A 48,075-nucleotide genomic window follows, 5' to 3' on the forward strand; every position below is an offset into this window, starting at 1 on the left:
GGGTCCGAGTGTCCCCTAGCGCTTGGCGATGATGTACACCGCATGCACGATCCCGGGGATATAGCCCAGCAGGGTCAGCAGGATGTTCAGCCAGAATGCGCCACCGAAGCCGACCTGAAGAAATACGCCCAGCGGCGGCAGGATGATGGCGATGATGATGCGGATGAAGTCCATGCGATGCGCTCCTTGAGGGTGTATCAACACAGACTAGCCATGCCTGGCAGAGGTTCCACCGGGCAAAAAAACGCCCCGGGCCATGCATTTCAGGCCAGGGGCGATGCGCAGGAACGCGAGACGGTTCGTTGAAATTCTGTAGGCCGGCGCAACCGGTCAGGCCGGTACTTCGCGGCGGTTGTGCTGCTGGGCATGCAGGCGGGCGAACGCCCGGGCCAGGCGCAGCAACATCTCGTCGATGTTGCCCTTGCTCACCGTCAGCGCTGGCGAGAAGCGCACCACATCGGGCTGCGCGGCATTGAGCAGCAAGCCCTCGCGCAGCGCCGCCTCCACCAATGCCCGAGCACTGTCCTCACGCAATTGCAAGGCCCACAACAGGCCCTGGCCACGCACCTCGCCCTGGCCGTAGCGGCCGGCCAGGCGGCTAAGGCCATCGCGCAGGTGGCGACCGCTGTCCCGGACCTGCTCGAAGAAACCCGGCTCCAGCACGGTGCGCAGCACCGCGAGGCCAACGGCGCTCATCAGCGCGTTGCCATGGTGGCTGCCTTCCAGCTCGCCCGGCTCGGCGCAGCAGGCCGTGCCACGGGCCAGCAGCGCCGCCAGCGGCACGCCACCGCCCAGCCCCTTGCCCAGCGTGACGATATCGGCACGCACGTCGTAGGTTTCTTCCGCCAATAGCGCACCGCAACGCCCTACACCGGTCTGCACCTCGTCGAGGATCAGCAGGATGCCCAGTTCGCGGCACAGCTGCTCGACGCCCTTGAGGTATTCGCCAGTGGCCGGAATCACCCCGGCCTCGCCCTGGATCGGTTCGAGCATGATCGCGACAGTCCGCGAATCCACGGCGGCATGCAGCGCCGCCAGGTCGTTGAACGGCACCTTGCTGAAACCAGGCAGGCCCGGCTCGCAGCGATTGCACGGCAGCGGGTCGGACGCCGACAACGCCCCCAGGCTGCGCCCATGACAGCCCTGGCTGGCGGTGATGATGTGATAGGCGCCGCCACGGTGCAGTTGGCCCCACTTGCGCGCCAGCTTGATCGCCCCTTCACAGGCTTCGGCACCACTGTTGAGCAGGTAGGCCTGGTCGCTGCCGGTGCTCCGGCACAGCAGTTCGGCCAGGCTCAGCAGGCCACGGCTATGGTAGCCCGCGCCCGGATTGATCAAGGCTTGGGCCTGGCTGCCCAGCGCCTTGACCAGCACGCTGGGGCTGTGGCCCAGACTGTTCACCGCGCAGCCCTGGGTGAAGTCCAGGTAGGCATGCCCTTCGCTGTCCCACAACCAAGAGCCCTGACCGCGCACGAACACCTGCGACGCACGTTCGACGCCAGGCATCAGCCGCTCACGGGAAGGCTGCGCGTTGGCCGGCTCGATCACCGGAGCTCGCTTGGGCTCGGCGACGACGGGTGCCGAACGGCGCAGGTTGAACAGGTTCATCGGGGCTCCGACCAATCACGGTGGTGGCGGTCAAGGCTGCGGTCGTATGCCGCTCATGAATATTTTGCCTTGCCTATCAAAAGTGTTTTTCATCCTGGGCAACAATCGCTCGATCAAGCGCTGTAACCCTTTGGAATACGGCGATAGACTAGGCCTCCAGCCGGTTCGCGGCCATTTCGTTTTTTCAGCTTTTTCGATAATCAAATCTTATGGATTTTCGCCAACTGCGTTACTTCGTCGCGGTCTACGAAGAAGGCCACGTCGGCCGCGCCGCCGAACGCCTGTCGCTGTCGCAACCAGCGCTGTCCCAGCAGATTCGCCAGCTGGAGCACGGCCTCGACCTGAACCTGTTCGAGCGTAGCAACAAGCGCCTGCTGCCGACGCTCGCGGCCCACACCCTGTACAACCACGCCGTGCCCTTGCTCGACGGCCTGCAACGCGCCCACGAGGCCATGGACAACTTCAAGGGGCAGTCGCTGCGCACACTGGCCATCGGCGTGCTGCAGACCGTACGGCCAAGCCTGGTGCCACGACTGCTGGAACGGGTGCGCAAGGCGCAGCCGCACCTGGTGGTACAGATCTACGAACTGTCGGGCTCGGAGATCGAGCGGCGCCTGCTCAATGGCAGCCTGGACATCGGCATCAGCTACCTGCCACCGCGTCAGCCGGGGTTGCATGGTTTGCTGCTGTACGAGGACGAACTGCAGCTGGTCATCCCCAATACCCACCCGCTGAAGGACTTCAAGAAGGTCTCGATCCGCCAGGCGGCGGAGCTGCCGATGCTGATGCTCGGCGAGGAATTCCAGATCCGCCAGATCTGGAAGGCGCAACTGGCCAGCCAGGGGCGCAGGCCGCAGGTGCAGGCGGAGATGAACAACATGGCGGGGATTCTCGACAGCCTGGCGCACACCGCCCTGGCTACCATCCTGCCAGGCCGGGCCAAGGATGCCGCGCAAGACGACCAGCAACTGCTGTGGAAGCCGTTGAGCGAGCCTCGGGTGCCGCTGAGGATCGGTCTAGTGTTCCGCGATGCCCAGCGCCAGCAGGCCTCGGTAGAGCTGCTGCGGGCCTTGCTCGAGGAAGAAGCCGACGCCCGCCAGCTGGGCGTCTCGCCACTGGACGTGCTGGGCTGAAACACGCGCACAAAGAAAACCCCGCCTAAGCGGGGTTCTCCAGACTGTTTCCCTTTCGATATCCCTATCGCCCCGCCTTCCTGGCAGGAAATCCTTCGTGTCCCTGTTCTATCTGTCTGCGCTTCCTGCGCTACTTCCGTGTAAGGCGTCCTGCTCTGTCCATTGCGCGTCCTGCGCTGCGTCCATGAAACAAAGAGTAACCGTGGATCCAATCTTAGGAAAGAGGCGAAAAGTCACCACGCCATGTAAGCCAAAGCTTACAAAAAAGGTTCATTCGCAAACATGCCGCTCTACCAAAGCAAAAGGCCGCTCCTGCGGGCGGATGACATCCCCCAGGAGCGGCCTTGTGATGCGACGGGCTGCGTAGCAGCCCGTGAATGGTCAGAACTGCGCGGCGTCCAGCAGGTAGAGCGACTCGCTCCCCGCCTTCACCGATGCCACCAGGGAGTGGACCCGTGGCAGCAGGCGGGAGAAGTAGAACCGCGCCGTCCCCAGCTTGGCACCATAGAAGTCCGCATCCCCTTCAGCGGCCTTGGCGGTGCGCGCCATCAGCGCCCACATGTAGCCATAGGCGACATAGCCGAATGCCTGCAGGTACTCGACCGAGGCCGCGCCGATCTCGTTGGGGTTGCCCTTGGCCTGGTCCAGCACCCAGGCCGTCAGTTCGTCGAGCTGGTCAAGGGACGCCGCCAGAGGCTTGGTGAACTCACCCAGGTCGCCGCCGGCAGTGGCGATGAACTGGCGGATCTCATCGGCGAACAGCTTGTAGTAGGCGCCACCGCTGGCCACCACCTTGCGGCCCATCAGGTCCAGGGCCTGAATACCGTTGGTGCCTTCGTAGATCTGGGTGATGCGCACATCGCGCACCAGCTGCTCCTGGCCCCACTCGCGAATGTAACCATGGCCGCCGAACACCTGCTGGCCATGCACGGTGCACTCCAGGCCCAAATCGGTGAGGAAAGCCTTGGCCACGGGGGTCAGCAGTGCCACCAGTTCCTCGCTGCGCTTGCGGGTCGCGGCGTCTTCGCTGTACTTGGCGGTGTCGAGTTGCATCGCCACGTAGGTGGAGAACGCGCGACCGCCCTCGATCAGCGCCTTCATGGTCAGCAGCATGCGACGCACGTCGGGATGGACGATGATCGGGTCTGCCACCTTGTCCTTGGCCTGCGGGCCAGTCGGGGCACGGCTCTGCAGGCGGTCGCGGGCGTACTCCACGGCATTCTGGTAGGAGCGCTCGGCCGAGGCCAGGCCCTGGATACCGACGCCCAGGCGCTCATAGTTCATCATGGTGAACATCGCCGCCAGGCCTTTGTTCGGCTCGCCGACGATATAGCCGACCGCTTCGTCGAAGTTCATCACACAGGTGGCGGATCCCTGGATGCCCATCTTGTGCTCGATCGAGCCGCAGTTGGCCGGGTTGCGCGCGCCGAGGCTGCCGTCTTCGTTGACCAGGAACTTGGGCACCAGGAACAACGAGATGCCTTTCGGACCCGCCGGGGCGTCCGGAAGCTTGGCCAGGACCAGGTGGATGATGTTCTCGGTGAGGTCGTGCTCGCCACCGGTGATGAAGATCTTGGTGCCGCTGACCTTGTAGCTGCCGTCGGCCTGGGGCTCGGCCTTGGTGCGGATGATCCCCAGGTCGGTGCCGGCGTGGGGCTCGGTGAGGCACATGGAGCCGGCCCAGACGCCGGCATACATGTTCGGCAGGTATTTCTCCTTCAACGCTTCGCTGGCGTGGGCGTTGATCGACAGGCAGGCGCCCGCGGTCAGCATCGGGTACAGGCCGAAGGCCAGGCTCGAGGCGTTGACCATCTCTTCGACTTGCGCCGAGATGGCCTTGGGCATGCCCATGCCGCCGAACGCCGGATCACCGCCAACGCCGACCCAGCCACCTTCGGCGAAGGTCTGGTAGGCCTCGATGAAACCGGCCGGGGTGCGCACCGCGCCGTTGTCCCAGTGACAGCCCTCTTCGTCGGCGGCGCGGCTCAGCGGGGCGATGGACTTACCGGTGACCTTGCCGGCCTCTTCCAGCACGGCCATGGCGGTATCCGCATCGACCACCTCGGCCAGGCCGGGCAGCTGCGACCACAGGGTGGCCACGTCGAAGACTTCATTGAGAACGAAGCGCATGTCGCGCAGGGGCGCTTTATATTCAGCCATGACAACCTCTCGCTATCGGGGTCGGGGCGGCCCGTCGGAGCCGCGGCACTGGGATGAACGCAGTGTAACCGAACAACTTTTACGAGACATAGGGTCATCATGCGACTGAATGGTCAGCCATGGTCACGCCATGCGAACCGCCCCACGCTGCGACTGCTGACCGAATGTCATCACGCAGTTGCGCCCCGCGCCCTTGGCGCCATACAGGGCCTGGTCGGCCGATTTGAGCACTTCGTCGGGGTTGCGATGCTCGGCCTGGCGTTCGGCCACACCGATGCTGATGGTCACCGAGACGGTGCTGCTTGCGCTGCCACCACGGCGCTGCCGTCCGGCTGAGTCGTCCTGCGGACGGTTGCTCTGGTCGCGCAACTGAATCGCATAGTTGGCGATCATCTCGCGCACCGCTTCCAGGTGCGGCAGGCATTCTTCGGCCGTCTTGCCCGCGAACACCAGCGCGAACTCCTCACCACCGTAACGATAGGCACGTCCGCCGCCCGTGACCTTGGACAGGCGGCTGGCGACCAGGCGCAGCACCTGGTCGCCAACGTCGTGACCGTGGGTGTCGTTGAATTTCTTGAAGTGGTCGACGTCGGTCATGGCGATCACGTAATTGCGCCCCAGCCGCTGCATGCGCTCGTTCAGGGCACGGCGGCCGGGCAGGCCGGTCAGCTCGTCGCGGAAGGCCATCTGGTAAGCCTCGTGGGACACTGCGGCGGCAATCATCAGCATCACCTGGCTGCACATGATGTTGAGGGTGAACGGCAGGATGAAGGTCTTGGGCAACATCCAGAAGATGCCGATCAAGCCGATGATCTGCGCGGCATGCAAGGGCCTTGGCTGGCGCAGGTACTGCACCACCAGCAGGATGAACACAGCGAGGAACAACGGGTAGGCGAGCTGGATCAGGCTCATCCACTGGCCATGCAGCGCAGGCCAGCGGATTTCCGCCAGCCAGCCCAGCAGCGCCTCGGGAAAGCTCTGCTCCAGCGCCACCGCGACGCTGCCCACGGCGAACAGCACGGCGAAGCGGGCAAGCATGTCCTGGGCCAGGTGCGTACGCTCCTGCCAGGCCGCATACAGACCGAACAGCGCCGGCAGCAACAGACAGACCAGGTGGAAGATCACCGCCGCGTCTTCGCGGACCCGGCCATTGTCGCGGTAGAAGTCGGTCTGGGTGTCGAGCAGGAAATAGGCGATGTACACCGTGACCATCAGGAACAGCTCGCGCTGGCGGCGATACACCGCGCAATAGGCGCCGCCCAGCAACAGGACCAAGGTGGGCAATACATTGAACAGCGATGTGAAGAAGACGCTGAGGTCCCTCACATAGGCTGCGGCGAGCCCCGCCAGCAGCAGAATCAGCGAAGGCAGGAAATGGCTCGCGCGTACAGCGGATAGACGAAACAAGGGTAATCTCCGACCCGGCAGATCAATAATGGCATTGTGCCCTTACTTCATCGGCAACGCACATGAATAGATGAGTACAGGTGCCCGCTTTAACGGCAGATCAGAAGCGAAGCTTGAGACTTTCTCGTTACTGGATGCGACATTCCTGATGTTGCGCGATCCCTGTAGGAGCGGCCTTGCGTCGCGAAAGGGCTGCGCAGCGGCCCCAGGATTTCAGCATTGATGCAAAGATCGCCGGGACTGCTTTGCAGCCCTTTCGCGGCACAAGGCCGCTCCTACAGGGGGCAGGCGTGGAAGCCCAGGCGAAAAAAAACCGCCTGCCGGTGAGGGCAGGCGGTTTTCATGCAAGCAACCGGCTTAGATGGACAGACCGAAGTCTTCTTCCTTCATCGCCATCAGGTTGTTGGCGCCGGACAGGATCGCCGCCACGTGCGAACGGGTACGCGGCAGGATGCGCTGGAAGTAGAAACGCGCGGTCTGCAGCTTGGCGGTGTAGAACGCCTCTTCGCTGGTGCCGGCCGCCAGTTTCTCGGCCGCCAGGCGAGCGATGTCGGCCCAGAAGTAGGCCAGGCAGGCATAGCCGGAGTACATCAGGTAGTCCACCGAAGCAGCACCGACTTCCTCGCGGTCCTTCATCGCAGCCATGCCGATCTTCATGGTCAGCTCGCCCCACTCCTTGTTGATCGCGGCCAGTGGCTCGACGAACTCCTTGGTAGCCTCGTTGCCTTCCTGGGACTGGCAGAACTTGTGGACGATCTTGGTGAAGCCCTTGAGTGCCTCGCCCTGGGTCATCAGAACCTTGCGACCGAGCAGATCGAGCGCCTGAATGCCGGTGGTGCCTTCGTACAGCATGGAGATACGGCTGTCGCGCACGTTCTGCTCCATGCCCCACTCGGCGATGAAGCCATGGCCGCCGTAGATCTGCACGCCGTGGTTGGCGGCCTCGAAGCCGACTTCGGTCATGAACGCCTTGGCGATCGGGGTCAGGAAGGCCAGCAGGGCGTCGGCCTTCTTGCGCTCCTCTTCGTCCTGGCTGTACTTGACGATGTCCACCTGCTTGGCGGTGAAGTACACCATCGCACGGTTGCCTTCGGCGAAGGCCTTCATGGTCAGCAGCATGCGGCGCACGTCCGGGTGGACGATGATCGGGTCGGCGGCCTTGTCCGGTGCTTTCGGGCCGGTCAGCGAGCGCATCTGCAGGCGGTCACGGGCGTACTTCAGGCCGCCCTGGAACGCCACCTCGGCGTGGGCCAGGCCTTGCAGCGCGGTACCCAGGCGAGCGGTGTTCATGAAGGTGAACATGCAGTTCAGGCCCTTGTTGGCCGGGCCGATCAGGTAGCCGGTGGCGCCGTCGAAGTTCATCACGCAGGTGGCGTTGCCGTGAATGCCCATCTTGTGCTCGAGGGAACCGCAGCTCACGCCGTTGCGCTCGCCCGCGCCGCCTTCGGCGTTGGGCAGGAACTTCGGCACGATGAACAGCGAGATGCCTTTGGTGCCGGCCGGTGCGTCGGGCAGGCGGGCCAGGACGATATGAACGATGTTGTCGGCCATGTCGTGCTCACCGGCCGAGATGAAGATCTTGGTGCCGGAAACCTTGTAGCTGCCGTCGGCCTGAGGCTCGGCCTTGGTACGCAGCATGCCCAGGTCGGTGCCGCAGTGCGGCTCGGTCAGGCACATGGTGCCGGTCCACTCGCCGGACACCAGCTTGGTCAGGTAGGTGTGCTGCTGCTCGGGGGTGCCATGGGCGGAGATGGTGTTCATCGCGCCGTGGGACAGGCCCGGGTACATGCCCCACGACCAGTTGGACTCACCCACCATCTCGCTCAGCGCCAGGCCCAGCGACTCCGGCAGGCCTTGGCCGCCATGGTCGACATCGTGCGCCAGGCTAGGCCAGCCGCCTTCGACGAATTGCTTGTAGGCTTCCTTGAAGCCAGTCGGGGTCTTAACGCCCGATTCGCTCCAGGTGCAGCCTTCCAGGTCGCCGACGCGGTTCAGCGGGGCCAGGACCTCTTCACAGAATTTCGCGCCTTCTTCCAGGATCGCGTCGACCATGTCGGGGGTGGCGTCCTGGCAGCCCGGCAGGCTCTGATAGTGCGCCTCATAGCCGAGCAGCTCGTCGCGAACGAAGCGGATATCACGCAAGGGGGCTTTGTAATCAGGCATTGCGATGAACCTCTGTGATGAGTTCGGTAGGGAGACCGCTGATACCGACCAGCTCTTGGCGGCTTTCGGTCAAACAGTTGTTTGAAACTTACGTTTAGGTGATCTCATTGTCAAGGTGGGTCAGTAGTGTCATTTAAGCCGCCGAACACGACATTTATGCCAAGCCTCTTCAAACGCATCGCGGGGCAAGCCCGCTCCCACGCAATGTCATTAGACGGGGCGTGGGAGCGGGCTTGCCCCGCGATGCGTTGCCGGACGAGCCGGCAGGTCAGACGTAGGTGTCGATGAAGCGACCGAGCATTTCGTCCGAAGCCTTGGCGACCTTGGCGCCCAGTTCGACCTCATGCTTGCCCAGGGCCAACTGGACGGTGCTGGTGGCCAGGTCCAGTTGCTGGCTGCGGTCGACACCACGCAGGCGTTCGGCCTGGTACTCGGTGGACTGGCCACCGGCCCCGCGCTCGACCGCACCGCTGGCGATCTGCTGGGCGGCCTGGTCGACACGGTTCTGGCCGTTCTGGATGGCGCCAAGGCCCGCGTAGAAAGCGGAGCTCGCATTGATTTCCATGTCAGGACTCCGTGACGCTGAAGGGGAAACAGAGCTTATTAAAGCAGCACATCAGGCAAAAGGCCCGTTTAAATCGCTAATGGCCTAGTGCCATTTAATAGATTGGGCGATGGAACGGTGCCTTTCATTGGCAGCGCCTGGCCATCAGCAATTCATGGGAGCGCCAGATCGAGCAGAGGCTAATCCAGCAGATCCAGCTGCAAGTGCTCGGCCACCGCGTCCGGCCCCGCCTGCTTGAGCCAGGGTACACGTCCGAGGCACGGTGCCGGCAAGCGCTCGGCCAGGCTGGAGAGGTTCTCTTCCAGGCGCGATGTCCGCGGATCGACGATATTCGCCACCCAGCCGGCCAGTTGCAGCCCGTCCCGAGCGATGGCCTCGGCGCTGAGCAGTGCGTGGTTGATACACCCCAGGCGCACGCCGACCACCAGGATCACCGGCAGTTTCAGGGCGATGGCAAGGTCCGAGAGGTTGGCATGATCGGACAGCGGCACACGCCAGCCACCGGCGCCCTCGATCAAGGTGAAGTCGGCACGCTGCTCCAGCACCTGCTGCATGGCATCGCGCAGCGTCGGTACGCTCAGCGCCACGCCGGCCTCGCGCGCCGCCACGTGCGGGGCGATGGCCGGCTCGAAGGCGAACGGGTTGATGGCCTCGTAAGGCAGCTTGATCGAGCTTTCATCGATCAGCGCCAGGGCATCGCTGTTGCGCAGCCCTTTTGGCGTGACCGAGCACCCGGACGCCACTGGCTTGGCCGCCAGCGTGCTGAGGCCGAGCTGACGCGCCGCATGCAGCAGCCCTGCGGCGATGGTGGTCTTGCCGACATCGGTGTCGGTACCTGCGATGAAGTAGGCCTGGCTCATCTCACGACTCCTGCGCCAACGGTTTACGCAACACACCGTAGACCACCTGATAGGTGGCGGGCAGGCCCTGCGGCTGGCGGAACTGCTCGTAGGCCTGCAACAGGCCTTGCATTCGCGCGCGCCCGGTAAGCCCCGATGGACGCCCCGGGTTGAGGTTGTGCGCGCCCAGTGCCTTGAGTTCATGGGTCAGGCTGCGCACATCGGGGTAATGCAACACGTGAGGACGGCGATCCAGTTCGAGCAGATCCAAGCCGCTTTCGGCGCACAGGCGCTGGTAGTCCTCGAAACGCCGGAAACGATTGACGTGCACCATGCCGTCCACCGCCTGCCAGCTGGCGCGCAGCTCGTCGAGGGTGCCCACGCACAGGCTGCTGAACGCCAGCACACCACCAGGGCGCAGGGCCCGCCGAGCTTCGCCCAGCACACTGGCGAACTGTCCGCACCACTGCACCGCCAGGCTGCTGAACAGCAGGTCGACGCAACCGTCACGCAAGGGTAGGCGCTCGGCGTCGCCCGCCACATGATGCCGGGCACCGCCCTGCCCGCGGGCATGGCGCAACATGCCCTCGGCGATGTCCACCGCCACGCCGTCGGCGGCGGCGAAACGCTCGCCCAACATCCGACTGAAATGCCCAGTGCCGCTGCCCAGGTCGAGCCAGCGCGCAGGCGTGAACCCGGCGGGCAGCCGCGCCAGCAGCGCCATGCCCACGGCGCGCTGCAGGGCCGCGACACTGTCGTAGCTGGCCGCCGCGCGGGAGAACGAAGCCGCCACCTGGCGCTTGTCCGGCAAGGTGCCGGGCAGGGTTGGGCGGGAAAGATCAGTCATCACCACTCTCATGCAGGAAACTCTTGATGCCCGCTGCCAACTCCTGGGGATACTCCAGCAGGAAGGCATGGGAACTGTCTTCGACCAGGCCGACTTCCACGTCCGGCAGCAGGTCGCTCAGGGCCTTGGCCGCTTCCACCGGTACCAGCGCGTCACTGCCGGCGAACAGATGTAGCTGCGGGCCTCCGTATTGCTCCAGGGCGCTGCGCGTATCGAGGCTGGCCAGCACTTCGAGGCCTCTGGCCAGGTACAGCGGATCGGTGTCGGGCACGCCTACCCCCAGTTGACGCAGCAGGGTGCGCGGTTGCTGCGCGCCCTCGCTGCACAAGGTGCGAAAGCGCTTGAGGGTGACGTGCGTGTGGCTGCGGCAACCATCCAGGAAAGTGCCGAAGGTATCTGCAGCCATGCCGTGCGGCCAGTCCGCCCGGGCCACGAAGCTGGGGTTGCTGGCCAGGGTGAGCAGGCCACAGCAGTGGTCGCCGCGCTTGTGCGCCAAGGCGCTGGCGAGCATGCCGCCCAGCGACCAGCCACCCAGCCACACATCGGTCGGCAACGTGCGGTCCAGGTGTTCGATCCAGGCTTGGGGATCACTGTCGGCCAGTTCCGGCAGGGGCATCAACTCGACTTGCAGGCGTGAATCCTGGGCGCGCAGGCTGGCGGCCAGCGGTTCCAGTGAGGCGGTGCCCAGGCCCCAGCCGGGCAGTAGGATCAGGCGGTTACGCATCGGCGGACTCCAGCTGTGGATGACACTCGGCCAATGCATTCAACAATAGCTGGACCTGCGCCTCGCTGTGGGCGGCGCTCAAGGTCACGCGCAAGCGCGCGCCGCCAGCGGGCACGGTGGGTGGTCGAATCGCCGTGACCAGCAGCCCGCGTTCGCGCAACAGCCGGGACAATGTCAGCGCCCGCCCCGCATCGCCGATCAGGATCGGCTGGATCGCGGTGTGGCTTTCCATCAGCGTCAGCCCGATTTGCTCGGCGCCCGTGCGGAATTGCCGGATCAACGCGGCCAGGTGCTCGCGACGCCAACGCTCGCTGCGCAGCAACTCCAGGGCCTTGAGGGTGGCGCAGGCCAGCGCCGGTGGCTGGCTGGTGGTGTAGATATAGGGCCGGGCAAACTGTACCAGCGCCTCGATCAGTTCCTCGCTGCCGGCGACGAAGGCACCGGAAGTGCCACAAGCCTTGCCCAGCGTGCCGATCAACACCGGCACGTCGTCGACAGCGAGGCCGAAGTGCTCGACCAGCCCGCCGCCGTTGTCGCCGAGCGTGCCGAAACCATGGGCGTCGTCGACCATCAGCCAGGCATCACGGGCGCGGGCCTCCTTGGCCAGGGCCGGCAGGTCGGCGCAGTCACCGTCCATGCTGAACACGCCGTCGGTGACCACCAGGGTATTGCCGCTGGCCTTGTCCAGGCGGCTGGCCAGGCTGGCCGGATCATTGTGCAGGTAGCGGCTGAAGCGCGCGCCGCTGAGCAGCCCGCCATCCAGCAGGGAAGCATGGTTGAGGCGATCCTGCAGCACCGTGTCGCCCTGCCCCACCAGCGCGGTGATCGCGCCGAGGTTGGCCATGTAGCCGGTGGAGAACAACAGCGCGCGCGGGCGCCCGGTCAGGTCGGCCAGGGCCTCTTCCACCTGATGGTGCGGTGTGCTGTGGCCGATCACCAGGTGCGAGGCACCGCCGCCGACACCCCAGCGCTCGGCGCCCTCGCGCCAGGCCTTGATCACTTCAGGGTGGTTGGCCAGGCCCAGGTAATCGTTGCTGCAGAACGCCAGCAATGGCTGGCCGTCGACCACCACCTGCGGCCCCTGTGGGCTCTGAAGCAGAGGACGTTGGCGGTAAAGGTCGGCGGCGCGCCGTTCGGCTAGCCGCGCGGCGAGGTCGAAAGCCATGTTCAGGCCGTGGCTGCGTCGTAGAACAGCTCGCTGCTGCGTTGCTCGACCAGGGCCTGCTCGATGGCCGCCTGGTGTACTTCGTCGGCGTGCTCTTCGCGGGCTTCGGGCAGGATGCCGAGGCGGGCGAACAGCTGCATGTCCTTGTCGGCTTGCGGGTTGGCGGTGGTCAGCAGTTTTTCGCCGTAGAAGATCGAGTTGGCGCCAGCCATGAAGGCCAGGGCCTGCATCTGCTCGTTCATCTGCTCGCGGCCGGCGGACAGGCGCACGTGGGACTTGGGCATGAGGATCCGGGCCACGGCCAGCATGCGGATGAAGTCGAACGGGTCGACGTCCTCTTCATCGGCCAGCGGCGTGCCAGCGACCTTGACCAGCATGTTGATCGGCACCGACTCCGGGTGCTCAGGCAGGTTGGCCAGCTGGATCAAGAGGCCGGCGCGGTCGTCCAGCGACTCGCCCATGCCGAGGATGCCGCCGGAGCAGATCTTCATGCCGGCATCGCGCACGTAGGCCAGGGTCTGCAGGCGCTCGCTGTAGGTGCGGGTGGTGATGATGCTGCCGTAGAACTCCGGCGAGGTGTCGAGGTTGTGGTTGTAGTAGTCCAGGCCGGCCTGGGCCAGGGCCTGGGTCTGCTCCTGATCGAGCCTGCCGAGGGTCATGCAGGTCTCCAGGCCCATGGCCTTCACCCCTTTGACCATCTCCAGCACGTACGGCATGTCCTTGGCCGACGGATGCTTCCACGCCGCGCCCATGCAGAAACGGGTCGAGCCGATGGCCTTGGCCCGGGCGGCCTCTTCCAGCACCTTCTGCACTTCCATCAGCTTCTGCTTTTCCAGCCCGGTGTTGTAGTGGCCGGACTGCGGACAATATTTGCAATCTTCCGGGCAGGCGCCGGTCTTGATCGACAGCAGCGTGGAAACCTGCACGCGGTTGGGGTCGAAGTGCGCGCGGTGGACGGTCTGGGCCTGGAACAGCAGGTCGTTGAACGGCTGCTGGAACAGCGCCTTGACCTCGGCCAGGGACCAATCGTGACGTGTGGTTGCAATTGCACTGGCGCTCATCGGCGTTTCCTTATCTAGGGTCTGACTGACGCCGGGAGAAGAAAGCCCGCCAGCGCATCACGGATAGCTCGCATAGTCACGGAAGGCCCATGAACTGTCAACCAAGCATAAAGACACTGGTTTACATCTGTACAAATATCAATCAGTCATGCCTATTGTGTGACGAACCCGCCCTGCAGCCCTATCCGCTATGCATGGCCTGCGAACGCGAACTGCCGTGGCTGGGCCTGCACTGCCGCCGCTGCGCCTTGCCCACGGCCTGCGGCGAACTCGCTTGCATCAGCTGCGAACAGCGTCCGCCAGCCTTCAGCCAGGTGATCGCGCCCTGGTCTTTCGGCTTTCCCATCGACACGCTGGTCAGCCGCTTCAAGCATGCCAGACAGTGGCCCCTGGGCCGGCTGATGGCGCAGCTGCTCGGCCACGCACTGGAGCATCACTACGCAGAAGGCCTGCCGCGCCCCGACCGACTGCTGCCCGTGCCACTGGCCAAGGGTCGGCTGCGCCAGCGAGGTTTCAACCAGGCGGCGATGCTCGCCCACTGGCTGGCCAGGCAATTGCGCCTGCCGTGCGACGAACATCTGCTTGAACGCATCCGTGACACCCCGGCCCAGCAGGTACTTGGCGCCAAGGCCCGTCGGGGCAACCTGCGCCGGGCCTTCGCGCTCGCCAAGGAGGCGGACATCGACGGCCTGCACCTGGCGGTGGTCGACGACGTGCTGACCACCGGCGCGACCGCCCAGGCGCTGGCCCGACTGCTGCGCGGGGCCGGCGCCCGCCGTGTCGATATCTATTGCCTGGCACGCACACCCAAGCCGGATCAGGCTTGACTTGACCCGGTGACGGCGGCAACGTCGCGGGACCTACACAACACCCGAATGCCCGCCCATGTCCCTGCCTGCCCTGCTCACCCAGCACATCGTCCGTCGTCCACAGCGCATCGCCCTGCTGCAGCATGTCGCCGAGCAGGGCTCGATCACCCGCGCCGCCAAGGCCGCCGGGATCAGCTACAAGGCCGCCTGGGACGCCATCGACGAACTCAACAACCTGGCGGCGCAACCACTGGTGGAGCGCAGTACTGGAGGCCGCGGCGGTGGCGGGGCGCGCTTGTCCGCCGAAGGCGAACGGGTCTTGCGCCTGTACCAACGCCTGCAGGCGTTGCAGGCGGAGATTCTCCAATCCCCCGAGGACAGCAGCGACCTCGACCTGCTCGGGCGTCTGATGCTGCGCACCAGTGCCCGCAATCAGTTGCAAGGACGCATCAGCGGGCTGCGCCGCGAGGGCCGGCATGATCGCATCAGCCTGGCCCTGGGCGGCGGGCTGGAGATCGAAGCGTTGATCACCCGGGGCAGTACCGAGCGCCTGGAGCTGGCGCTAGGCGGCAGCGTGGTGGCCCTGCTGAAGGCGGGCTGGGTGCAGTTGCTGGGCGATGACGAACAGGCGCAGGCAGGCAGCAACTGCCTGAAGGCCACGGTCGAGGAAATTCTCAGCGAGGAGGACGGGCCGGGCGAGGTACGCCTGGCACTGGGTAACGGCCAGACCTTGTGCGCCATCGCCGAAGCCGCCTGGCTGGCGCAGTACCAGGTGCAACCGGGAAACGAGTTGCGGGTGCAGTTTCATCCGTCGTTCGTGCTGCTGGGGGTGCCGGTCTAGCCCGGCCAGCCCGCGTCCACGGGAGCTTGTGGCCACCGATCTGCGGCAAGGACTGGCCTGGGGTAACATGCCCGCACGCAGTCCCCGCGACCGGAGCCTTTCATGTCCCACCCCTTCGATACCCTCACACCCGACCTCGTGCTGGATGCCGTGGAAAGCCTCGGCTTTCTCAGCGACGCGCGGGTGCTGGCACTCAACAGCTACGAGAACCGCGTCTACCAGGTGGGCATCGAGGACGCACAGCCGCTGATCGCCAAGTTCTATCGCCCTGGGCGCTGGAGCGACGCGGCGATCCTCGAGGAGCACACCTTCACCCGCGAGCTGGCCGAGTGCGAAGTGCCGGTGGTGGCACCGCTGCTGCACGAGGGGCGCTCCCTGTTTGAACACCAGGGCTTTCGCTTCACCCTGTTCCCGCGCCGTGGCGGCCATGCCCCGGAGCCGGGCAACCTCGACCAGCTCTATCGCCTCGGGCAACTGCTCGGGCGCCTGCATGCGGTAGGCGCGAGCAAACCCTTCGAGCACCGCGAATCCCTGGCTGTGGACAACTTTGGCCACGCCTCGCTCAAGACCCTGCTCGACGGCAACTTCGTGCCCCGTGAGCTGCTGCCCGCCTATGAGTCGGTGGCCCGCGACCTGCTCAAGCGGGTCGAGGATATCTACGCCCGCACCCCGCACCAGCTGATCCGGCTGCACGGCGACCTGCATCCAGGCAACCTGATGCACCGCGACGACGTCTACCACGTGGTCGACCTCGACGACTGCCGCATGGGCCCGGCCGTCCAGGACCTGTGGATGATGCTCGCCGGCAGCCGCGAGGAACGCTTGGGGCAACTGGCGGAATTGATCGACGGCTACAACGAGTTCCATGACTTCGACCCACGCGAACTGGCCCTGATCGAGCCGCTGCGCGCCCTGCGCCAGTTGCACTACAGCGCCTGGCTGGCACGGCGCTGGGACGATCCGGCGTTCCCGCCAAGCTTCCCCTGGTTCGGCCAACCGCGCTACTGGGGCGACCAGATCCTCGCCCTGCGCGAGCAGATCGCCGCGCTCGATGAACAACCGTTGAAATTGTTCTAGGTCTGGGCCGCGCGCTGTCTACAATAGGCGTCGCTTTATTTAGCTACCTAAGCAAGGATTCTGCATGCACGCCGCCAACCCGCGTCGCGGGTACCTCCTGGGCCTCGGCGCCTACATCATCTGGGGCTTGTTTCCCCTGTACTTCAAAGCGATCCAGAGCGTTCCGGCGGTGGAAATCATCGTCCACCGGGTGCTCTGGTCGGCCCTGTTCGGCTCGCTCCTGCTGCTGGTATGGAAACACCCCGGCTGGTGGCGCGAACTGCGCGACAACCCTCGGCGCCTGGCGATCCTCGCGCTCAGCGGCGCGCTGATCGCCGGCAACTGGCTGACCTACGTGTGGGCGGTGAACAATGGCCGCATGCTCGAGGCCAGCCTGGGCTACTACATCAACCCGCTGATCAACGTGCTGCTGGGCATGCTGCTGCTCGGCGAGCGTCTGCGCCGCTTGCAATGGCTGGCGGTGGGGCTGGCGGCCCTGGGCGTGGCCCAGCAGGTGTGGCAGGTCGGCAGCCTGCCTTGGGTGTCGCTGGCGCTGGCGCTGTCATTCGGCTTCTATGGGTTGATTCGCAAGCAGGCGCCCGTGGCCGCACTGCCTGGGCTGGTGGTCGAGACGTGGATGCTGGTGCCCATTGCCATCGGTTGGCTGTTGCTGCACCCGGCCGCCAGCAGTGCCAGCCCTGAGTTCTTCAGCAGCAGCGAGGCGCTGTGGTTGATCGCCGCCGGTCCGGTGACGCTGGTGCCGCTGGTGTGCTTCAACGCTGCCGCCCGGCACCTGCCCTACACCACGCTGGGCTTCCTGCAGTACCTGGCGCCGACCCTGGTGCTGTTGCAGGCGGTGCTGCTGTTCGACGAGCATCTGACGGCGAGCAACCTGCTGGCCTTCGCCTGTATCTGGGGCGGCCTGGCGATTTATAGCGTCGATGCCTGGCTGAGTTTGCGCAAGCGCGCCTGATCAGAAAATAATCAAATCTCTACAGGCCACGGGGGACGTGGCCTGCAGCAAGCGCTCCAAAGGTTATCCACACCCTCGTCCCCGCCGTTTGTGCACAAGCCACTGATTAGTGGACATTTTTTGCTCAAACCTCGCCAGCCCTTGCTGTTACTGGCCTCCAGCGTAGCGCCCCCAGCTTATCCACAGGGGCTTCCCCGTAAAATCGGGATAACCATCTAAGGGCCGCTTCGCGCCCCATCGCGACACAAGGCCGCTCCTACAGGAAATCGAGATCCCCTGTAGGAGCGGCCTTGTGTCGCGATGGGGCGCGAAGCGGCCCCGGCGATCTTGAATCACTCCTCCGGCCGCAGCCGCAACTCCACCATCAGATCATCCGCCAGGCTCTCCAGCCGCGCCTGCAGATCGTCCAACGACAAGGTCAACGGCAACGCCAGCAACGCATCGGCATGGAACAACGGCTCGCTGCTCATCGGTGCTGGCCGCACCTCGGTGCTCAGGCGCTCCACGTTCACCCCTTGCTCGGCCAGCAAACGGGTGATATCACGGACGATACCCGGCCGGTCGTTACCCACCAGTTCCATTGCGATCGGCTTCCAGGTGCAGGACGGCTCGATCCCGCTTTCGGCAATGAGCACACGGATGCCGTGGTCACCCAGTTTATGCAGCGACTCGACCAGCTCGGCGTAGTTTTCCGCCGGCACCGCCACCCGCAGGATCCCGGCGAACTGCCCGGCCATGCGCGACATACGGCTTTCCAGCCAGTTGCCGTTGTGATCGGCGATGCACTGGGCGATACGTTCGACCTGACCGGCCTTGTCGGGGGCGATCACAGTGAGTACGAGATGGTCCACGGGCCACTCCTTTCGATTCGCTCGGGGCGCGACAACAGGCCGCGAGACAGGGGTCGATTCAGTATAGGCAAGGCGCGGCAACCTGCCGCAGGACAGTCAGGGATCTTGATCGTGTACTGTTTCAAGATTTATCTGGAACAATCCACCTGTTTTTTGCGAACATACCGTCTCCCAGCGTGACCCTATGCGACCAGTTGGTCGCAGAGCGACGCTTTTAGTCTGATGTTCACCTGCCTGCTGCTTCATGTAGTATGCGTCGACGCGGACTACAAAACGTCGTTTCGATGTCTGCCAAGGCGCCTGTGAAAATACGCCAACCGCCCGCCGATCCGTCTGGCGAGCCGCACCCAGCCGCCCCCGAAGTCCGCGGGCATGCACTGGTGCCGTGTTTAGAGAAGCGCTACAGGCTTAATACGATGAGCGAAAGCGAAATAGCTGAGCAGAGGTGAGGCAAGCAATGACTGGATACGTTCAAGTCGGTGGCCTTCAGGTCGCCAAGGCCCTGTATGACTTCGTCAACGACGAAGCGATCCCTGGAACCGGCGTCAAGGCCGATGCGTTCTGGGCCGGGGCGGAAAAAATCATCAACGACCTCGCCCCCAAGAACAAAGCCCTGCTCGCCAAGCGCGACGAGCTGCAAGCCAAGATCGATGCCTGGCACCAGGCACGCAAAGGCCAGGCCCACGACGCCGCAGCCTACAAAGCATTCCTCCAGGAAATCGGTTACCTGCTGCCACAAGCCGACGATTTCCAGGCCACCACGCAGAACGTCGACGAAGAAATCGCCGTCATGGCCGGCCCGCAGCTGGTGGTGCCGGTGATGAACGCGCGCTTCGCCCTGAACGCCGCCAACGCCCGCTGGGGTTCGCTGTACGACGCCCTCTACGGCACCGACGCCATCAGCGATGCGGGCGGCGCCGAGAAAGGCCAGGGCTACAACAAGGTGCGCGGTGACAAGGTCATCGCCTTCGGCCGGGCCTTCCTCGATGAAGCCGCGCCACTGGCAGCCGGCTCCCACGTCGACTCCACCGGCTACCGCATCGAAGGCGGCAAGCTGGTGGTCGCCCTCAAGGGCGGCAGCAACAGCGGCCTGCGTGACGACGCCCAGCTGATCGGTTTCCATGGCGACGCCAAGGCGCCGACCTCCGTGCTGCTCAAGCACAACGGCCTGCATTTCGAGATCCAGGTCGACGCCAGCACCCCGGTCGGCAGCACCGACGCCGCTGGCGTGAAGGACATCCTGATGGAGTCGGCGCTGACCACCATCATGGACTGCGAAGACTCGGTCGCCGCCGTCGACGCCGACGACAAGGTGATCGTCTACCGCAACTGGCTGGGCCTGATGAAAGGCGACCTGGCCGAAAGCGTGACCAAGGGCGAAAAGACCTTCACCCGCACCATGAACCCCGACCGCGAATACGCCGCGCCCAATGGCGGCAGCGTCACCCTGCACGGTCGCTCGCTGCTGTTCGTGCGCAACGTCGGTCACCTGATGACCAACCCGGCGATCCTCGACGCCCAGGGCAACGAGATTCCCGAAGGCATCCAGGACGGTCTGTTCACCAACCTCATCGCCCTGCACAACCTCAACGGCAACACCAGCCGCAAGAACACCCGCAGCGGCAGCGTGTACATCGTCAAGCCGAAGATGCACGGCCCGGAGGAAGTAGCCTTCGCCGCCGAGATCTTCAGCCGCGTCGAAGACCTGCTCGGCATGAAGCGCAACACCGTCAAGGTCGGCATCATGGACGAAGAGCGCCGCACCACGGTCAACCTCAAGTCGTGCATCAAGGCCGCCGCCGAGCGCGTGGTGTTCATCAACACCGGTTTCCTCGACCGCACCGGTGACGAGATCCACACCTCCATGGAAGCCGGCGCCGTGGTGCGCAAGGGCGCCATGAAGCACGAGAAGTGGATCGGCGCCTACGAGAACAACAACGTCGACGTCGGCCTGGCCACTGGCCTGCAAGGTCGCGCGCAGATCGGCAAGGGCATGTGGGCCATGCCCGACCTGATGGCCGCCATGCTCGAGCAGAAGATCGCCCACCCGCTGGCCGGAGCCAACACCGCCTGGGTACCGTCGCCGACCGCCGCCACCCTGCACGCCCTGCACTACCACAAGGTCGATGTGCAGGCGCGTCAGCGCGAGCTGGCTTCGCGCACCCCGGCCTCGGTCGACGACATCCTGACCATTCCGCTGGCCGCCGACACCAACTGGTCGGCCGAGGAGATCCGCAACGAGCTGGACAACAACGCCCAGGGCATCCTCGGCTATGTGGTGCGCTGGATCGACCAGGGCGTGGGTTGCTCGAAGGTGCCGGACATCAACGACGTCGGCCTGATGGAAGACCGCGCCACTTTGCGCATCTCGGCCCAGCTGCTGGCCAACTGGCTGCGCCACGGCGTGGTCACCCAGGAGCAGGTGCTGGAAAGCCTCAAGCGCATGGCCGCGGTGGTCGACAAGCAGAACGCCGGCGACGCCCTGTACCGTCCGATGGCGCCGAACTTCGATGACAACATCGCGTTCCAGGCCGCCGTGGAACTGGTGGTGGAAGGCGCCAAGCAACCGAACGGCTACACCGAGCCGGTGCTGCACCGCCGTCGCCGCGAGTTCAAGGCGCGCAACGGGCTTTAAGCCGCCAGCAACACATCGCGGGGCAAGCCCGCTCCCACGCCGATTGTCACTCGGCGTGGGAGCGGGCTTGCCCCGCGATCGCTTTCAGCCATGACCCATTCTCAATTCACGTCGCACCAACTCCAGGAGCTTCTCCAGGTCCACCGGCTTGAGCAGGAAATCCACCACGCCCAGGTGCATAACGTCCACCGCCTCCTTCACATCGGTGTCGCCCGACACGACGATGATCGACAGCGCCGCCCGCTCCGATTCGCGAATCTGCCGGATCAGGTCCAGCCCATCATCGGGCTGCATACGCAAATCAGTGATCATCAGGGCAATACGCGGCTCGTAATGCAGCTTGAACATCGCCTCCTGGGCGCCATCGGCCTGCATGCTCTCGATCCCCCGGCTTTTCAGGTAAAGGCACAATGCATCCCTGTTCACCGGATTGTCGTCCACCACCAGCACCACGGGCTTCGGTGCGACGGGGGCACTCGCCACGGCCAACGCCTCACGTTCGGCGTCACTCAGAATGTCGTCATGCTCAGCCATGGTCATCTCGTCAGAAAAATCGTGCTCACCCTTGAGACCGTATACCCGCGCAGCCCGGTTCGCCTTTCGTCGGGGCGTTGAGAGCGGTGTCTCTAGACTTACGTCCAATGGGCACCGCAAGGCGGCCAGCCGACCATGGAGGCCGAGAACAACAAAGCCGACCCCTATAGATAGATATATATAGTTCGGCATAGCGATACGGTCAGCTTCATGAGCAAAAAGGACGCCTACCACCTGGCGGGCAGGACAGCAGTGCTGCAAAACATCCAGGGCACCCTGCAGTTCCTGCAGCGTTTCCCGCCCTTCAACCAGATGGAGCACAACCACCTGGCTTTCCTGGTGGAACAATGCCAGCTGCGTTTCTACGCGGCCGGAGAAAGCATCATCAAGCCCGCCGACGGGCCGGTCGAACACTTCTACATCGTCAAGCAGGGGCAAGTGGTCGGCGAGCGTCACCACGTGACCAGGCCAGGTACCGAGACCACCTTCGAGATCACCAGCGGCGAGTGCTTCCCGCTGGCCGCGCTGCTCGGTGAACGGGCCACCCGCACCGAGCACCTGGCCGGCGATGACACGTTCTGCCTGCAACTGAACAAGGCGGCGTTCATCCGCCTGTTCTCGATGTCCGAGGCCTTCCGCGACTTCGCCTTGCGCGGGGTGAGCAGCCTGCTCGACCAGGTCAACCAGCAGGTGCGCCAGCGCGCCGTGGAAACCCTGGGCACCCAGTACTCGCTGAATACACCGCTGGGCGAACTGGCGTTGCGTCATCCGGTGGTCTGCACGGCGGACACGCCCTTGCGCGAAGCCGTGCGGTTGATGCACGAGCAGCAGGTCGGCAGCATCGTCATCATCGATGAGCGGCGGTATCCCATCGGCATCTTCACCCTGCGCGACCTGCGCCAGGTGGTGGCCGACGCCAGCGCCGAGCTGACCGCGCCGGTCGAACGCCATATGACCGCCCGGCCCTTCCACCTCAGTCCTCAGGCCAGCGCCTTCGATGCCGCCATGGCGATGACCGAGCGGCACATTGCCCATGTCTGCCTGGTGGACAACCAGCGCCTGTGCGGGGTGATCTCCGAACGCGACCTGTTTTCCCTGCAGCGTGTCGACCTGGTGCACCTGGCGCGTACCATCCGCCATGCGCCACGCTTGGACACCCTGGTGGCGCTGCGCGGCGAGATCGGCCAGTTGGTCGAGCGCATGCTCGCCCACGGTGCCTCGTCGACGCAGATCACCCAGATCATCACCCTGCTCAACGACCACACCGTGTGCCGGGTGATCGAGCTGGCCATGGCCGAACGCGGCGACCCCGGCGTGCCGTTCAGCTGGCTGTGCTTCGGCAGCGAAGGTCGCCGCGAACAGACACTGCACACCGACCAGGACAACGGCATCCTGTTCGAAGCCCGCGACAGCGTCGAAGCCGATGCCATCCGCGCGAAACTGCTGCCGCTGGCGCAATACATCAACCACAACCTCGCCCAATGCGGCTTCACCCTGTGCAAGGGCAACGTAATGGCCGGCAACCCCGACCTGTGCCTGTCGCGCAGCGAATGGGCACGGCGCTTCGCCGGTTTCGTGCACGAAGCCAGCCCGGAAAACCTGCTGGGTTCGAGCATCTACTTCGACCTGCGCGTGGTCTGGGGCGATGAGCAGGGTTGCGAGCAACTGCGCCAGGCCTTGCTGGAGCAGGTGGCCGACAACCGCATATTCCAGCGCATGCTGGCCGACAACGCCCTGCGCCAGCGCCCACCGTTGGGGCGCCTGCGCGACTTCGTGCTGACCCGCCAGGGCGACGACAAGGCCGCCACCCTGGACCTCAAGGTGCAAGGGCTGACCCCGTTCGTCGACGGCGCCAGGCTGCTGGCCCTGGCCAACGGCATCAAGGCGTGCAACACCCTGGAGCGCCTGCGCCAGCTGGTGGACAAGGGGGTCATCGAGGCGCTGGACGGCGCCGCCTACGAAGAGGCCTATCACTTCATCCAGCAGACCCGCATGCAGCAGCACCAGCGCCAGAGCCGCGACCACCAGCCCTACTCCAATCGGCTCGACCCCGACAGCCTCAACCACCTGGACCGGCGCATCCTGCGCGAGTCCCTGCGCCAGGCCCAGCGCCTGCAGAGCAGTCTCGCCCTGCGGTACCAGCTGTGAACCTGTTCGCCTGGCTGCGGCCCACGGCGCCGGACCTGGCCGATAACCTGCGCCAGCGCCTGGCCGCGCTGCCCGCGCCGGCTCCGCTGGGGGTCTGCACCCTGCGCGAGCAGCGCTGGGTGGTGCTGGATCTGGAAACCAGCGGCCTGAACCTCAACCGCGACCAGGTGCTGTCGATCGGCGCGGTGGCCATCGAGGACGGGGCCATCGACATGGGCCGGCCATTCGAGCGCACGCTGTACCGCCCCGGGCAGAAGACCAATGCCAGCGTGCTGATCCACGGCCTGGGGCCCAGCGCCCTTGCCGCCGGTTGCGATCCCGCCGAGGCGCTGCTCGACCTGATGACGTTCATTGGCGACAGCCCTGTGCTGGCGTTCCATGCCCCGTTCGACCGGCACATGCTGGCCCGGGCTCTCAAGGACAGCCTGGGACTGCGCCTGCAGCATGGGTTTCTCGATGTGGCGGAGCTGGCACCGATGCTCAACCCCGACACCGTGCTGCGCGAAGCCGGGCTGGACGACTGGGTTGCCCGCTTCGGGCTGGAAGTGCAGGCCCGTCACCACGCCAGCGCCGATGCCCAGGTGACCGCCGAGCTGGCGCTGATCCTCTTCAGTCAGGCCCGGCGCCAGCAACTGGACAGTCCGTTGCAGCTGGAGCAGGGGCTGCGTCAGTGGCGGCGACGCAAAGTCCAGAGTCACGGCCTCTGAGCCATACATCGCTCCTGTAGGAGCGGCCTCGTGTCGCGAAAGGGCCGCAAAGCGGCCCCGGCATTATCCGCTTGATGCACTAATCGTGGGGGCGCTTCGCACCCCTTTCGCGACACAAGGCCGCTCCTACAGGAATTGCACATCGCCTGAAGAGAACCGCAAAACGTTTGCTATTGCTGCTGGCAATCCGATAAGCGTCAATTGCGCCCCCACCCTCGCCTCTGCCACAATCGCGAATAATTATCGTTAGTTAACGCATGCTTCCCGGGGGACGCCTTTTGACGTCTGTACGCAGCCCACACACCGAGCTGGTCGGAACGCTGTACCGCGACCATCGCGGCTGGCTGCTGGCCTGGCTGCAACGCAGCACGGCCTGCCGCCAGCGCGCCGAGGACCTGAGCCAGGACACCTTCGTGCGCCTGCTCGGTCGTGAACGCCTGGACGCCCCCCGCGAACCCCGCGCGTTCCTCGTGGCAGTCGCCAAGGGCCTGCTGTTCGACCACTTCCGCCGCGCCGCCCTCGAGCAGGCCTACCTGGCGGAACTGGCCTCGTTGCCCGAGGCCGAGCAACCCTCCCCGGAAATGCAGCACCTGGTCCTCGAAGACCTCAAGGCCATCGACCACCTGCTCGGCAAGCTGTCGAGCAAGGCCCGCGCGGCCTTCCTGCACAACCGCCTGGATGGCCTGGGCCACGCCGAGATCGCCGAGCGCCTGGGCGTTTCGGTATCGCGCGTGCGCCAGTACATCGCCCAGGGCATGCGCCAGTGCTACATCGCCCTGTACGGGCAACCGACATGAACAACGGCCCGGTATCGAGCACGGTGCTGGAAGCGGCCATCGCCTGGAAACTGTGCCTGGACGAAGGCTGCGGCACACCGGACGAGCGCAGTGCCTTCATACGCTGGCACGCCGCCCACGAAGAGCACGCCCGCGCCTGGCGGCAGTTGGGCATGCTCGACCAGCGTGTCAGCACCGCCGCAGGCCCGGTACGCCACGCCCTGTTGCAATCGCGCAGCGGCCTGCGCCAGCGCCTGAGCGGCTTGGGTGGGGGCCTGGCCGGGCTGTTGCTGGTCGGCTGCCTGCTGGTCGGCGCTGGCGTGCCGACCCTGTCGCCGGACTACTGGCTGGCCGACCAGCACACCGGCACGGGCGAAATGCGCACCCTGCGCCTGGAAGACGGCACCTTGCTGAGCCTGAACACCAGGACCGCGGTGGATATCGACTTCCAGGGCGAACAGCGGCTGATCGTGCTGCACCAGGGCGAGATCTCGGTGGAGACCGGCCATGACGACAGCCGCCCGTTGCTGGTGCGCACCGAGGAGGGCCGCCTCAGACCACTGGGCACGCGCTTCCTGGTCAAGCGCGAGGACGCCGGCACACGCCTGGAAGTCTTGCAGTCATCGGTGGCCGCCAAGCCGCAGAACAGCGGTGACGAGCAGGTCCTGCGCGAGGGCCAGCAGGTGCTGATGAGCGCCGATGGCCTGGGCCGGGTCGGATCCGTGGCGGTCGGCAGCGATGCCTGGACCCGCGGCATGCTGGTGGTGGACAACGTGCGCCTGGCCGACCTGGTGGCCGCGCTCGGCCAGTACCGCAGCGGCCACCTGGGTGTCAGCGACGAAGTCGCCGACCTGCGCGTGAGCGGCAGCTTCCCGCTGACCGACACCGACCTGGCCCTGGCCTCGCTGCAACCGGCGCTACCGGTGAAGATCGAGCGGCATACGCCGTGGTGGGTCACCGTCGAGGCAGCTGCAAGAAACTAGCTGCAAGCTGCAAGCTGCAAGCTGCAAGCAAAAGCAAAAGCAAAAGCAAAAGCCATCCGTACCGACCTGCTTTTACTTGAAGCTTGCAGCTTGCAGCTTGCAACTTTTTTCAAAGCCCCCCTGTCACTTTCCCAATCTCGCTCGGCAAGGAAGCAGTCAGCACTATTTCGTCGAGGAGCCGCTGCATGTCCCGTGCCGTTGATGCTTTGCTTCGCCCCAGCCTGATGGCCCTGGCCATCGGCCTGGCCACCCCGTTGGCCAGCCCCGCCCTGTTCGCCGCCGAACAGTCCGCCATGCGTGCCTATGATCTGCCCAGCGCGCCGCTGGCCAGCACCCTGAACCAGATCGCCAGCCAGGCCGGCATCGCCCTGGCGCTGGATCCGGCCTTGGTCAGCGGACGCAACTCGGCACCGGTCAGTGGCCAGTACGACGCTGTCGGCGCCCTGCAGGCCGCCCTGCGCGGTACTGGTCTGCAGCTGCAGCAGAGCAGCGCCGGCAGCTACAGCCTGGTAGCCACGGCCGAGGGCAGCCTCGCGCTGCCGGAAACCAACATCAACGCCAACAGCAGTTACGAAAGCGCCTGGGGACCGGTCGAGGGCTACACCGCCAAACGCACAGCCGCCGGTACCAAGACCGACACTGCGCTGGTGGAAGTCCCACGCTCCATTTCCGTGGCCACCCGCCAGCAGATGAGCGACCGCGGCGTGCAAAGCCTGGATGACGCGGTGAAGTACATGCCGGGCATCGTCTCGGCCAGTTTCGGCAGCGACACCCGCTATGACTGGATGCGCGTGCGCGGCTTCGAGCCGACCCAGTTCCTCGACGGCCTGCCCCTGCCCCGCGGTGTGTATGCCAACCCGAAAGCCGAAACCTGGAACCTCGACCGCCTTGCGCTGCTGCGTGGCCCGGCCTCGTCGGTGTATGGCCAAACCCCGCCCGGCGGTCTGCTGGACATGGTCAGCCGCCGCCCCCAGGCCGAGAGCAGCCACGAGATCCAACTGCAGTACGGCAGCGACAACCACCGCCAGATCAACTTCGCCAGCACCGGCAAGATCGATGAGCAGGGCCAGTTCCTCTATGGCGTCAGCGGCGTGGTGCGCGACAGCGGCACGCAGATCGACCACATGGACAACAAGCGCTACAACATCGCCCCGAGCCTGACCTGGAACATCGACGAAGACACCTCGCTGACCTTCCTCAGCCAGTTCACTCGGGACGACACCGGCGCCACCAGCCAGTTCTACCCGATACAAGGCACCAAGATCGACATGCCGTTCGGCAAGGTCTCCCGCCACAAGAACCTGGGCGACCCGGATTACGAATACTACGACCGCACCTATTACGCGCTGGGTTATGCCTTCGAACATCGTTTCAACGATGTCTGGCAGTTCCGCCAGAACCTGCGTTACACCAAGAGCGAGTTGTCGTTCCAGACGCTCACGGTCGGTAGCTACTACCAACCTGGTGGCCCTGTGGATAACCAGGGCAACGCCAGCCGCATGTCCACCAACGTCGATGAGGACATCAGCCAGTTCGCGCTCGACAACAACTTCCAGGCCGACTTCGCCACAGGCGATATCAGCCACACCGTGCTGATCGGCCTGGACCACCAGCGCAGCGAGTCCGACTTCCTCTCCATCTATGGCTTCAACGTGCCGTCCACCAACGTCAACAACCCGGTGTATGGCTTGCCGATCACCCGTCCGGACCGCGCTTCGGCCTATCTGGACTACAACCAGAAAACCGTCCAGACCGGGCTCTACATCCAGGACCAGATGGCGCTCGACAAATGGCGCCTGACCCTGGGCGGGCGTGAGGACTGGGTGCATACCGGCACCACGTTCCTCAACAAGGGCAATGCCACCAACACTCAGCGCGACAAGCAGTTCAGCGGCAATGCGGCGCTCAGCTACGTGTTCGACTCGGGCTTTGTACCGTACCTGTCCTACGCCGAGTCCTTCCAGCCAAGCAGCGGTTCGAGCGCTGACATCGAGAAATCGTTCAAGCCAACCGAAGGCCAGCAATGGGAGCTGGGGGTCAAGTATCAACCGCCTGGCTCCAACACCTTGCTGTCGGCGGCAGTGTACGACCTCAAACAGAAGAACGTGACCGTCACCAACAATGTGGCTGGGGTGCCCGTCTCCAGCCAGACCGGCGAGGTCAAGGTCCACGGCCTGGAGCTGGAAGCCGTCTCCGACGTCACCGACAACCTGAAAGTGATCGCCGCCTACACCCTGGCCAAGTCCGAAGTGCAGAAAGGGCTGTACAAAGGCAACCGCCTGCAACAGATGCCCAACCAGCAGGCCTCGCTGTGGGCCGACTACACCTGGCATACCGGTGTGCTTGACGGCTTCGGCATTGGCCTGGGCGCACGTTACACCGGCAACCGCTACGGTGACGAAGCCAACACCTGGCTCGGCAAGAGCAAGGCCTACACTGTGTTCGACGCCGCCGTGCACTACGATCTGGGCCGCCTGGACAACAGCCTCAAGGGCGCCTCGGTGGCGGTCAACGCCAGCAACCTGCTGAACAAGGACTACCTGTCCACCTGCGACGGGTATTACTGCTACTACGGGGACCAACGCAGCGTTGTCGCCAGCGCCACCTACAAGTTCTGAGTGACGGGGCCGCCTTGCGGCCCATTCGCGGGCAAGCCCGCTCCCACAGGGAAAGCGCCGATCTCAGGATATGCGCATTTCCTGTGGGAGCGGGCTTGCCCGCGAATGGGCCGCACGGCAGCCGCTCGATCCTTCAGGCAAAGACGGAACCGTGATGAAAAGCCAAACCATCCGCCGCTGGTCAGCGATCCACACCTGGAGCAGCCTCGTCTGCACGCTGTTCCTGTTGCTGCTCGCCCTCACCGGCCTGCCGCTGATCTTCCACCATGAACTGGAGCACCTGCTGGGCGACGCGCCGGAGCTGCGCGAGATGCCCGCCGACACCCCGCACCTGGACCTGCAGCAGCTGGTGCTCAAGGCCGAACAGCACCGCCCCGGCGAGGTGATGCAGTACTTCGGCTATGAAGACGACGAGCCCAACGGCGTGGTGGCGATCATGGCCGCCACCGCCGGCACCCATCCCGACGATTCGCACACCTTCATGCTCGATGCGCGCACCGGCGAGGCGGTGGCCATGCCAGCGGCCAACGGCGGCTTCATGATGCTGATGCTGCGCCTGCACGTGGACATGTTCGCCGGGCTGCCCGGCAAGCTGCTGCTGGCGTTCATGGGGGTGCTGTTCATTGTCGCCATCGTCTCCGGCACCGTGCTCTACGCGCCGTTCATGCGTCGTCTGCGTTTCGCCACGGTCCGCCACGACAAGTCGCGGCGCCTGCGCTGGCTGGACCTGCACAACCTGATCGGCGTGGTCACCCTGACCTGGGCCCTGGTGGTCGGCGTCACCGGGGTGATCAGCGCCCTGTCCGACCTGGTCATCGCCGCCTGGCGCAACGACAGCCTGGCGGCCATGGTCGCGCCGTATCGCGACGCCCCGCCGCTCACCGAGCGCGCCCCGGCCACCGAGCTGCTGCGCATCGCCGAGCAGGCGGCACCGGGCATGCGCCCGGACTTCATCGCCTTCCCTGGCACGCGCTTCTCCAGCGAGCACCACTATGCGGTGTTCATGAATGGTGCCACGAACCTGACCTCGCACCTGTTCACGCCGATCCTGATCGACGCGCGCACCCTGGAGGTGACCGCCGTGGGCGAACGCCCCTGGTACATGGACGCCATGGGCCTGTCGCAACCCCTGCATTTCGGTGACTACGGCGGCCGACCGATGCAGATCCTCTGGGCCGTGCTCGATGTGCTGACCATCATCGTGCTCGGCAGCGGGCTGTACCTGTGGTGGGGCAAGCAACGCAAGCCGCGGGAGGTGCGGGCATGAGCCACAAATCGCAAAGCACCCGCAGGATCTTCGCCTGGCCGGCGTTGATCGCCGTGCTCAGTGCGGCCGGGCTGTTTGCCGCACTGCTCGGGGATGGGGTGTGGGATGTGCTGGCCTGGGTGGGGCTGGGCCTTTCAGCTGGCCTGGGCCTGAGTGGGTTCTGGCGGCGCTAGGCAGCTCTCATGGAACTGCGCATGACTAAATTGATTTAGCAGGGACCTGTAGGAGCGGCCTCGTGCCGCGAAAGGGCTGCAAAGCAGCCCCGGCGATCTTTGCATCAACGCTGAAATCCTGGGGCCGCTGCGCAGCCCTTTCGCGACACAAGGCCGCTCCTACAAACCGATCGTTCAATCAGCCAAGCGCGGCAACACCTGGTCCAGCCGCTGGTGCAGCGCGCTGCTGCTTGGCCAGTTGCGCAGCAACCTTGCCCGATCACGGGCAAAAGCGGGAGCGAAGCTGAGCTGGGTGGCGTGCTGGCACATGGCATCCAGGTCGATCAACGACCACTCCCCGTTCTGCCAGAACAGGTTGTGCCCCTTGAAATCGCCATGGCTGATGCGCTCGCGGATCAGCTGCTGCATCACCCGCACCAGTGCCTCGACCTGCTCGTCAGGCGCCTCGCCGCTTTGCACGAAGGGCGCGAAGCATTCGATCAGGTCCGGTCCATCGGCATACTCGGTCACCAGGTAGGCCGTGCTGCGCAGGCCCATCACCCGTTGCTCGAGCACCGCCAGCGGTCGTGGCGTGGCGATGTCGAGAAATTCCAGGCGATGGCCCTCGATCCACGAATGCCAGGCCCGGCTCGGACGCCAGAAACGCTTGAACCAGTGGGCGGTGTTCTTGATGTTGTAGCGCTTGAGCACCAGTTTGCGCCCACCGACCTCGATACGCGCCACGCTGGCCGCGCCACCGGTCTTGTACAGGTGGCCCTGGTCGATCAGCGCATCGGCCTGTTCCAGCACCGGCCGCAGCGCCTCGACCTCGCCACGGCGGATCGCCCGCAGCCCGGCAAGACTGCGCTCGACGCTGAACAGCGTGCACTCGCGCCCGGCCTTGTCCAGGTAGTCCTTCAGCCGCCAAGCGCGCACCTTGTCCACCTGCTTCTGCAGCGCCTCCAGTGGCAGCGCATGCTCGGCGTTGGCCAGCACGTAGTGCACCAGCGCCTCTTCGATGAAGGGCTCCAGGCGCTTGGGCAACTGGGCGAAGAACACCCCGAGGTTTTCCAGCACGCGCTGGCGCGACAGCTGCTGACCGGGCGTCTCGGCCTTGATGCCGGCGCCATCGATCAGGTACAGCTGGCCGTCCTGGCGCAGCAGGTTGTCCAGGTGCAGGTCTTCCTGCCACAGGCCCTTGGCATGCATTTGCGCCACCGCGGTCAGCGCCTCGCCCAGCACCTGGTGCTGCTCGTCGGCGAGCATCGGCAGGTGCTCCACCCTGGCCCAGGCATCGCCCAGGCTTTCGGCATGGTCGAGGTACTCGAACAGCAGCCAACCGCCCTCGCCATCCTTCAGGCCATCGGCCAACAGGCGTGGGGTGGTCAGGCCCTGCTCGGCCATCAGTCGAGCGCCGTCCCGTTCACGCTGGAAGTGACGGGCGGCATTGGCGCCGACCAGCAGCTTGGCCAGCACCTTGGTCCCACGCCAGATACCGGCGCCGACATAACGCTGCCCCGGCAGCACGCGCAGCAGGCTGAGCAGCTGCAGGTCGGCGCTACCGGCGGCGTCGGCGAGGGTGACGGTCAGGGGCAATGCCGGGCTACGCCCGGCGTCCTTGAGTTCAGACAGGCGCATCAGCGGGCCTCTTTGTGGCGACGGCGTTGCGTCAGGCGTTGCAGCCAGGTGGATACCAGCGCGCTGCTGGCCGGTTGCTCCAGGTAGGCGGCCAGCAGCACGCGCACGTCCGCCTCGTCCCAGGCCCGGGCCCGCCGCAGCAGCGGCTCCAGGTCCTTGACCCGGTCACGCATGCCGAACAACAGCGGTCGGGTCTTCTCCAGGTCGATCAGCTGAGCCTGCCAACCCTCGCGACGTTCGCGCAGGAAGATGTGCTTGGGATAGAAACAGCCGTGCATCTGCCCGGCGCCGTGCAGGGTCCGGGCCAGCTGGCCGCAGGCCTGGAGAATGCCCTGGCGCTGCTCGACAGGCAGTTGCTGCCAGCGACCCAGCCATTGTTCCAGGTCGGTCCACTCGTCCAGTGCCCGGGTCATCAGGATCGCCCGGTGCTGGCCACCCTGCTTGCGCTCGCCGTAGAACACCGCCTGCAAGGCCGGGATATCGAGCTTCTGGTAACGGCTGATGTTGCGAAACTCGCGAGCGAAGGTCGGCTCGCCGAAGGGCCGCTGCAGGCTGCGGGTGAAGTAGTCGCTCTGGCGCTTGAGGTAGTAGCCCTTGCCCTCCAGCTCCAGGCGGAATACGCTGCTCCAGCCGCCACGACCGGTGTTGGGCTCGTCGACGGCGTCCAGCTGCAGGGCCCAGAGCGCCTCGAAATCGCCCAGGCCGTGACGTTGCAGCAGCGCCTGATCGGCGCTGGCCAGGTAATCGGTCATTCCCTTCCCTCGAAAAAGCTCAGCACCTGGCGGATGCGCTTCTTGTCACGCGCGTGCAAGCGCGCGTGCCCGCGATAGCGCAGGTAGAAGCGCAGGCGCTGGGTCGCCGACAGGTGATACTTGGCAACCTTGTCCAGGCACGCCAGATCCTTGATCAGCCGGTGGCGCAGCATGAAGCCGCGCCAGAAATCGCCGGTCGGGCAGTCGATGAAGAATAGCGTGCCTTCGTCGTCCACCAGCAGGTTGCGCCATTTCAGGTCGTTGTGGGCAAAGTGGTGATCGTGCATCACCCGGGTATGCCGGGCCAGCTGGCGGCTGACATGGTCGACCCAGGCCGCATCGCGCAGGCGCGGGTCATTGCGCTCGGCCAGGGCCGAAAGGTCTTCGGTACGCGGCAGCTCGCGGGTGATCATCGCCCCACGGCCAAAAGCCAGACCCTGGCGCTCCAGGCCCCAGGCGACCACATCGGCGGTGGGAATGCCCCACTTGGCGAACTGCTTGAGGTTCTGCCATTCGGCCTTGACCCGTGGCCGGCCCAGGTAGCGGCGCATGTGCTTGCCGGCGCCGGTGTAGCGTTTGACGTAATAGTTGACCCCGTCGCGCTCGATGCGGATGACCTCGCTCAGCGGGTCACGGGTCAGGCGCTCGCCCGTGATGGCGAACACCGCATCGAGGCTGCCGAAGTCGGCGGCCAGGTGCGCGTACTCCGGCGCCAGGTTCCAGCTCGCCATCAGAGTGCGTCCCCGTAACGTTGCTTGCGGTCGTAGAGTTTCTGCGCCTTGCGCTCCAGCCAGGCGAGCAGCGCGGCCTCGTCCTGGAGCACCTGGCGCAGCGGGCGCTGGAAGTAGCCGCGCAGGAAGCGCAGCTTGTCGCGCCGGGTCAGGCCGATGTCCAGGGCCGAGAAGTACAGGGCGGCCAGGTCCTTGTCGCGCCAGCGGCGGCTGATCCTGGCCCGGGTCTGGGCGCGGTGCAGGTCGATCACCGACAGCTTGAAATCATCCGCCGTCACCGGACGGTCGGTGTGCAGCAGGAAGTGGCAGATATAGCAGTCGCGGTGATTGACCCCGGCGCGGTGCATGCCACCGGTCATCTTCGCCACTTCGGCGATCAGCGCGCGTTTCAGGCGCGGCTCGGGTGGCTGCTTGACCCAGTCGAGGCTGAAATCTTCCAGGCTGATGGTCGGCGCCAGTTCCTCGGTGATGATGAACGAGTGCTGGGTGGCCGGGTTGCCGCCACGCTCGCCGTAGGCGACCGCAGTCATGGTCGGCACGCCGACTTCATGCAGGCGCTGGATGGCCTGCCACTCCTGGCCCGCGCCAAGCACCGGCAGCTTGGCGCTGAACAGGTTCTTGAAGATCTCGCCCCAGCCGATGCCCCGGTGGATCTTGACGAAGAAGCCCGCGCCATCGACCTCGGTGCGCAGCGTGCGGCGGCCTTCAAGCTCGCGGTACACCTCGCCCTGCAGGCCCTCGACGGCCTCGAAGGGGTCGCGCCCGGCCCACAGGCGCTTGAACGGTTCGGCCAGTATCAGCTTCATGCGGTCTCCTGACCAAGGATCACGTCGGCGGCATGCTGCGGCATGCTGTACAGGTCGGCGGTCTCGGCAAAGGCCACGCCGTTGCGCGACCAGGCCGCGCGGGCCCCGGCGTCTTCGAGCATGCGTTGCAGGTAGTGGTTGAGCTGGTCCTGTTCGAACGGCTCGTCCAGCACCAGGCCGCTGTCGGCCTCGGCGATGTAGTGGGCATAGCCGCAGACCTTGGACACCAGCACCGGCAGGCCGGCGACCAGCGCTTCGAGCAGCACGGTGCCGGTGTTCTCGTTGTAGGCCGGGTGGATCAGCAGGTCGGCGCCGAGCAGGAAGCGCGGAATATCGCTGCGCCCCTTGAGGAACTGTACCTGGTCGCCCAGGCCCAGGGCCGTGCTCTGCACCTGGAACAGCTTGGGGTCGTCCTGGCCGATGACCATCAGCCTGGTGCGCTTGCGCAGTGCCGAGGGCAATGCCGCCAGGGCCTTGAGGCTGCGATCCACGCCCTTGGTCTTGAAGCCCGAGCCGATCTGCACCAGCAGCAGCTCATCGTCGGCCAGGCCGAACTCCTTGCGAAAATCGGCGCGAATGGCATCGGCGTCGGCGGGGCGCCGGCGATCCTGGGAAATGCCCGGCGGCAGCAAGTGGAAACGTGCCTCGGGGGTGTCGTAGTGCTTGATGAACAGCGGCTGCTGCACCTCGGAGATCATCAGGATCTCGGTGTGTGCGTCCCTGGCGAACACCGCCCGCTCGTACTCGGCGAAATGGCGGTAGCGGCCCCAGCGACGGTACAGGCCGCCGCGCAGGGTCTGGGCCTTGTCCTCGAAGCAGCCGTCGGCGGCATAGTAGACATCCAGACCAGGCATCTTGTTGAAGCCGATCAGGCGATCGACCGGGCGCTTGGCCAGGTCGGCGGCCATCCAGGCACTAAGCTTCTCGTTGCGGCGATGGTTGAACAGCGCCTTGACCGGCGCCACCAGCACCTCGAAGCCCGGTGGAATGTCGCCTTCCCAGATCAGCGTGTACACGCGGATCTGGTGTCCCCGTTTCTGGCACTCGAGGGCGATGCGCATGAAGTCGCGCTGCAGCCCGCCAAAGGGGAAATACTTGTAGAGCACAAAAGCCAGTTGCATCAACGAACATCCTCAGCCAGCAGCAGCGCGCTCAAGCGGCCCGCCACATGCTCGGGATTCAGGCGAGTGAAGCACAGCGGCCACTCGCGTTTGAGATCGAACCGGCGCAGGTCCTCGGCGCTCGGTTTGTAGGTGCACTTCTTCTGCAGGCACGGGGCGCAGGGGAAGTCGCTCGCCTGGTGGATCTGGGCGCGTCCGTAGGCACCGGTCAGACCAGGGTTGGTGGGGCCGAACAGCGAGATGGTCGGCACATCCAGGGCGGCGGCCAGGTGGCCCAGGCCGGTATCCACCGCCACGCAGGCCTTGGCCGCCGCCAGCACGCGGGCCACACCCGCCAGGTTCAACTTGGGCAGCACCTGGCAATTGTTCAAGCCTTGGGCAATGCGTTCGGCGCGGGCCTTCTCCGCCGGGTTGCCCCACGGCAGCATCACTTGCAGCTTGCGTCGGCCCATGCGCTCGGCCAGCTCGCGCCAGTAGGCTTCGGGCCAGTGCTTGGTGGCCCAGGTGGTGCCGTGCAGGAACACCACGTAGGGCGCGGCAGGCGGCAGTTGCAGGCGGTTGAGGTCGAGGCCGTAGTTGCCCAGCCCTTCCGGCAGGTCGTAGGCCAGGGCCATGGCGAACAGCTGGCGCACACGCTCCACGGCATGCTGGCCGACGGCGACCGACAGGCGCCGGTCATAGAAGCGACTGGCCAGGCCCTCGCGCGCCGAATAGCGATCCAGGCCGGCCACCGGCGCCTTCACGTAGCGGGTCAGCCAGGCCGACTTGACCAGGCCCTGGGCGTCGATCACCAGGTCGTACCTGTGCTCGCGCAGGCGCTGTTTGAAGGCCTTCCACTCACCGCTCTTGAGCGTCTGCCAGAGGTTCTTGCGCCAGCGGCGGATCGCCACCGGAATCACCTGGTCGACCGCGGGGTGCCAGCTGGGGATCTCGGCGAAACCCTCTTCCACCACCCAGTCGAAACGAATGCCGGGAATGGCATGGGCGGCATCGGTCAGCGCCGGCAGGGTGTGGATGACGTCGCCCAGCGACGACGTCTTGATGATCAGTACCCGCACTCAGTCGACCTCGGCCACGGTGTCGATCAGGCTCGGCCCGTCGAGGCTGTGCAGGGCGGCGATGACTTTCTCCGGTTCCAGCAGGCGCAGGCAGTTGTAGTGGCCGAAGCGGCAGGTGCGCTCGAAGCATGGGCTGCACTCGATGCCGGTGCGCACCACTTCCACCTGTTCGGCCAGCGGCGGGGTGAAGCCCGGCGAAGTCGAACCGTACACCGCCACCAGCGGGCGATTGAGCGCGGCGGCCACGTGCATCAGCCCCGAATCGTTGGAGACCACCGCACTGGCGCAGGACATCAGGTCGATGGCATCGGCCAGGGAGGTTTCGCCGGCCAGGTTGCACGACTCCTCGCGCAGGCCCGGGATCAGGCGCTCGCGAATCTGCTCGCCGACCGGGTGATCGTTCTTCGAACCGAACAGCCAGACCTGCCAGCCCTGGCGGATCATCGCATCGGCAACGCTGGCGTAGTGCTCGGCCGGCCAGCGCTTGGCCTCGCCAAACTCGGCGCCAGGGCACAGGGCCAGCACCGGGCGGTCCAGCTCCAGGCCGAACTTGGCCAGGGCGGCGTCGCGGCTCGCGGTCTCGATCTGCAGGCTAGGGCGCGGATACGGTTTGGGCAACTCGGCGTCCGGCGCGTAGGCCAGGGCCATGAAGCGCTCGATCATCAGCGGATAGCGGGCCTTGTCCAGCTTGCGCACGTCGTTGAGCAGCAGGTAGCGCATCTCGCCACGCCAGCCGGTGCGCTTGGGGATGCCGGCGAAGTACGGCACCAGCGCCGACTTGAGCGAGTTGGGCAGCAGGATCGCCTGGTCGTACTGGCCGGCCAGCGACTTGCCGATGCGCCGGCGCGTGGCCAGCTCCAGCGCGCCGTGGCCGAGCGGGAAGCTCAAGGCCTGGCGCACCTCGGGCATGCGTTCGAGGATCGGGCGGCTCCACTCGGGCGCCAGCACGTCGATCACGCAGTCGGGGTGCTGCTGTTTGAGGCACTGGAACAGGGTCTGCGCCATCACCATGTCGCCGACCCAGCTGGGGCCAATGATCAGTATTCTCATGCGTTATCCAGAAACATTCGGGGAGGCTGCAGGCTGCGCTACAACCTGGCCTCCCCTCTTTATATTCAGGCTATGTGGCGGACAGTGTACCACCGGTGGTGAGACGACGTTCCTTGGGGCTGCTACGCAGCCCTTTCGCGACACAAGGCCGCTCCTACAAAGGATTGCGTTCCCTGTAGGAGCGGCCTTGTGTCGCGAAAGGGCCGCACAGCGGCCCCAAAATCTCAAGTCAGACCCAGTTCACCCCAGATCCGCCTTACCTCACGACGCTCATCGACGAACTGCGCCGCATCGATCACCCCGGCCTGCTTCTGCAGGGCCTGGCGGTGCGACGCCGAGCGGAACGCCTTGTACACCTCGCGTAGCAGCACGGCGTCGGCGCCGGGCATCAGCCCAGCCTGCTCCAGCTCTTCGAGAATGCGGATGTTGTCGGTCCAGCGCAGTATGGCCGGATGGTCGTGGGACCAGGCCAAAGCGGCGTATTGCACCATAAATTCGATGTCCACGATACCGCCGGCATCCTGCTTGATATCGAACGGCTGGCCGGCCTCGAAGGCGTTGGCCGCAGTGCCTGCGGCAGTGGCCTTGGTGCCCAGGTTGTCGCGCATCTTGGCGCGCATCTCGCTCACTTCGGCGCGCAGCTTGTCCAGGTCTCGAGGCTGGCCGAGCACCTTGGCACGCACCGTCTCGAAGGCACCGGCCACCTGCTTGCAGCCCACCAGCACCCGGGCCCGCACCAGCGCCTGGTGCTCCCAGGTCCAGGCTTCGTTCTGCTGGTAGCGCTCGAAGGCGCCCAGCGAACTCACCAGCAGGCCCGAGGCACCGGATGGGCGCAGGCGCATGTCCACGTCGTAGAGCTGGCCGGAGTTGGTCTGGGTGGTCAGCAGGTGGATGATGCGCTGGCCCAGGCGGGTGAAGAACTGCGCGCCGTCGATGGGCTTGGCGCCGTCGGTTTCGGCGTTCGGGTCGCCGTCATGGATGAACACCAGGTCCAGGTCCGAGCCATGGCCCAGTTCGATGCCGCCGACCTTGCCGTAGCCGACGATGATGAAGCCCGGGTCGCACAGGCTGCCGTCGCTTTTTCGCGGTTGCCCATGACGCGCCACGGTCTGGCGCCAGGCCAGGGCCAGCACCTGGTCGAGAATCGCCTCGGCCAGCCAGGTCAGGTAGTCGCTGACCTTCATCAACGGCAGGTTGCCGCTGATCTCCGAGGCCGCCACCCGCAGACTGTGGGCCAGCTTGAAGTGGCGCAGGGCCTCCATCTGCTGTTCCAGGTCGTCCTCGGGGATGCGCGTCAGGCGTTCGCGCAGCTCGGCGGCCAGCTCCGGCGCCAGCGGCGGGCTGAACAGCCGGCCCTCGTTGAGCAGCTCATCGAGCAGCAGCGGGTAACGGGCGATCTGCTCGGCGATCCATGGGCTGGCGGCGCACAAGGTCAGCAGTCGGCGCAAAGCGCCGGGATTCTCGGTGAGCAGCACCAGGTAGGCCGAACGCCGGGCCACGGCCTCGACCAGCGGCAGCACGCGCTCCAGTACCAGGTCTGGGTTGTCGTGCTCGACCGCCTGCGCCAGCAGGCGCGGAATGAAAGCGTCCAGGCGCTCGCGCCCGATGCGCTGCATCGAGCGCAGGGTCGGGCTGACCCGCAAGGCGTTGAGCCGCCGCAAGGCCTCGGCGGGCTGGCGGAAACCGGCCTCTTCCAACTGGCGCCCGGCGGCGTCTTCGTCCTGGGCCTGTTCCCAAAGTGGCGACCATTCGCCGCCGACCACCAGCTCGCCCTCGGCCTCGTCTTCGTCCGGGTCGGCGATCACCTGGCGGAAATGCCAGTCGATGCGCTCGCGCCACTGCATGAGCTGGTCGTGGAAGGCATTCCAGTCGGCGTAGCCGAGCATATAGGCGATGCGCGCGCGATCGGTTTCGTCGTCGGGCAGCATCTGCGTCTGGCGGTCGGCGATGGCCTGGATGGCGTGCTCGGTGTAGCGCAGGAATTCATAGCCCTCGCGCAGCTCGGTCACCACGGCCGGTGGCAGGTAGCCCTGCCCCTCCAGGGTCGCCAGCACCTTCAACAGGGGGCGCTGCTGCAGGCTCAGGTCACGGCCACCGTGAATCAGCTGGAAGGCCTGGGCGATGAACTCCACCTCGCGGATGCCACCGGCACCGAGCTTGATGTTGTCGGCCATGCCCTTGCGCCGCACTTCCTGCTGGATCAGCTGCTTCATGGTGCGCAGCGCCTCGATGGCGGAGAAGTCCAGGTAGCGCCGGTAGACGAACGGCCGCAGCATCTCCTGTAGCTGCGCGCCAGCGGCCTGGTCGCCGGCCACCACCCGCGCCTTGATCATGGCGTAGCGTTCCCAGTCGCGGCCCTGGTCCTGGTAGTACTGCTCCAGGGCATTGAAGCTGAGCACCAGCGCGCCGGCCGAGCCGTAGGGGCGCAGGCGCATGTCGACGCGAAACACGAAACCGTCGACGGTCACCGGGTCGAGGGCCTTGATCAGGCGCTGGCCCAGACGGGTGAAGAACTCCTGGTTGTCCAGCGAGCGCTTGACCCCCTCGGTCTCGCCGCCCTCGGGGAAGGCGAAGATCAGGTCGATGTCGGACGACAGGTTCAGCTCCACCGCGCCAAGCTTGCCCATGCCCAGCACCACCATGTGCTGGGGCTGGCCGCTGCGGTTGCCGATGGGCGTGCCGAACTGCTGGCAATGGCGCGGATACAGCCATTGATAGGCTTCATCGATGCTGGCGTCGGCCAGGTCGGACAGGTCGCGGCAGGTCTCGGCCAGCGCCGCCTGTCGCGTGATGTCGCGCCAGATGATGCGCAGCTGCTGGCGATTGCGCTCGCGACGCAGGTTGCGCGCCAGTTCGTCCTCGCCCTGCGCGGCCAGGGCGGCGGCATTGATGTGCTCGCGCAGCCGCCCCGGCGCATAGGCGCGATCCATCGCCCCGCTCGTCAGCAGCTCGAACAGCATCGCCGGGTCGCGCTGGGTCTGGACCAGGACGAAGTCGCTGGCAGCGGCCACCTGGCCGAACTGGCGCCGATGCTCGGCGCTCAGCGTGTCGACGTCCAGATCAGGATGGCCAGCCAGGGCATCACGCAGGAACTGTTCATTGCGGGCGACCAGTGGTTGAAGGGCGGCAGGCAGATCGAGCGGCAAAGGCAGGCGCATGGTCTATCCTTGATCGGCGTGAAAGAGAGCGGTTGAGGGGCTGAAACGGGAGCTGGAGCACGGTTGGACTGTCGTACAAAAGTTGTAAATAGCCGAAAAAGACGAAAAATTAGCAAAACCAATCAAGAATCACCCATTCGCGACATGCTCACAACCAACATGAACGTTTTTCCTCACAACCCGGGATGCGACCAAACGTCGCATTTGTGTAGTTTTACTACTACTCCTGATACGCCAAAGCATGAAATGCGAATCCATTTGTAGTAAAACTACACCGCGCCGGATGACTGTCCGGTAATCCAAGAATTCACGACGTCTGCCCATAAGGCCAGTCGCAAACTCAGGCCATCGATTCTGGTGGCCTTTCCGCCCTGGAGCAAGCCATGCAAGACCTCGATCCAATCGAAACCCAGGAATGGCTGGATGCCCTGGAGTCGGTCCTCGACAAAGAAGGCGAAGACCGCGCTCATTACCTGATGACCCGTATGGGCGAGCTGGCCACCCGTAGTGGCTCCCAGCTGCCGTATGCCATCACCACGCCGTACCGCAACACCATCCCTGTCACCCACGAAGCACGCATGCCTGGCGACCTGTTCATGGAACGCCGCATCCGCTCGATGGTGCGTTGGAACGCCCTGGCCATGGTCATGCGCACCAACCTGCGCGACTCGGACCTGGGTGGTCACATTTCCAGCTTCGCTTCCAGCGCCACGCTGTACGACATCGGCTTCAACTACTTCTTCCAGGCCCCGACCGAAGAACACGGCGGCGACCTGATCTTCTTCCAGGGCCACGCCTCGCCAGGCGTCTACGCCCGCGCCTTCATGGAAGGCCGCATCAGCGAAGACCAGATGAACAACTTCCGCCAGGAAGTGGATGGCCAAGGCCTGTCGTCGTACCCGCACCCATGGCTGATGCCTGATTTCTGGCAGTTCCCGACCGTATCGATGGGTCTGGGCCCGATCCAGGCCATCTACCAGGCGCGCTTCATGAAGTACCTGGAAGCCCGTGGCTTCATCCCGGCCGGCAAGCAGAAGGTCTGGTGCTTCATGGGCGACGGCGAGTGCGACGAGCCGGAATCCCTGGGCGCGATCGCCCTGGCCGGCCGCGAGAAGCTGGACAACCTGATCTTCGTCATCAACTGCAACCTGCAGCGCCTCGACGGCCCGGTTCGCGGCAACGGCAAGATCATCCAGGAACTCGAAGGCGTGTTCCGTGGCGGTGGCTGGAACGTCAACAAGGTCGTCTGGGGCCGCTTCTGGGACCCACTGCTGGCCAAGGACACCAACGGTGCCCTGCAGCGCCGCATGGACGAAGTCATCGACGGCGAGTACCAGAACTACAAGGCCAAGGACGGCGCGTACGTCCGTGAGAACTTCTTCAACACCCCAGAGCTCAAGGCCATGGTCGAAGACCTGTCCGACGACGAGATCTGGAAGCTCAACCGTGGCGGCCACGACCCGTACAAGGTCTACGCGGCGTACCACCAGGCCGTGAACCACAAGGATCAGCCGACCGTCATCCTGGCCAAGACCATCAAGGGTTACGGTACCGGTGCCGGCGAAGCCAAGAACACCGCGCACAACACCAAGAAGGTCGACGTCGACAGCCTGCGTCACTTCCGTGACCGCTTCGACATCCCGGTCAAGGATGCCGACCTCGAGAACCTGCCGTTCTTCCGCCCGGAAGAAGGCTCCGCCGAAGCCAAGTACCTGGCCGAGCGCCGCGCCGCCCTGGGTGGCTTCGTGCCGCAGCGCCGTGCCAAGAGCTTCAGCGTGCCGACCCCGCCACTGGAAACGCTGAAAGCGATCCTGGACGGCTCGGGCGACCGCGAAATCTCCACCACCATGGCCTTCGTGCGCATCCTGGCGCAACTGGTCAAGGACAAGGACATCGGCCAGCGCATCGTCCCGATCATCCCGGACGAAGCCCGTACCTTCGGCATGGAAGGCATGTTCCGCCAGCTGGGCATCTACTCGTCGGTCGGCCAGCTCTACGAGCCTGTCGATAAAGACCAGGTGATGTTCTACCGCGAAGACAAGAAGGGCCAGATCCTCGAGGAAGGCATCAACGAAGCCGGCGCCATGTCGTCGTTCATCGCTGCCGGCACCTCGTACAGCTGCCACAACCAGCCGATGCTGCCGTTCTACATCTTCTACTCGATGTTCGGTTTCCAGCGCATCGGCGACCTGGCCTGGGCCGCCGGCGACAGCCGCACCCGTGGCTTCCTGATCGGCGGTACCGCCGGCCGTACCACCCTCAACGGTGAAGGCCTGCAGCACGAAGACGGTCACAGCCACATCATGGCGGGCACCATCCCGAACTGCCGCACCTACGATCCGACCTACGGCTACGAGCTGGCGGTGATCATCCAGGACGGCATGAAGAAGATGACCGAAGAGCAACAGGACATCTTCTACTACATCACCGTGATGAACGAATCCTACCAGCAGCCCGCCATGCCGGCCGGCGCCGAGGAAGGCATCATCAAGGGCATGTACCTGCTCGAGGAAGACACCCGCGAAGCCGCGCACCACGTGCAACTGATGGGCTCCGGCACCATCCTGCGCGAAGTCCGCGAAGCGGCGAAGATCCTGCGTGAAGAGTTCAACGTCGGCGCCGACGTGTGGAGCGTCACCAGCTTCAACGAGCTGCGTCGCGACGGCCTGGCCGTGGAACGCGCCAACCGCCTCAAGCCTGGCCAGAAGCCTCAGCAGACCTACGTCGAAGAGTGCCTGACCGGTCGCAAGGGTCCGGTCATCGCCTCCACCGACTACATGAAGCTGTTCGCCGAGCAGATTCGCCAGTGGGTGCCGAGCAAAGAGTTCAAGGTCCTGGGTACCGATGGCTACGGTCGCAGCGACAGCCGCAAGAAGCTGCGTCACTTCTTCGAAGTCGACCGCCACTTCGTGGTGCTGGCTGCCCTGGAAGCCCTGGCTGACCGTGGCGAGATCGAACCGAAGGTTGTCGCTGACGCCATCGTCAAGTTCGGCATCGATCCGGACAAGCGCAACCCACTGGACTGCTGAGGAGTATTTTTAAGTGAGCGAACTCATTCGCGTACCTGACATCGGCAGCGGTGAAGGTGAAATCATCGAGCTGTTCGTCAAGGTCGGTGACCGTATCGAGGCTGACCAGAGCCTGCTGACCCTGGAGTCCGACAAGGCCTCCATGGAGATCCCCGCGCCGAAGGCCGGCGTGGTCAAGGAACTGAAGGTCAAGCTGGGCGACCGCCTGAAAGAAGGCGACGAGCTGCTGGTCCTGGAAGTCGAGGGCGCCGCTGCGGCGCCCGAGGCTCCGGCCGCTGCCGCCCCGGCTCCAGCTGCTGCCCCGGCACCGGCTGCCGAAGCGGCCCCTGCTCCTGCCGCAGCCCCCGCTGCCGCCAGCGTGCAGGACATCCACGTGCCGGATATCGGTTCGTCGGGCAAGGCCAAGATCATCGAAGTACTGGTCAAGGTCGGCGACACCGTCGAAGCCGACCAGTCGCTGATCACCCTGGAGTCCGACAAGGCCTCCATGGAGATCCCGTCGCCTAGCGCCGGCGTGATCGAAGCCGTGCTGTGCAAGCTGGAAGACGAAGTGGGCACCGGCGACCTGATCTTCAAGATCAAGGCCGCAGGCGCCGCCCCTGCTGCAGCGCCGGCTCCGGCCGCTGCTGCTCCTGCCCCAGCCGCTGCACCTGCCGCCGCCGCGCCGGCTGCTGCGCCTGCTCCAGCTCCGGTCGCCACCGCGCCGGCCGCTGGCAGCAACGCCAAGGTGCATGCCGGCCCTGCCGTTCGTCAGCTGGCCCGTGAATTCGGCGTCGACCTGGGTGCGGTCGCCGCCACCGGCCCGCACGGCCGTATCCTGAAAGAAGACGTGCAGGTTTACGTCAAGGCCATGATGCAGAAGGCCAAGGAAGCTCCAGCCGCCGGTGCTACCGGTGGTGCCGGCATCCCGCCGATCCCTGCCGTGGACTTCAGCAAGTTCGGTGAAGTCGAGGAAGTGGCCCTGACCCGCCTGATGCAGGTCGGTGCCGCCAACCTGCACCGCAGCTGGCTGAACGTGCCGCACGTGACCCAGTTCGACTCCGCCGACATCACCGAGCTGGAAGCCTTCCGCGTCGCGCAGAAGGCCGTGGCCGAGAAAGCCGGCGTCAAGCTGACCGTGCTGCCACTGCTGCTCAAGGCCTGCGCCTTCCTGCTCAAAGAACTGCCGGACTTCAACAGCTCGCTGGCGCCAAGCGGCAAGGCGATCATCCGCAAGAAGTACGTGCACATCGGCTTCGCCGTGGACACCCCGGACGGCTTGCTGGTCCCGGTGATCAAGAACGTCGACCAGAAGAGCCTGCTGCAACTGGCTGCCGAAGCCGCTTCGCTGGCCGAGAAGGCCCGCACCAAGAAGCTCTCGGCCGACGAGATGCAGGGCGCCTGCTTCACCATCTCCAGCCTCGGCCACATTGGCGGCACCGGCTTCACGCCGATCGTCAACGCGCCTGAGGTGGCGATCCTCGGTGTCTCCAAGGCCACCATGCAGCCGGTCTGGGACGGCAAGGCCTTCCAGCCGAAGCTGATGCTGCCGCTGTCGCTGTCCTACGATCACCGCGTGATCAATGGCGCCGCCGCCGCGCGCTTCACCAAGCGCCTGGGCGACGTGCTGGGCGACATCCGCACCATGCTGCTGTAACGCTGCACGCTGCCCCTCCCCGGAGGGGCAGCCCCGTTTTCGAGCTGCCACGCTCGTACCTCAACCCCGCCAATTGGCGGGGCTTTTTTTGTCTGCTACAAGTTTCAAGCTGCAAGCTTCAAGCAAAAGCAGCGAGTTGGGCCATGAGGACGCTTTTTCTTGCAGCTTGCAGCTTGCAGCTCCTGACCTTCAGATTCCCCACCACCAGCCGACAACCTGTTCACAGCATCTCCCACGGCCGCTTGCCAGCCCTGGGGACATGATGCAACCTTGCCCGATGCGCCGTGCTCCAGGCCGCGCCCCTGTTCAAGCGAGTCTTCGATGAAAAGCCAACCCGATGCCGCCAGCCGTGTGGCGGCCGAGGTCGTCACGCAGCTTCCCGTGCCCTCGCGGCTCGGCATGCTGCGTTTCGAACGGCTGAACGAAGCCAGCTGGGCGCTGCTGTACCTCGACCCCGCCTGCGACCGGCAGTTCGGCCTGCCCGCCGCCGAACTCTGCGCCCTGATCGGCTCGCCCTATGCCAGCCTGATGGAGCCCGAGGCCCGCTACAAACTGCACGACGACATCCAGTTGCAACTGGCCCAGCGTGGCTACTACCGGGTGCGCTACACCCTGCACGCCAACCCGATGCCGCTGCGCCTGCTGGAAGTCGGCGAAAGCTACAAGCAGCACAACCGCCAGTTGCTGCGCGGCTACCTGACGGTGATGAACGAACAGGCCGATGACGCCGCGAACCCCGACGCCAACGACCTCGAGTCGCGCAACAGCCGCCTGCAACTGGCCTTGCAGCTGAACCAACGCGCCCAGCAGGAACAGCTCGAGCACCTGGAACGGGTCCGCGCCCAACAGGACCTGATCCTGCGTCTGGCGCGCCAGCGCTACAGCATCGGCAACTCGCTGCTCGAGGCCGCCGAGCTGATCACCCGCAGCGCCTGCGAGATCTACAAGGTCGACTGCGCCAGCATCTGGTACCTGAACGACCAGCGCCTGGAGCCGATCAGCGCCTGGTATCACCGCGAGCAGCGGCACCGCATGCCCGAAGCCATCGATGCCAGCCGCTTCCCCGACTACCTCGAGGCCCTGCACGCCAGTCGTGCCATCGACGCGCACAATGCCAGCCACGACCCGCGCACCCGCGAGATGGCCGAGTCGCTGTACAGCAGCGGCGACAACGCCATGCTCGACGCCAGCATCCGCATCGACGGCCAGGTGGTCGGCGTGCTGTGCCTGGAACAGACGGGCCAGCCCCGGGCCTGGCAAACGGATGAGATCGCCTTCGCCGGCGAGCTCGCCGACCAGTTCGCCCAGGTCATCAACAACCACAACCGACGCACCGCCGCCAGCGCCCTGCACCTGTTCCAGCGCGCCGTGGAGCAGAGCGCCAGCGCGTTCCTGCTGGTCAATTGCGACGGCGTGGTGGAGTACGTCAACCCGAGCTTCACGGCGATCACCCAGTACAGCACCGAAGAGGTCCAGGGCCATCACCTGGCCGAGCTGCCAGCCCTGGAAAACCTCAGCGAGCTGCTGTTCGACTCGCCGTCGAGCCTGGCCATGGGCAACAGCTGGCAAGGCGAGTTCAAGAGCCGGCGCAAGAACCTCGAGCCTTACTGGGGCCAGTTGTCGATCTCCAAGGTGTACGGCGACAACCGCGAGCTGACCCACTACATCGGCATCTACGAAGACGTCACCCAGAGCAAGCTGGCCCAGCAGCGCATCGAGCGCCTGGCCTACACGGACAACCTGACCAATCTGGGCAACCGCCCGGCGTTCATCCGCAACCTCGACGAGCGCTTCGCCCGCGACGGCAATACTCCCATCTGCCTGCTGCTGGTGGACATCGACAACTTCAAGCGAATCAACGACAGCCTCGGCCACCAGACCGGCGACAAGCTGCTGATCAGCCTGGCCCGGCGCCTGCGCAACAGCCTGAGCAACGGTGGCAGCCTGGCGCGCTTCGCCAGCAACGAGTTCGCCGTGCTGCTCGACGACACCGCCCTGGAAGACGGCCAGGGCGTCGCCCACCAGCTGCTGCGCACCCTCGACAAGCCGATGTTCGTCGACAACCAGCTGATCAACGTCACCGCCTCCGTCGGCCTGGCCTGCGCGCCACTGCACGGCAGCGACCCGGCCACGCTGATGAAGAACGCGGGCCTGGCCCTGCACAAGGCCAAGGCCAACGGCAAGCACCAGGTCCAGGTGTTCACCGAGGTGCTCAACGCCGAAGCCAGTTACAAGCTGTTCGTCGAGAACAACCTGCGCCGCGCCCTGACCCAGAACGAACTGGAAGTGTTCTACCAGCCCAAGCTGTGCCTGCGCAGCGGCCGCCTGCTCGGCCTGGAAGCGCTGCTGCGCTGGAACCACCCCGAGCGCGGCATGATCCGCCCCGACCAGTTCATCAGCGTGGCCGAGGAAACCGGCCTGATCATCCCCATCGGCAAGTGGGTGGTGCGCCAGGCCTGCCGCATGAGCCAGCAGCTGCGCGAGGCCGGCTTCGGCAACCTGCACGTGGCCATCAACCTGTCGCCCAAGCAGTTCTCCGACCCTGAGCTGGTCAGCTCGATCGGCGGCATCCTCAAGGAAGAAGCCCTGCCACCGCACCTGCTGGAGCTGGAGCTGACCGAGGGCCTGCTACTGGAGGCCAGCGAGGATACCCACCGCCAGCTCGACGAGCTCAAGGCCCTGGGCCTGACCCTGGCCATGGACGACTTCGGCACCGGCTACTCGTCGCTGAGCTACCTGAAGAAGTTTCCGATCGACATCATCAAGATCGATCGCAGCTTCATCAACGAGATCCCCGACAACCAGGACGACATGGAAATCACCTCGGCGGTGGTGGCCATGGCGCACAACCTCAAGCTCAAGGTGGTCGCCGAAGGGATCGAGACGCCCGAACAGCTGGCGTTCCTGCGCCGGCACCGCTGCGACGTCGGCCAGGGCTACCTGTTCGACCGGCCGATTCCGGGGCGCGAGCTGAACGAGAAGCTGCGCCGCTATCCGCGTGGGCCGGTGGCCTGACAGCGGGGCCAACCTCGGGCACTATAGACATCACTTGCCTTCTGGGGCTGCTGCGCAGC

Annotated in this window: 37 protein-coding genes; 16 read left to right on the top strand and 21 right to left on the bottom strand. The window is 65.4% G+C overall.

What is annotated here, in order from left to right:
* Positions 1–15: 15 nt before the first annotated feature.
* Complete coding sequence (locus N5D48_RS10925) at positions 16–174, bottom strand: YqaE/Pmp3 family membrane protein (RefSeq protein WP_009681539.1); 159 nt, start codon at positions 172–174, stop codon at positions 16–18.
* A 156-nt stretch (positions 175–330) separates the two neighbouring features.
* On the bottom strand, positions 331–1,608 hold the full coding sequence (locus N5D48_RS10930; protein WP_279883998.1) for an aminotransferase class III-fold pyridoxal phosphate-dependent enzyme: 1,278 nt from the start codon (positions 1,606–1,608) through the stop codon (positions 331–333).
* Positions 1,609–1,817: 209 nt separating this feature from the next.
* Here N5D48_RS10930 and N5D48_RS10935 point away from each other — a divergent pair, with 209 nt between their 5' ends.
* Entirely contained in the window at positions 1,818–2,741 is a 924-nt protein-coding gene (locus tag N5D48_RS10935) for a LysR family transcriptional regulator (protein ID WP_279884000.1), read from the top strand.
* 381 nt (positions 2,742–3,122) lie between these two features.
* On the opposite strand, the gene N5D48_RS10940 is transcribed toward N5D48_RS10935, so the two are convergent.
* From N5D48_RS10940 to bioB, 9 genes are all read right to left on the bottom strand, one after another.
* Positions 3,123–4,901 carry an acyl-CoA dehydrogenase C-terminal domain-containing protein gene (locus N5D48_RS10940; protein ID WP_279884002.1) on the bottom strand — a complete coding sequence of 593 codons (1,779 nt, stop codon included), beginning with the start codon at positions 4,899–4,901 and terminating at the stop codon, positions 3,123–3,125.
* Between the two features lie 123 nt (positions 4,902–5,024).
* A complete protein-coding gene (locus N5D48_RS10945; RefSeq protein ID WP_279884004.1) occupies positions 5,025–6,308 on the bottom strand; it encodes a GGDEF domain-containing protein in 1,284 nt (427 codons plus the stop codon).
* A 357-nt stretch (positions 6,309–6,665) separates the two neighbouring features.
* Positions 6,666–8,471, bottom strand: a complete 1,806-nt coding sequence (locus N5D48_RS10950) for a phenylacyl-CoA dehydrogenase (protein ID WP_279884006.1) — start codon at positions 8,469–8,471, stop codon at positions 6,666–6,668.
* 268 nt (positions 8,472–8,739) lie between these two features.
* Positions 8,740–9,036, bottom strand: coding sequence for a pyrroloquinoline quinone biosynthesis protein PqqE (locus N5D48_RS10955; protein ID WP_279884008.1), 297 nt, complete (start codon positions 9,034–9,036; stop codon positions 8,740–8,742).
* Positions 9,037–9,215: 179 nt separating this feature from the next.
* Positions 9,216–9,896, bottom strand: a complete 681-nt coding sequence (gene bioD / locus N5D48_RS10960) for a dethiobiotin synthase (RefSeq protein ID WP_279884010.1) — start codon at positions 9,894–9,896, stop codon at positions 9,216–9,218.
* 1 nt (position 9,897) lies between these two features.
* Positions 9,898–10,722 carry a malonyl-ACP O-methyltransferase BioC gene (gene bioC / locus N5D48_RS10965; protein ID WP_279884012.1) on the bottom strand — a complete coding sequence of 275 codons (825 nt, stop codon included), beginning with the start codon at positions 10,720–10,722 and terminating at the stop codon, positions 9,898–9,900.
* Positions 10,715–11,446, bottom strand: coding sequence for an alpha/beta fold hydrolase (locus tag N5D48_RS10970; protein WP_279884014.1), 732 nt, complete (start codon positions 11,444–11,446; stop codon positions 10,715–10,717). Before N5D48_RS10970 ends, bioC begins: the two co-directional genes overlap by 8 nt.
* Positions 11,439–12,611, bottom strand: a complete 1,173-nt coding sequence (bioF, locus tag N5D48_RS10975; protein WP_279884016.1) for an 8-amino-7-oxononanoate synthase — start codon at positions 12,609–12,611, stop codon at positions 11,439–11,441. The genes N5D48_RS10970 and bioF overlap by 8 nt, the downstream gene beginning before the upstream one ends.
* A gap of 2 nt (positions 12,612–12,613) precedes the next feature.
* Positions 12,614–13,672 (bottom strand): biotin synthase BioB, encoded by a 1,059-nt coding sequence (bioB, locus tag N5D48_RS10980; RefSeq protein WP_279884018.1) that lies wholly within the window; start codon positions 13,670–13,672, stop codon positions 12,614–12,616.
* 89 nt (positions 13,673–13,761) lie between these two features.
* On the opposite strand from bioB, the gene N5D48_RS10985 reads away from it, so the two are divergent.
* The 4 genes from N5D48_RS10985 (at position 13,762) to rarD (ending at position 17,351) form a co-directional block, all read left to right on the top strand.
* Positions 13,762–14,499, top strand: coding sequence for a ComF family protein (locus tag N5D48_RS10985; protein WP_279884020.1), 738 nt, complete (start codon positions 13,762–13,764; stop codon positions 14,497–14,499).
* Positions 14,500–14,557: 58 nt separating this feature from the next.
* On the top strand, positions 14,558–15,322 hold the full coding sequence (locus N5D48_RS10990) for a TOBE domain-containing protein (protein ID WP_279884022.1): 765 nt from the start codon (positions 14,558–14,560) through the stop codon (positions 15,320–15,322).
* 102 nt (positions 15,323–15,424) lie between these two features.
* Entirely contained in the window at positions 15,425–16,399 is a 975-nt protein-coding gene (locus N5D48_RS10995) for a serine/threonine protein kinase (RefSeq protein ID WP_279884024.1), read from the top strand.
* Between the two features lie 64 nt (positions 16,400–16,463).
* Complete coding sequence (gene rarD, locus N5D48_RS11000; protein WP_279884026.1) at positions 16,464–17,351, top strand: EamA family transporter RarD; 888 nt, start codon at positions 16,464–16,466, stop codon at positions 17,349–17,351.
* A 332-nt stretch (positions 17,352–17,683) separates the two neighbouring features.
* Here rarD and N5D48_RS11005 read toward each other — a convergent pair whose 3' ends face one another.
* Positions 17,684–18,202: an ACT domain-containing protein gene (locus N5D48_RS11005; RefSeq protein ID WP_279884028.1), complete on the bottom strand. Its 519-nt coding sequence runs from the start codon at positions 18,200–18,202 to the stop codon at positions 17,684–17,686.
* Positions 18,203–18,659: 457 nt separating this feature from the next.
* Between N5D48_RS11005 and N5D48_RS11010 the strand changes: the two genes are divergently transcribed.
* Positions 18,660–20,837 carry a malate synthase G gene (locus N5D48_RS11010; RefSeq protein WP_279884030.1) on the top strand — a complete coding sequence of 726 codons (2,178 nt, stop codon included), beginning with the start codon at positions 18,660–18,662 and terminating at the stop codon, positions 20,835–20,837.
* An 84-nt stretch (positions 20,838–20,921) separates the two neighbouring features.
* On the opposite strand, the gene N5D48_RS11015 is transcribed toward N5D48_RS11010, so the two are convergent.
* Entirely contained in the window at positions 20,922–21,371 is a 450-nt protein-coding gene (locus N5D48_RS11015; RefSeq protein WP_279884032.1) for a response regulator, read from the bottom strand.
* A 210-nt stretch (positions 21,372–21,581) separates the two neighbouring features.
* On the opposite strand from N5D48_RS11015, the gene N5D48_RS11020 reads away from it, so the two are divergent.
* The 7 genes from N5D48_RS11020 (at position 21,582) to N5D48_RS11050 (ending at position 30,043) form a co-directional block, all read left to right on the top strand.
* Complete coding sequence (locus tag N5D48_RS11020; protein WP_279884033.1) at positions 21,582–23,519, top strand: putative nucleotidyltransferase substrate binding domain-containing protein; 1,938 nt, start codon at positions 21,582–21,584, stop codon at positions 23,517–23,519.
* Positions 23,516–24,226, top strand: coding sequence for a 3'-5' exonuclease (locus N5D48_RS11025; RefSeq protein WP_279884035.1), 711 nt, complete (start codon positions 23,516–23,518; stop codon positions 24,224–24,226). The genes N5D48_RS11020 and N5D48_RS11025 overlap by 4 nt, the downstream gene beginning before the upstream one ends.
* A gap of 257 nt (positions 24,227–24,483) precedes the next feature.
* Positions 24,484–25,023 (top strand): RNA polymerase sigma factor, encoded by a 540-nt coding sequence (locus N5D48_RS11030; protein ID WP_279884037.1) that lies wholly within the window; start codon positions 24,484–24,486, stop codon positions 25,021–25,023.
* Positions 25,020–25,985: a FecR family protein gene (locus tag N5D48_RS11035; RefSeq protein WP_279884039.1), complete on the top strand. Its 966-nt coding sequence runs from the start codon at positions 25,020–25,022 to the stop codon at positions 25,983–25,985. The genes N5D48_RS11030 and N5D48_RS11035 overlap by 4 nt, the downstream gene beginning before the upstream one ends.
* Positions 25,986–26,170: 185 nt before the next feature.
* The gene (locus N5D48_RS11040) at positions 26,171–28,603 is read left to right on the top strand and encodes a TonB-dependent siderophore receptor (RefSeq protein WP_279884041.1); all 2,433 of its coding nucleotides are present in this window, start codon (positions 26,171–26,173) and stop codon (positions 28,601–28,603) included.
* Positions 28,604–28,757: 154 nt separating this feature from the next.
* Positions 28,758–29,870, top strand: coding sequence for a PepSY-associated TM helix domain-containing protein (locus N5D48_RS11045; protein WP_279884043.1), 1,113 nt, complete (start codon positions 28,758–28,760; stop codon positions 29,868–29,870).
* Positions 29,867–30,043, top strand: a complete 177-nt coding sequence (locus N5D48_RS11050) for a hypothetical protein (protein WP_198742816.1) — start codon at positions 29,867–29,869, stop codon at positions 30,041–30,043. The genes N5D48_RS11045 and N5D48_RS11050 overlap by 4 nt, the downstream gene beginning before the upstream one ends.
* A 174-nt stretch (positions 30,044–30,217) precedes the next feature.
* Here the strand turns inward: N5D48_RS11050 and N5D48_RS11055 are convergent, their stop codons facing one another.
* The 8 genes from N5D48_RS11055 to glnE all read right to left on the bottom strand — a co-directional run bounded on the left by N5D48_RS11055 (position 30,218) and on the right by glnE (position 40,336).
* Positions 30,218–31,660, bottom strand: coding sequence for a lipopolysaccharide kinase InaA family protein (locus N5D48_RS11055; RefSeq protein WP_279884045.1), 1,443 nt, complete (start codon positions 31,658–31,660; stop codon positions 30,218–30,220).
* Positions 31,660–32,412, bottom strand: a complete 753-nt coding sequence (locus N5D48_RS11060; RefSeq protein WP_279884046.1) for a lipopolysaccharide kinase InaA family protein — start codon at positions 32,410–32,412, stop codon at positions 31,660–31,662. Before N5D48_RS11060 ends, N5D48_RS11055 begins: the two co-directional genes overlap by 1 nt.
* Positions 32,409–33,143 carry a lipopolysaccharide kinase InaA family protein gene (locus N5D48_RS11065; protein ID WP_279884047.1) on the bottom strand — a complete coding sequence of 245 codons (735 nt, stop codon included), beginning with the start codon at positions 33,141–33,143 and terminating at the stop codon, positions 32,409–32,411. The genes N5D48_RS11060 and N5D48_RS11065 overlap by 4 nt, the downstream gene beginning before the upstream one ends.
* Complete coding sequence (gene rfaP / locus N5D48_RS11070; RefSeq protein WP_279884049.1) at positions 33,143–33,949, bottom strand: lipopolysaccharide core heptose(I) kinase RfaP; 807 nt, start codon at positions 33,947–33,949, stop codon at positions 33,143–33,145. The genes N5D48_RS11065 and rfaP overlap by 1 nt, the downstream gene beginning before the upstream one ends.
* A complete protein-coding gene (locus tag N5D48_RS11075; protein WP_279884051.1) occupies positions 33,946–35,070 on the bottom strand; it encodes a glycosyltransferase family 4 protein in 1,125 nt (374 codons plus the stop codon). The genes rfaP and N5D48_RS11075 overlap by 4 nt, the downstream gene beginning before the upstream one ends.
* Complete coding sequence (gene waaC / locus N5D48_RS11080; protein WP_279884053.1) at positions 35,070–36,128, bottom strand: lipopolysaccharide heptosyltransferase I; 1,059 nt, start codon at positions 36,126–36,128, stop codon at positions 35,070–35,072. The genes N5D48_RS11075 and waaC overlap by 1 nt, the downstream gene beginning before the upstream one ends.
* Complete coding sequence (waaF, locus tag N5D48_RS11085; RefSeq protein ID WP_279884054.1) at positions 36,129–37,178, bottom strand: lipopolysaccharide heptosyltransferase II; 1,050 nt, start codon at positions 37,176–37,178, stop codon at positions 36,129–36,131.
* Between the two features lie 224 nt (positions 37,179–37,402).
* Positions 37,403–40,336, bottom strand: coding sequence for a bifunctional [glutamate--ammonia ligase]-adenylyl-L-tyrosine phosphorylase/[glutamate--ammonia-ligase] adenylyltransferase (glnE, locus tag N5D48_RS11090; RefSeq protein ID WP_279884056.1), 2,934 nt, complete (start codon positions 40,334–40,336; stop codon positions 37,403–37,405).
* Positions 40,337–40,719: 383 nt separating this feature from the next.
* On the opposite strand from glnE, the gene aceE reads away from it, so the two are divergent.
* The 3 genes from aceE to N5D48_RS11105 all read left to right on the top strand — a co-directional run bounded on the left by aceE (position 40,720) and on the right by N5D48_RS11105 (position 48,016).
* Complete coding sequence (gene aceE, locus N5D48_RS11095; RefSeq protein WP_279884058.1) at positions 40,720–43,365, top strand: pyruvate dehydrogenase (acetyl-transferring), homodimeric type; 2,646 nt, start codon at positions 40,720–40,722, stop codon at positions 43,363–43,365.
* 13 nt (positions 43,366–43,378) lie between these two features.
* Positions 43,379–45,001, top strand: a complete 1,623-nt coding sequence (gene aceF / locus N5D48_RS11100) for a dihydrolipoyllysine-residue acetyltransferase (RefSeq protein ID WP_279884059.1) — start codon at positions 43,379–43,381, stop codon at positions 44,999–45,001.
* Positions 45,002–45,322: 321 nt separating this feature from the next.
* Entirely contained in the window at positions 45,323–48,016 is a 2,694-nt protein-coding gene (locus N5D48_RS11105) for a GGDEF and EAL domain-containing protein (RefSeq protein WP_279884061.1), read from the top strand.
* Positions 48,017–48,075: the final 59 nt, after the last annotated feature.

The organism is Pseudomonas sp. GD03858 (genome assembly GCF_029840925.1).
Classification (GTDB): domain Bacteria; phylum Pseudomonadota; class Gammaproteobacteria; order Pseudomonadales; family Pseudomonadaceae; genus Aquipseudomonas.

Coding starts and splice junctions, on each gene's coding strand:
- N5D48_RS10925 (WP_009681539.1), bottom strand. CDS start 174: ATGGACTTCATCCGCATCATCATCGCCATCATCCTGCCGCCGCTGGGC.
- N5D48_RS10930 (WP_279883998.1), bottom strand. CDS start 1,608: ATGAACCTGTTCAACCTGCGCCGTTCGGCACCCGTCGTCGCCGAGCCC.
- N5D48_RS10935 (WP_279884000.1), top strand. CDS start 1,818: ATGGATTTTCGCCAACTGCGTTACTTCGTCGCGGTCTACGAAGAAGGC.
- N5D48_RS10940 (WP_279884002.1), bottom strand. CDS start 4,901: ATGGCTGAATATAAAGCGCCCCTGCGCGACATGCGCTTCGTTCTCAAT.
- N5D48_RS10950 (WP_279884006.1), bottom strand. CDS start 8,471: ATGCCTGATTACAAAGCCCCCTTGCGTGATATCCGCTTCGTTCGCGAC.
- N5D48_RS10955 (WP_279884008.1), bottom strand. CDS start 9,036: ATGGAAATCAATGCGAGCTCCGCTTTCTACGCGGGCCTTGGCGCCATC.
- bioD (WP_279884010.1), bottom strand. CDS start 9,896: ATGAGCCAGGCCTACTTCATCGCAGGTACCGACACCGATGTCGGCAAG.
- bioC (WP_279884012.1), bottom strand. CDS start 10,722: ATGACTGATCTTTCCCGCCCAACCCTGCCCGGCACCTTGCCGGACAAG.
- N5D48_RS10970 (WP_279884014.1), bottom strand. CDS start 11,446: ATGCGTAACCGCCTGATCCTACTGCCCGGCTGGGGCCTGGGCACCGCC.
- bioF (WP_279884016.1), bottom strand. CDS start 12,611: ATGGCTTTCGACCTCGCCGCGCGGCTAGCCGAACGGCGCGCCGCCGAC.
- bioB (WP_279884018.1), bottom strand. CDS start 13,672: ATGAGCGCCAGTGCAATTGCAACCACACGTCACGATTGGTCCCTGGCC.
- N5D48_RS10985 (WP_279884020.1), top strand. CDS start 13,762: ATGAACTGTCAACCAAGCATAAAGACACTGGTTTACATCTGTACAAAT.
- N5D48_RS10990 (WP_279884022.1), top strand. CDS start 14,558: ATGTCCCTGCCTGCCCTGCTCACCCAGCACATCGTCCGTCGTCCACAG.
- N5D48_RS10995 (WP_279884024.1), top strand. CDS start 15,425: ATGTCCCACCCCTTCGATACCCTCACACCCGACCTCGTGCTGGATGCC.
- rarD (WP_279884026.1), top strand. CDS start 16,464: ATGCACGCCGCCAACCCGCGTCGCGGGTACCTCCTGGGCCTCGGCGCC.
- N5D48_RS11010 (WP_279884030.1), top strand. CDS start 18,660: ATGACTGGATACGTTCAAGTCGGTGGCCTTCAGGTCGCCAAGGCCCTG.
- N5D48_RS11015 (WP_279884032.1), bottom strand. CDS start 21,371: ATGGCTGAGCATGACGACATTCTGAGTGACGCCGAACGTGAGGCGTTG.
- N5D48_RS11020 (WP_279884033.1), top strand. CDS start 21,582: ATGAGCAAAAAGGACGCCTACCACCTGGCGGGCAGGACAGCAGTGCTG.
- N5D48_RS11030 (WP_279884037.1), top strand. CDS start 24,484: ATGCTTCCCGGGGGACGCCTTTTGACGTCTGTACGCAGCCCACACACC.
- N5D48_RS11035 (WP_279884039.1), top strand. CDS start 25,020: ATGAACAACGGCCCGGTATCGAGCACGGTGCTGGAAGCGGCCATCGCC.
- N5D48_RS11040 (WP_279884041.1), top strand. CDS start 26,171: ATGTCCCGTGCCGTTGATGCTTTGCTTCGCCCCAGCCTGATGGCCCTG.
- N5D48_RS11045 (WP_279884043.1), top strand. CDS start 28,758: ATGAAAAGCCAAACCATCCGCCGCTGGTCAGCGATCCACACCTGGAGC.
- N5D48_RS11050 (WP_198742816.1), top strand. CDS start 29,867: ATGAGCCACAAATCGCAAAGCACCCGCAGGATCTTCGCCTGGCCGGCG.
- N5D48_RS11055 (WP_279884045.1), bottom strand. CDS start 31,660: ATGCGCCTGTCTGAACTCAAGGACGCCGGGCGTAGCCCGGCATTGCCC.
- N5D48_RS11060 (WP_279884046.1), bottom strand. CDS start 32,412: ATGACCGATTACCTGGCCAGCGCCGATCAGGCGCTGCTGCAACGTCAC.
- N5D48_RS11065 (WP_279884047.1), bottom strand. CDS start 33,143: ATGGCGAGCTGGAACCTGGCGCCGGAGTACGCGCACCTGGCCGCCGAC.
- rfaP (WP_279884049.1), bottom strand. CDS start 33,949: ATGAAGCTGATACTGGCCGAACCGTTCAAGCGCCTGTGGGCCGGGCGC.
- N5D48_RS11075 (WP_279884051.1), bottom strand. CDS start 35,070: ATGCAACTGGCTTTTGTGCTCTACAAGTATTTCCCCTTTGGCGGGCTG.
- waaF (WP_279884054.1), bottom strand. CDS start 37,178: ATGAGAATACTGATCATTGGCCCCAGCTGGGTCGGCGACATGGTGATG.
- glnE (WP_279884056.1), bottom strand. CDS start 40,336: ATGCGCCTGCCTTTGCCGCTCGATCTGCCTGCCGCCCTTCAACCACTG.
- aceE (WP_279884058.1), top strand. CDS start 40,720: ATGCAAGACCTCGATCCAATCGAAACCCAGGAATGGCTGGATGCCCTG.
- N5D48_RS11105 (WP_279884061.1), top strand. CDS start 45,323: ATGAAAAGCCAACCCGATGCCGCCAGCCGTGTGGCGGCCGAGGTCGTC.